Here is a 57,671-nt window from a genome sequence, read left to right as displayed (position 1 = left end):
TGTACCTGCCAACGTCATCAGAATATTGGCAATCGCATAGGTACCCGCATAGCCAAGAGCTGGGATGGTGGATTTAGCGTAGTCGTTGACGACATCCATAGCTGGGGCACAAGTTCGGGCACCAATAATGGCACCGAAGAGCAGGGCACGGTTCATCTTGAGTATGTGTGCGCCCACTAAATAGGCCAATACCACAGGCACAACACTAACAATGAATGCTAAACCAATCACTTTTGGACCAACTTGAGTCAAGTGTTCGAACATCTTTCCGCCTGCACTTAGACCTATTCCCACCATAAAGAACATCAAACCCAAATCTTTGACCATATTCAGCGCCCCCTGCGGGACATAGCCGAAAGTAGGGTGATTTGCTCGTAAGAAACCAAGTGTAATACCAGATAACAAAAGACCTACCGCGTTACCCAAGCTGAACGAAACCTGGCCGAATGTCATCGTGATGAGGCCAAACAGAATACCCAAAATAAAGAAGCTGCAAAAAGCGAGTAAATCGGCCATTTGACTGTGGATCGAGATGAAACCGATTTTTTCCGCGAGTCCATGTACTCGGCTTTTCTCGCCGCTCACCTGAAGGACGTCACCTTTAGCGAGCACAATGTCTAAGTCCATCGGCATTTCTATTTGCGCACGTACCACGCGGTTTAAGAAACAGCCAAACTCAGATAAGTTTAAATCAGATAAACGCTTGCCTGCGATAGCGTCACTTTTTACGACAATTTCTTCTTCAACGATGCGCAAATCAAGCAAGTTACGATCAAATACTTCTTTTCCGTTGCGGAAGCTAGGATCCAAGCGAGCATGGCTATCAGGGAAGCCAACCAGTGCAATTTCATCACCCTCTTGCAAAATGGCATCACCATCTGGATGGGCGAGAATACCATTGCGGCGGATTCGTTCAATGTAACAGCCAGTTTGACGATAAATACCCAGTTCACGCAAGTTCTTGCCGTCAGTCCAGTCAATCAATTCTGGGCCGACTCGGTAAGCACGAATAATCGGTAAGTACACTTTTCTTTGGCTTGAATTTCCAAGGCCACGTTCTTGAGCAATTTGCTGCGCAGAATCAGACAGGTTCTGCTTCTGCAGTTTTGGCAACAGCTTCGCGAACATGATCATGCTAATTAAGCCCACCAGATAAGCCATCGCGTAACCTACAGATAGATTTTCTAATACCAAAGAAAAATCCATATTGCGCGGTATAGTAGCAAGGCCGGAGTTTAGAGCGTCTTGTGCACCAACCAGTACTGGTGTTGCTGTCAACGCGCCAGCCATCATACCGGCTGACAAGCCAAAATCGAGGCCGAAATAGTGGCTCAAGCCATACGTTAAGCTGACTGCGGACACGAGAACGGTCATACTTAAAATAAAGTAATGCTTACCATCTCTGAAGAATATGCCAAAAAAGTTTGGTCCAGCTTCAATGCCAACGCAATAGATAAACAGCATGAAGCCAATGGTTAATGCTTCTGCATTGAATGAGAAGCCAAGGTGACCCATTACCAACGAGGTAATTAGAACGCCTATGGAGTTGCCTAGTTGTAATTTGCCAAATCGGATTTTTCCGATGGCAAGGCCAATGGCTAATACGACGAAGATTAGAAGGATAGGGTTTTGCTCAAGAAGGTATACGACGTCTATGTTCACTGTGTGGCTCGGTAAAGTGTGTGCCAAAAAGATTAAGAATTGCGAATTGTAACTAAATATAGCAAAAAGATAAGTGAATTTTTTTAGGTTTTACCATTAGTTGACGTAAGGTAATAACCAACTGAAAAATAATAAAAAAGCCGCATGAAGCGGCTTTCTTAAAAACGGTCTTTATTACTCGTCAAATAGACCTAGGTGCTCTTTCGCGTATGCTTCGAACTCGTCGCAGCCACCGATGTGCTCTTGGTCGATAAAGATTTGAGGAACAGTTTCAACTGGCTTACCAACTGTTTTCTCAAGATCTGCTTTAGAAATACCTTCAGCATGGATATCAACGTAACGGTAGTTGAAGTCGTCACGCTTCGCTTTTAGCGTTTCTGCGTGTTCTTTTGCACGAACACAGAAAGGACATGCAGGGCGACCAAAGATAACAACGAACATAATCTTATTTCTCCTAAATCTATTCTTTTTTGAAAGCGTACAAAACATAGCGGCTGAGTGCGCTCTCTTTTGTTGCAGTAACTATGCCCGATCCAGATACGGAAATAAAGCGGCAATTACCTCTTGGTTCTATAGGTGAAATCTATCGAATAAAAACTAAACGCGCTCCCTTATTCTATGGCTCTAAAGTATGTGAAGTGACGCATAAAAAACATACATTTTAAGGGGTTAATGATGGCAAGGTGGAATTGGTCAATTTTTTTTATTCAAAAACATAGCAATCTAATCTGGCTATACGCAAATGACTTCAACTCTTACATAAGTGTTAAATTAGAGGGCAAGAGGTTATTTGGGTATATTATTTTGGGAGGATGTGTATGTTTCAGTTTATGACTGCAACAAGGATTATATTTGGTGAAGGTGCACTTCAGTCTTCATTATCCGTTATCAACCAATTTGGCTACAGTGTTTTGCTGGTAACTGGGAAGGACACCCAACGAGCCACGCCCATCATTAACTACCTTAAAGCTCAAAATATGCGTTACCAACACGTAGCAATCAATGGCGAACCTTATATCACAATGGTAGAAGAGACCGCGGTACTCGGTAGAAAATTCCAGCCTGATATGGTGATTGCTATTGGCGGTGGCAGTGTCATCGATATGGGTAAAGCCCTAGCCGCTATTATTCCTAATCAAGGCAATGTTTACGATTACGTCGAAGTGGTAGGAAGAAACGTACCATTAAAGGCAAAACCTCTTCATTTTATTGCAATTCCTACGACAGCAAGCACGGGCTCAGAGGTGACTCGAAATGCGGTGTTGAAGTCTGGACAAGATAAAGTGAAAGTGAGTCTTCGAAGCCCTGATATGCTGGCAGACGTTGCCATTGTGGATCCGACGCTCACTTATGGAACCGATCAATACACATCCGGGCGTGGCGCGATGGATGCGTTCACTCATTTGATGGAAGCGTATGTGTGTGGTGAGCCAAACCCTCTTACAGATATGGTGTGCGAAGAGGGACTTCGTCGTTTAAGCCGTTCAGTGATTGCTGCTTGTAAGCAAGATAATCATAAGGCTCGCTCGGATTTATCATTCGCTGCGTTGCTCGGTGGCATGGCCATTACTAATGCCAAATTAGGTGCTGCGCATGGGCTTGCGTCGGCGTTAGGAGGTAAGTTAGATGCTCCCCACAGCGTGATCACGGCGCGTCTTGCACCGCACGTGATGCAGGAAAATATTAACGCCGCGAAGTTCGCTGGTAGGAATGATGTGATAAATCGTTATCGTAAACTTGCCCAACTGGTTACCGATCGTGCGAACGCGAATGAGCACGATGGGGTTCTTTGGGTAAATATGGTGTTAGATAAGTTAGCGTTGCCGTTACTTGGCCAATTCGGAGTATGCCAAACTTCTTTTGAACAAGTGGCGAACGATGCGCTTAAGTCGATGGCGATCAAAGGCAACCCGCTACCCCTTAATCAGGAACGTTTGATATACATATTGCAGCAAGTCTGTGATTGCAGTGGAGAGTGTGTGGCAGAGAGCACACAACACGTGAGCTCTGTAGAAGTGCTTGAATCAAGAACGGACTTATCGAGTGTGAACGACTTGGGTTGATGTATTGATCTAAAGCACATTGAAAAAAGGGGAGCGTAGAGCTCCCCTTTATTAAATCTTTCACTAAACAGCAGGACTTAGTACTGACTTAGCTTGTCATAGCGACTGTCTTTCAACGCATCTTTTACGCGTTTTAGGTTCTCACGGAAACCTGTACCACGGCGAAGTGTGAAGCCAGTTGCGAGTACATCAATCACCGTCATCTGTACAACTCGACTCGCCATTGGCATATAGACGTCGGTATCTTCAGGAATATCAAGCGTAATAGCGAGTGAACTTGCCTTTTCTAGCGGTGAGTCCTTTGCTGTAATCGCAATGACCGTCGCGCCGTTTTCACGAGCAAGGTTTGCTATTTCGACCTGACTCTTCGTTCGACCTGTGTGAGAAATAAGAACCACAACATCATTATCACTGCAGTTAATACAACTCATGCGCTGCATGACAATGTCTTCAAAACAAGTAATTGGAATGTTAAAGCGAATAAACTTGTTTTGTGCGTCTCGGGCTACAGAAGATGAAGCACCAAGGCCAAAGAATGAAATGCGCTTCGCTTGCGTTAGCAAATCGACCGCACGGTTCACTTGCATTGGATCTAGGCTGTTTTTCGCGACATCTAAACACGCCATGGTCGATTCAAAAATCTTATGGGTGTACGCGTCTGGGCCATCGTCTTCTTCCACGTTACGGTTAACGTAAGGGGTACCGTTGGCTAGGCTCTGTGCCAAGTGAAGCTTAAAATCTGGAAAGCCCTTGGTGTCCAGACGACGACAGAAGCGGTTTACAGTGGGCTCACTAACATCAGCCATTTTAGCCAACGTTGCAATGCTTGAATGAATTGCAGTTTGTGGAGACGCCATAATTACTTCCGCAACTTTGCGCTCTGACTTACTGAAATTCTCCAGGTTTTTTTGAATTTTTTCTAATGTATTCATAGTGTTCACGAGGGTATAGAGAACAACTCGCTGGCTCTGTTAACGAAAGGAAACACGAAGATTCCAGAGTAGAGTGGGGCGTTAACGAAAACAACCAGCGCCATAGAATCAGTATAAACCTGATCTTCAATCAGTCTAAACCAATAACGGATACTATTTAGTGAGAATTTGACAGGCCTCAAACAAAATGTTGTAAAAACTACAGAATTGGATGTGTAATCGATGTTTTGTTGCGCCAGTCGCACGAGAATGATGTTTGAGTTACATCAAAACGAAAAAAAATTTCAAATTGATGTAACTCTTTCGGGTCATTAAGACGATTGGATATTAGTGACCACCTGCTGAATTCTTTCCATCAAATTTGGTGCTTGCTTGGCGATTTCACGCTGTTCATCAAGCACCGAACTCAAAATCTCTTTGGTCGTCAGCGGATTAGCCAAAACCACTCGGAACACAATCGTGTTCATGCGCTGCCATTGGTCTGGGTTCAGTCTTGTACGTGAAACAAACGATTTGCCCGTTTCGCGCTGACGCTTTTGAATAAACTGTGTTAATTCATTAATCAGTTCATTCAGTTGTTCTTTTTGTGAACCTTCCGCTTTTGCTAATGCCTCACGGATGAATGGCGGCAAGTAGCGGTATGTGAGCAGACAAAGCTCTGGTTCAGAAACCAACTCGAAATCATCTTGCTGCTTGATTAAATCCGCAAAGTAGCGAGCTTTTTCAATGCTTTGGTCTATCAGCAGCTCATAGCCAGGGCGGCTGATGATGTGCATTGCGGCATAGACCAACATTGCCATGCCTGAACGAGAGCCTTCTAATGTATGACTGCCTAGGTCTTTTGAGCCTTTACGCAAGATATATTGAGCGTGATGCTCTATGGATTTCATTGCGTCAGGGTCTTTGAACAGAACCATACCAGCGCCCATCGGGATGTAGAGTTGCTTGTGCGCATCAATGGTTACTGAGTCTGCCATTTCCACACCGTTAAGAAGGTGACGGTGGTGATTAGACATAAGTGTTGCGCCACCCCATGCGGCATCCACATGAAAATGACAACCGTGAGCTTGGCAGACTTCTGCGATTTCAGGTAGCGGGTCGACATTACCTGTCTCTGTTGTACCAGCTACACCAATAACAGCAATAGGCTTGATGTTTTTTTTCTCTAGTTCAACAATTTTCGCTTTAAGGTCGTCGACAATAATACGGTTGTTGGCGTCCGTTTTAACCGCAACCAAGCCTTCTTGACCTAAACCTAGTACATCGGCTGCTTTCTTAAGGGAGTAGTGACCACGCTCAGACACCAATACCGCTAAGCCATCGTAGCCATAATGCTTCATGGCTTTAAATAGGCCTTCTTTCTCAACGCCTTTAAATGAACCATTGGCTCTTAACGCCTTGTTACGTGCTACCCAAAGTGCAGTGATATTGGCAATGGTACCGCCGGAGCAAAATGCGCCCAATGAGTGGTTTGCGCTATGCATCCACTGATCGTAAAACGTATCGCTCTGACCATAGATCAAGCGATGTAGCATGCCCAAAACTTGACGTTCAAGCGGGGTAAAGGCTTTAGAAGTCTCTATCTTTACCAGGTTTTGGTTTAAGGCGATCATGATCTTTGACAGTGGCATCAAGAAATAAGGCAGCGCCGATGTCATATGACCAATGAAGCTTGGTGAAGAAGTGTGAACGGAGTGCGACACCAAAGTGTCGAGTAAGTGTTCTGTATGATCTGACACGAACTCTGGCTGCTCAGGAATCTGAGCAGAAGAAAAGTCTTTTTCGATTTCGCGTAAAGGCTTTTCTTCTGCCACGATGTGTTCACGAAGAAATTGATTTAGATTTCGCGAGAGGCTCTCGTCAATTTTGGTTAACGTTGAGTCAGGACCTTCTGGGACAGTGAAGATCTTTAGCAAGCTCTCAAAGCTAACGTCAGCGGTTTTTTGTTCCTTAACCATAGCAAAGAATCTTTGTAGTTATTTTGGTAATGCGAGCGGCACAATCTAAACTAAAACGGGCGCAAAGTCCCGTTTTAATTGTTGAAACCCATGTTGCTGAAATGAAAATTTTAGGTGAAGGCTACAATCTTCGCATTAAAAAATCGTTGATTTTAATGTGTTAAAACACTCGGCGTTTTCGAGCATCCTCAACGATTAATTAATCACACTTCTGCTTTTCAATCTTCTCTATTGACTGATTGTACTTATTAAGCGCGGTATCAATTTGTTGTGGATGGCTAAGCAGGTCGGCGAATGCTGAACGGAGTTCGTAGTTTTTTGGATGGTTAGTCGATTGACGGTCACTAAACGTTTGTTTTGCGACTTCACCTAACTTATCACTTCGGCTTGCTAGCTGCTTAACGTCGTGTTGTTCCAATTTTAGCCATGCTTCGATTGGCTGTTCTGTTGCAACACGGCTAGGATCGTTCTCTAGAAAATAGTGAACCGCTTCACGGTTTAATTCAAAGTGATGTTTACGGCCGTCCAAGAACCACTGGCTAACTTCTTTTAGATCTGGATACTGGGTAACCGTCAAATCGACAAGATCTTGATACCACTGTAGTGAGGCATCAACATAGCCGTCGTATTTGCTTGCAAGACATTGTTGATCTGCGGCAAACGTAAAAGTTGAGCTTGTAGCGAGGAGCGCTGCAACGACAAAGCGTTTCATTCTTCTTCCTTCTGGTTGTTATCCCTTTATTAACGCAAGGCACATAAGTTGATGTTTCACCCTTCTTTCTCTTTAGTCGTGATAAATCATTGGGCTAATTGACAAAAAGAAAGCGGATTATTGCCAAAATCTTGATCACTTTGACGTTAACTGGGTATTTGAATTTTTGCCGTATTGTAATGGATGTTAAAGCGAAAACCTGAGATCTAGCTAGCAAGTGATACAAAGAAAAGCATCATAACTGGTACCAGTAAACTCAAAATAAACCCACTAACGATGGCAACTGGGACACAACGCACACCACCTGTAGTCTGAATAACAGGTAGGGTAAAGTCCATTGCTGTTGCCCCTGCATAACCAATTGCTGTGCACGGATAGCTACGAATAAAGAGAGGAATGGCTACCAGCGCGACCAGCTCTCTCATCAATTCGATCAGGAAAGATGCCCCCCCAAACACGGGGCCAAAAGCGTCTCCCATCAAAATTCCTGCGAGTGAATACCAGCCAAAGCCTGAAGCCATCGCGAGGGCTTGATAGATAGGAAGGTCCAAAAGTATCGCTGCAATAACGCCACCAAGCATACATGTTGCGATCACAACTGCCGCAATGGCCATACCCTGTTTATTTAATAGAATTTGGCGAAGAGTAAGACCACTATTGCGAAGCTGAATACCAATAAAAAATAGGAGCAGGAAGAGTATCCATTCGCTCGCTGTATCCACCCAACTTAAATCGATGGGTAACAGCAGACCAACTACTAGCCCGCCACCAACGACAACAATCAGCTTTACTGATTCTAAAGCCATCGAGGATAGCGGCAGCTTCTTTTGATTCTGATTGGTCTGGAGAGGAATAATCCTATCGATAATAGGCAGCGCCAACAGATTACAGGTACTTAAACATAAAAAGAAAGTACTCGCATAGAGGAGAATACTTTGTAAGTTGCTACTTAAGTTATCGAGCGCTGCTAGGCTAAGTCCCATCAACGACAAAATGACGTAAATAAGGTAGGACGTTGATTGATTGATCTTCTCCAGTAACGAGGCTCGAGATATAGGAATTAGATACCCCACAACAAGTGGAGCGAAAATAAATAGCATCCCTGAGAACATAAAGCTCTATGATTCCTTTTTTGAGATAATACCAACACACATAAATCAAATTATTTATCGGTTGAAATTAGAGAGATATTTTACCAAATACCAAACGCTGCTCAGCCTTGAGCGAATCGTTTATCGCGAATTAGATGTGAGAAAACGATAAATTACAAGCCGCTAGCACTTAGCACTGCACGTATTTGGTCATTGAAGTCAGTATCACTCATATTGCTGAGTTCATACAAGACCTCTGCACCTGTTAAGTTGAATTCAACTTCGTGTTCATCAATGCGTTCATCATGATTGCGGAACATCAATAGGTGATGCGCGATTCTTGCAATGTCTAAATAACTCACTTCCGGCCGCGTTTGCTCGTACTTCTCGTTTGAGGAGACCTCTCTAAAGTCATTGTCAAATCCCCAGCGCTCGAGCACCAGTTTGCTTGTTGCTGAACAACGAGTTTGGAAGATTTGCAACGCAATTTCAGGATCTAGGTAATTGCCTCTATCTAAGTACAGGTGGTACTCGTTGATTAGACAAAACAAACCGATATCGGCTAGCAGACCAACCAGCAATGCTTTTTCTTGCTCCAAGTGCCCATAAGTACCTGGCTCGTGTTTACGAAACGCTTGAACCAATATCACCATGACGGCACCGAGTTCTCGGGATACCGCTGCACTTTTCACCAAGATAGCATTACATTCTTTGGTTAAATTTACTGAATGTTTAAGTTGTTCAATAGCTTGTGCGGTAACAATATCACGCACGCGCAGTATACCAAGGCGAGATACCGCGGTGGTTAAGTCGTTGCAGGTAATGTTTCTGCGATTGAAAATTACAGAGTTTGCTACTCGCAGAACGACCGCCGCCAAGCCGGGATCTTCTAACAAACAGTTAGCAACATCTGAAATAGTGGTGTGTTCTTCGACACATAACTGCTGAATTTTAAGCACGACATCAGGAATAGGGGGTAATGAAATCTTACCCGTTGAGATGGACTGTTCTACCAGCTGAGCAAACTCGGATTCCAGTGCGTTTATAAGCTTATCTTTATTATTTGGCAGCCAAAAAAATGATAAATGTTCCATTGTGACGCTGTACTTGAGATCTTTCGTACAGTGTACCCTTACAGCGTATTCTTTATCAATTAAATGCGTATCACGTGCTCGTAATTGCCAGCGAGATCATAATGATGGCGTGTTTTGGGCATGCCGTGCGTCAAAAAAATATCACCACATGAATAATAAGTGTGAAACTAATCACGTATGCTGAATATATACTTTTTTATATGTGACCTATGTCCTAACTTATTTTTCAACGTTAAGTATGATTAAGCAAGTTGGTGAGCACAACTCACAAAAATATCGCCAACAAATCGACATTTATAATTCGCTATAAGCTGCTGTTTATCTGGTGACATCGCTAATCGGGGTAATTTATTCAGATTAAAGAGGTCAATGGACATGACAGACCAAGCTTTTTTTAAATATGTACGCAACTTTAGTGAGTATCAAAAACGTTCTATGTTCGGTGGTATCGGTTTATTCACCGATGATGCTATGTTTGCGCTTGTCAGCAATGATTGCTGCTACTTACGTGGTGGTAATGGATTGGACGAAGTGTTTACTCAACTGAATTGCGAAAAATATAAGCACGTCAAAAAACAGACGACGGCAACCGTAAATTATTATGACGTAACAGATTTGTTTGAATCCGGATATGCAGGACTCGATGAACTGGTACAAAAATCAATTGAATACTCAATTAAGGAACGAAAATATCAAAAGTCTTCTGCCAGTAGACGTTTGAGAGATCTGCCAAATATGCAGTTAACTCTTGAGCGAATGGTCAAGAAAGCAGGTGTTGATGACGTAGAAACCTTTTTAGAACTTGGACCTGTAAAAGTCTTCAACAAAGTTAAAGTGGCTTATGGCAATGACGTTGATGTTAAGTTGCTTTGGAAATTCGCTGGTGCAACTGACGGTGTTCATTGGAAACTGATTCAAGAGCCGCGTAAAAAGCAGTTATTGGCGCTGTGTGAGTAAGCAAGCTGAACGCACGATGATTGACTCGTTTTGATGGAGTTAGCGGGTCGTAAAGGCAAGTGTTGAAAGCGGAAAAAGGACATTGAAGTTTTTGACCACTTCATTGAGTTAGTCATTAGATTAGACAAAAAGCCGAGGCATGGGCCTCGGTTTTTGTTTTTTAATTTGCTCTTTTATTAAAGCAAAAATCTTAAAACTTAAAACGCGTAGTGAACATTACCTGATCACCATAAAAGTCGTTGATACGCGCTTCAGCACCTAGAGAGAAAAGCTCAGTTGAGTGGAAACGAGCGTATGCTGCACCGGTCCAGTCGTCATCGTTATCAATAGAAACGTAGCCGACTTTGCCGCCTACCTCTAATTGAGGACCTAACCATTGACGAACACCTAAGTTCAGTTCCATACCTACGTCAGTGCTGCTATCGCTTGAAGGTTGTACAACGCGCATTAGCATTTCACCTGTAAGGTCAGCCCAGTTGTTTAGTGGCGAATGAAAGCCAAAACCAGCGGCTGAGTCAAAATCACTTTCAAACTCAGAGTCGATACGAGCAATAACATGTGCGTTAGGGTGAATTGATTTGCTGAATCCAGCACCAAATGTCACAGGACTTGCGCCAATACGTGCTTCGAAATAGTCGTAGCTAAAGTTGCTCATAGTTGCTGGCGCATTGCGGTCGTTTGCGGCTAGGGCATGGCTTGATGCCACTAGTAAGGCAGCGGCTAATAGTGTTTTACGCATAACTAACGATAAACCTTGTTCATTATTTCCATGGATTCAAGCAACCACTTGAACCGTAATCTGATTTGTCCGACATCATAATAAAAAGGAAGGTCCACGACCAACAAAAATGTGTCGATGTTTTGTCAATTAACTTAATAGTTAGTTGGTTTAAGCAAAAACTACGCCATATACATAACGTCTAAGAGCATCAATCGGATAAATAGTGATGCTTTTCCATACTCGCGCTATTGCGCGAAATAACGTGGATCAGCTGGCTTTGGTGACATTCAAGCTAGAGCCACGCATATTACTCGCCGAAGCTTGCTCTGCGTTCAGCCATGGCATTGAGGATCGCCTCAGAATCAAGGACTTGAGTCCAAGATAATAAGTTATCATCATTTGCAATCATAAAAGCAGTAAGCTGAGACACGATTGCTTTTCTCAACTCTTCACCTCTCCATGGTTTGGCTATGTAATAGTCCAGACTTGCGTTATTGACGGCCTCAACGGTGTCTTCTAAGCCGGCTTGTCCTGTAAGTAAGACTTTGCGGGCCGCTTTTGTGTCACCATTTTGACTGAGTTCGATTAAGAAGCTAATCCCAGTTTGCTCCGGCATAATGTGGTCGCATAAAATGAGCGCAAGCTGAACTTCCTCTTCCGCCATCTCCTCGATCACTTGCCTTGCTTCAGTGACTGATTCCGCTCCCTCGACAATAAAATGTTCCTCAAAGGGAGCGAGATCCTGGAGCACGCTATCCAAGACTTCTCGTTCGTCATCGACACATAAAATTAAATACTTGGTCATATTTCATCTCCTTTTTCGATGACTGGTAACCAGACTGTCATTCGTGTGAACTTGTCGAGCTCTGATTCGACGTCAATCCATCCCTTATGTGCTGTCACGATTTGCTGGCAGATGGACAGCCCAATGCCTAAACCAAAGTTGCCTTCTTTTTTCGTCGTGAAGTTGAGCTCGAAAATGGCATCTCTTTGCGATTCAGGAATGCCACACCCATTATCTTCAAACGAGATAACGGCGTAATGTGTATGATCTTTTTCTGCAAGACGTGTTTGTATTTTTAAAACGCCTTTTTCCGGAAATGCATCAATGGCGTTAGAGACCAAATTCGTCCATACCTGTTGGAGTGCGATTGGTTGACAAAGGATAGGAGGTAAATCCGCATAATCAGTGGAAACCTGATGCATTTTTAGTTTGTTTTCGAAGATCACCAAGGTATCTTCAATACCTTCATGAATATCAGCATAGTGCTGGGTCTCATCATCTGAGCGTGCGTAACCTTTAAGGCTTTTCACCATATCTGCAATTCGCGCAGCACAGACGTTAATCGAGCGAAGAGTGGAACCTGCTTTGTGGTATTGCTCAAGAGTATCTAGAACATGAGAAGACACTTGCTGTTTTTTCGTTAGTTGAGTGAGTAACTCGTGATCTGACTCTAGCCCAAGGTTCACCACTTTCTTTGCCAATGTTCGATCTGGAAGGGCATGATTAAGTGCTTTAACGCGTGATCTGAGCTCTGCGGTTGAAGCGGGTTTTGCGGTTTGAGCTTTGCTCAGTAACTCAATGCCTTTGGTTTGTATATCGGAACTGGGTATTTCGTTAAGTAATCGTTCTAGCGTATGCGTTAAATTTTCTACTCCCCTCAATATCGCTGCTATCGGATTATTTAGTTCATGCGCCACGCCCGCAACCAACTGGCCAAGCATCGCCATTTTTTCTCTTTCAATGAGTTGCTGGTGGGCAGACTCCAGCGATTCGAGCGTTTTTTGAAGTTGCAGCTTGGTGTTGATGCTTCTTTGTAACCGGCGGTTGAAGTGGCGTAAGAGCAAGTTTGTAAAAAGAGGCAGCAAGTTTGAGTCACTTTGCATCACTTTATTGAATACGTTGCGATCGAGTTTGATGACCTTTGTCTTTGTCAGCGTTAGGGCTGTCGAGAAAGAACATTCTCCAGTAACAAACGACATGCCTCCGACAATATTACCTTTGTTATGGCGTACAACCTCTCGTTGCATGCCTTGCTCATCGCGCTTGTACAGAGCCACTTCACCATCGGTGATAAACCACAAGAAGCTATTTGGCTCGCCTTCTACGGTTAATAAGTGTTCAGTTGAATAGGTGCGGCACGCTCTTGTTTCGTCATTATCTTTGAAAAATTGCTGGAGAGCGGAGATCACTTGCTCGGCTAACTCAGCATCAGACATCGAGTGGTAGTCGTGTAAAAAGCCCGCTTGATAATGGCTCATCTGATTATTGATGTGCGCTCGCAACAAGCTGTGATGATCCAATATCTGACTGTAACTTAGCAGGTCTTCTTTGCCATTTCGCAATATAAATTGGGTCAGCTCTTTTTGCACTGTGTTAAATAAGACGTGATCTGGCAAAGGTTTAGTGAGGCAGTGGTCGAGCCTGCCCTCATTAACGGCAGTGAGAATTGCCTCTATATCAGACGAGCAGCTAATAAGAATTTTTCTTGCTTGCTCGGTATGCGGCATCCGGTCTAAACCAATAAGAAAATCCACGCCATTAAAATGAGCGTGATGGCTCGCTATAACTAAAGCAACAGTCTGCTCTCTTTCTTCCAGATACTCTAAAGCGCTTTGAGCCTCTTCTATCGATTCGACAGAAAAAATATCAAACTTACTTGAGAAGGCAGACAGCTCCAATCGAAACTGTTCAGCACTGATTGGGTTGTTGTCGAGACACAACACAGCATAACGATTCACAGATGTTTTAGCTCCGGTTAAAACTTCGCCACGCAAACTTTAACAATAAAAGGACATGATGAGTGGGAGCCAAGTATGATTCCTGATTAATGGACTAGAATAAGCATCAATAGTCTGATTTGTCTCAATGTTTTCTCCGCAGAAGGTTTGGGGTAGACTGACCGAAAATACCTAATAAGTGACGTTATGCAAAATCTTAAAAAAATCGGCGCCATTGGTGGTGCTATCTCATTAGCGCTGTGTTGGCCATTGGCTGTCGGACAAATTGGTCAGTCCATCATTGAAGATGGTATTACCAATATGAATGATGAAATGATTAAAGGCGAAGTGGTCGAGTATCAACGTGGCTATTTGTCTTCAGTCGTGCTGACTCGTTATTCAGTTGTTGATCCTGAGCTTAAAACGCAGCTAGAGCGTGATGGTATGCCAACGACGTTTGACGTAACCAGTGATGTTAGCCACGGTCTAACAAGCCTAACAGCAGATTCAAAATTGGTGGACAATGACTTTTTGCCTCTCACGATGCATAGTCAGACTCAACTAAATGGCAATACGGCATTTATCCTCGACCTAGACAGTTGGCATTATCGTAACGAAGCGCAAGGTGTTTCTGTTTCTACAAGCCCTGCAAAAGTGACAGGGGATGTGACGGTATTGGGTGATCTCAATTACCAAGTTTCTGTTCCTTCTGTTCAAGTGGATTTTGAAAACGGTGAAGAGCTTCATCTGAATGCATTGACAGGGCAGGGTAAAGGTAAGCAAGCAAAAGGCTATTGGCTGGGTGAGCAATCTTTTTCTCTAGAGAAGCTGGATGTGGTTGATTCGAACTTAACGCCTGTCTTTTTGATTGAGAATGCAAGTTACCGCGGCAACACTACGATGAATGAGTCTGGTGATAAGCTGAACAGTCAGCTGAACCTAGATGCTAAGAAACTGCGTTTAACTGATGGTACGGATGTCGATAACTTTAAGTTGGATTTCTCAATTGCAGATGTGGATAGCCAGTCATTTGACCAAATTATGTCTATCTATCAAAGCTCTCCAATGTTAGACGAGCAGGAAATTGCGAGCTTATTGCCGCATGTTGACACGCTGTTTAGCAAAGGTTTTGATTTATCAGTGAATGAGCTTTCACTTGCATTTGGTGACGGTAAATTCCATAACGAGTGGCAATTATCCATTCCTGAAGGTACTGACCACATTACTCAAGACCCAATGAAGTTGATGACGGCGACTACTGGTGAGCTCAGCACTTACTTCTCTGACGAATTAGTGACGCACTACCCATTTATTCAAGAAGGAATTGATGAGCTGCTCATCATGGAGTTGATCGAGAAAGTAGAGGGCGGTTATCAATTAAAAGCAGAAATTGGTGAAGGCAAATTGAAGTTCGAAAATGGGCATGAGTTCCCATTGGTGGCTCTACTTATGCCTGCTTTGATGCCACAACAGTAATTCGTGTTGTTGCGAATTTGTTCCAATTCAACGCTTAGTCTTTAAAAAGAGGTCGTAAGACCTCTTTTCTTGTTTTTATCACTGCGAAAACGTGATATTAATTTCGTAATATTTACATAGCAGGAGCAATGAGCATCATGGAACAAAATACGGACAACGTATTTAACTTCAGTGCAGGGCCAGCAGGTCTGCCTAAAGCAGTTATGCAGCAAGCACAACAGGAACTAATCGATTGGCAAGGTCTTGGCACTTCGGTCATGGAAATCAGCCACCGAAGCAAAGAGTTCATCAAAGTTGCAGAAGAAGCCGAGCAGGATTTACGTGATCTTCTGAATATTCCGGACAACTATAAAGTACTGTTCTGCCAAGGTGGTGCTCGTGCTCAGTTTGCTGCTGTTCCTCTAAACTTACTTGGTGATGCCGATACGGCAACTTACATCGATGGTGGTTATTGGGCTGAAAGCGCGGTAGCTGAAGCGAAAAAATACTGCGAACCAGACGTGTTTGATGCAAAAACAGAAATCAACGGGAAAGTCGCGGTTCTACCTGCAAACGAATGGAAAATTGCTCCAGAAGCGGCTTACGTGCATTTTTGTCCAAATGAAACCATTGACGGTATCGAGATTAACGATCTTCCTGTCACCGACAAACCAATCGTTGCTGACATGTCTTCGACGATTCTTTCTCGTGAGATTGATGTATCGAAATACGGTGTGATTTATGCGGGCGCTCAGAAAAACATTGGTCCTTCAGGCATTGCTATCGCTATCGTGCGCGACGACTTGTTAGGTATGGCGAAGCAGGTACTGCCAAGTATCTTGGATTACACTGTTCTGGCTGAGAAAGAATCAATGTTCAACACGCCACCAACCTTTGCATGGTACCTGTCTGGCCTAGTTTTTAAATGGTTAAAGGCGCAGGGTGGGGTAAAAGCGATCGAGCAAGTGAACCGCGATAAAGCCGCACTACTGTATGATTACATCGATCAGTCTGATTTCTACCGTAATGGCGTGCACTCAGCAAACCGTTCTTTGATGAATGTGCCATTCCAACTTGCGAAACCTGAACTGGATGCGACGTTCCTTGAATTAGCAGATGCCAAAGGGCTGAAATCACTAAAAGGGCACCGAGCCGTTGGTGGTATGCGAGCTTCCATTTATAACGCCATGCCGCTAGAAGGTGTACAAGCGTTAGTCGATTTTATGCAAGAGTTTGAGAAAAACTACGCATAAAATCAAATTCACTGTTATTCATGAAAGCGTCGCAATTGCGGCGCTTTTGTTTATCTCAACTCACATCACTCCAGGAAGGTAAAATGACCAAGGCGAATATTGAAGCGCTGATCAAGCAGTTCCCACTCTTGGCGCCACTTATCGATCTTAAGGAGGTTTGCTGGTTTAACCCAAACATAACCTCTTTAGCAGAAGGTTTGCCCTATGTGAGGCTAGATGAGAAAGATATTCAAGCTGCGAGTGAACGGCTAGCACGATTTGCGCCTTATTTGATGAAAGCGTTTCCCGAAACGGAAGCTTCGCATGGCATCATTGAGTCTTCTGTGGTGGATGTTCCCAAGATGAAATTGCGTTTGGAGCAGCAATACGACACGCCAATATTGGGCCGTTTAATGCTCAAAAAAGACAGTCATCTGCCAATTTCTGGTTCTATCAAAGCGAGAGGTGGCATTTATGAAGTGCTCACCCATGTAGAAAAGTTGGCGTTTGAAGCTGGCTTACTCTGCGAAACCGATGATTACAGCAAATTGTTCAGCAATGAGTTTCGGCAGTTTTTTAAGCAGTACAGTATTGCGGTTGGGTCAACGGGTAACCTCGGTATGTCCATTGGCATCATGAGTGCAAAGCTTGGTTTTTCAGTCTCAGTTCACATGTCTTCTGATGCGCGGGAGTGGAAGAAAAATAAGCTCCGGTCACATGGCGTCAAAGTGGTGGAGTACCAGCAAGACTATGGTGTTGCCGTTGAGCAAGGTCGTAAAGAAGCTGAGCAAGATCCTAATTGCTTCTTTATTGATGATGAAAACTCGCAGACGTTGTTTCTAGGTTACTCTGTTGCGGGTGAGCGTCTTAAGCAGCAGTTTGATGACTTGGGAATCGTGGTTGATGAGCATCATCCGCTGTTTGTTTATCTACCCTGTGGTGTTGGCGGTGGGCCTGGTGGCGTGGCATTTGGTTTGAAAGTCGCGTTTGGTGATCATGTTCATTGTATTTTCGCAGAGCCAACACACTCTCCGTGCATGTTGTTGGGCGTGCATACCGGCTTGCATGACGAGATTGCGGTACAAGATTTGGGTATCGACAACATAACTGCCGCTGATGGTTTGGCAGTAGGGCGTGCGTCGGGATTTGTCGGTAGAGCGATGGAAAGGCTAATTGATGGCTTTTACACCATTGATGATGCTCGTATGTATCACCACTTGGGTGAGTTAAGTGAACTCGAAGGCATTAACCTAGAGCCTTCTGCATTAGCTGGTATGGTTGGGGCAGTGCACGTCTCGAATAACCATGCTTATCAGTCTCGAATGCAATTTGACGAAGAAAAACTCAGAAGCGCAACGCATCTTGTTTGGGCAACAGGTGGAGGCATGATTCCGGAAGATGAAATGGCGGCTTATCTCAAAAAATCAGGTCGGTAAATGAGCTCTGTATACGTACTTAACTAGGCAATTAACAATACAGGAATAACAAAAGGGCTCATCGTTTGATGAGCCCTTCTCGTCACTGAAAATCGAATTATAGAGACTGTAATAGCTGGTAGTAACGCCCTTTTTGAGCGAGTAGCGTTGGATGGTCGCCTTGTTCGATGATCTCACCTTGTTCCATCAAACAGATGCTATCCATACTTTCTAGCTCTATCAGTCGGTGTGTAATGAATACTACTGTCTTATTAGCAAAGTGTTCATTGAAAAGCGCCATCACTTTCTGTTCCGTACGCTTATCGAGACCTTCAGTTGGTTCATCCAAGAGTAGGATTGGCGCATCACGTAGCAATGCGCGAGCGATACCGATTCGGCGTTTCTCTCCACCAGATAACTGACGACCACCGTCGCCTAACCAAGCATCTAGCCCTGGAGCCTCAAGAAGGCCACCAAGTTCGACTTTTTGAAGAATCTCAGACAGTCGCTCATCACTTGCTTCTGGAGCGGCCATAAGTAAGTTGTCACGCAGTGTTCCATTCAGTACATCAACGCGTTGACTTACCACTGTCATTGCTTCTCGCAGGTCAGACTCGCTCCAATCTTGCAGCTTTGTACCACCGATTCGAACTTCACCTTGGTTTACATCCCAGTAGCGACAAAGAAGCTGAATCAGTGTTGATTTACCTGAACCTGTTTGACCTACAATCGCTGTTTTAGTGCCCAACGGTAGTGAGAGTGACAAGTCTTTCAGCACCTTTTGCTGACCGTCAGGGTAAGTGAAGTCAATGTTGTCGAATTCAATGTCTAACGTTGTGCCTTTATGTTTCGATTGCTCAGGGAAGACAACGTCCGGTTCAGCCAAAATTACTTCATTTAAACGACGAGCAGAAGTCAACGTTTGCCCCAGGTACTGGAACGCGCCCGCAATAGGCATCAATATTTCAAAACTTGCCATCGTTGCAAATGCAAACAACGCAATCCAAGGATCAGGAGCACGACCTCCTACGCCGTCTGCAGCAAACCAAAGCATCACAACCAGTGTAAGACCGTTCACAAGCATAAGCAGGCCTGAAGCCATGCCCGTTAAATTCGCGTTCACAAACTGATTAGACAAAAGCTGCTTTTGCTTCTCTAGAATGAGATTGCGATAACGCTCTTCTGCTCCAAAGATACTCAGTTCGCTGTAGCCTTGAAGCCAGTCCAGAGTCGCCACTCGCAATTGCGCTTTATGATGAGTGAGATTCTCGCCATTGTTTTTACCCAGTTTATAGAACAGCACCGGCCATACAAACAACATGACGGTAAGAATCGAACCAAGCAGCAGGGCGAGATGCCAGTCAAAAAATGCCAGGACAGCCGTTAAACTTAGTATCCCAAAAATACCAATCACGACAGGGCTGATAAGTCGAAGATAAACGTGATCCATCGCATCTACGTCCGCCACTAGGCGGTTGAGCAGATCAGCATCACGCATCGTAGAGACACGACCCGGAATCAGTGGTGCAAGTTTCTTAAAGAAGAAGATACGTAGATCGGTAAGCAGTTTGAACGTTGCATTGTGGCTAACGACACGTTCTCCCCATCGACCTGCGGTTCGAGCCATTGCAGCGCCGCGTACCCCAGCACCTGGTAACATGTAGTTGAAGGTCTCACGAGCTACCGTCAAGCCTGCCACCGCAGCGGCTGAAATAAACCAACCCGATAGCGTTAATAAGCCAATAGATGCAGCTAAGGTCAGAAATGCCAATAGCATACCTAGCGAAAGACCAAACCAATGTTTCTTATAGAGTTTTAGATAAGGGAGTAAATCACGCATCTAAGTTCCCCTTGTCTGTTTCACGTTGTGCGAGGTTCGCTTCCAACATGTCTTTAAATAAGCCATCTTCTGTCGACAGTGTGTCGTAATCACCACATTGAACAATCTGGCCGTCCTGCATAACAAGAATTTGCGATACGCTTTGTAAAGGTGCCAACTGGTGAGTAATTATCAAATTCGTTGTGGCATGTGCGTACTTGTTAATGCCTTCCATGACGAGTTTTTCACTACGAGCATCTAAGCTTGCGGTCGGTTCATCTAATAACCAAAAACGACCATTTTGTAGCATAGCGCGAGCCAACGCTAAACGCTGGGCTTGACCGACAGATAAACCACCAGAGCGGTCAGATATCGGGTAATCCAACCCATGCATTTCAACAAATTCAGCAGCATGAGAGTCATTCAAAACAGAATGAACGTCTGCATCTTGAATGTTGTGTTTGCCTAACGTGACGTTATCTCGAATGCTGCCATGTAATAGCATTGGGTTTTGACCAATCCAGCTTACGGCCTCTCGCCATGTGGCTAGATCCAGTTGTGACAATTCACAACCATTAATCTTCAAGCTACCTTGATAAGGCATGAAACCGAGGATGGTGTTTACCAAGCTTGTTTTACCTGCACCACTTGGTCCAACTAAAGCCGTACTTTTGTTGGCTTCAAGAGAGAAGGATAGGGGACCTGCGAGCTGCTTACCTTCCGGACTAAAAATGGTTAACTCGTCTGCTTCAATATGGATGGGACTACTCTTATCTAACGCTTGGGTGCCATCTTTGATTTGATCGACTTCCAAATCTAGAAACTCGACAATACTTTCTGCTGCGCCAACCGCTTGCTGTTTCGCATGGTAGAACGTGCCCAAATCACGTAATGGCTGATAAAACTCTGGCGCAAAAATCAGAATGAACAAGCCAGCAAACAGCGTAACACCTGTGCCGTAGTAGCCGAAATCGAGCTCTCCGATATAACTAAAGCCAAAGTAGACGGCGGTAATTGCGATAGAAATGGAAGTGAAAAACTCTAAAACCGCAGAAGATAGAAACGCGATTTTCAGAACGTCCATGGTACGAGTACGAAAGACTTCCGAAGCACCCTTCAGAGTTTCAGTTTCAGATTTTGTTCTATCGAATAAGCGAATGGTCGTCATTGCTTGCAAGCGGTCATAAAAGTGACCGGACAAACGCTGCATCGCTTTAAAGTTTTTGCGGTTTGCTTCTGCGGCTTTCATCCCAACCAGTGCCATGAAAATAGGCACCAGTGGTGCAGTGACTAGGAAGATCAAGCCTGCCGCCCAGTTTACTGGGAATACGACAACCAAAATAATGAAAGGCACTAGTACCGATAATGACATCTGAGGCAAGTAGCGAGAGAAGAAATCTTGCATATCTTCTACCTGCTCTAAGATGAGCGTCGCCCAGCTGCCGGCAGGTTTGCCTTTGATGTAAGCTGGCCCAAGTTTATGAACTTTATCTAAAATGAGTTGGCGAATATAAACTCGAATTTGCTCACCGCAACGGTAACCGGCAAGCTCTCGACCCCAGGTACAAGCAGCTCGACCGATAACCGTGCCACCAAGCCCAACAAAATGCCAAATGAGGTCGGCTTTGTCGACTTGGTCAATGATTAACTGGTGCAGAATGGAGGCGAGCAGGGCTGCTTGAGCCAATAAAAACACGCTTGAAAGTACGCCTAGGCCTATCGCAATCATAAGCCAGCGCTTGGCTAACTTACTTTGTTGCTTCAGCCACTTATTCAAGCTGCTTTGCTTTTTCTTATCCATCGTGAAGGCTTAATGATAATTGTTTTAATGAGGCGGTAGTATACAAAAGAAAACCCAGCGGGAATACCGCTGGGCTTTAAGGATATGACACAAATGTGAAAAGTTATTTGTCACCAAGTGAGTCTAAGAAACGCTCAGCATCTAATGCCGCCATACAACCTGTACCTGCAGATGTGATAGCTTGACGGTAGTTATGGTCCATAACGTCGCCTGCTGCAAATACACCTTCAATGCTAGTTTGTGTCGCGTTGCCTTCTAGGCCAGACTTAACGATGATGTAGCCATCTTTCATGTCTACTTGGCCTTCAAAGATTTGTGTGTTTGGCTGGTGGCCGATCGCAATAAACGCACCCATCACTTCAAGGTCTTCAGTCGCACCTGTGTTGACGTCTTTAATACGAACGCCAGTTACGCCCATGTCGTCGCCAAGTACTTCATCGAGAGTTCGATCGGTATGAAGAACGATATTACCGCTTTCAACTTTATCCATCAGACGTTTCACAAGGATCTTCTCTGCACGGAATGAATCGCGGCGGTGGATCAGGTGAACTTCTGACGCAATGTTAGATAGGTAAAGTGCTTCCTCAACAGCAGTGTTACCACCGCCCACAACTGCAACTTTCTGATTACGGTAGAAGAAACCGTCACAGGTTGCACAAGCAGAAACGCCGCGACCTTTAAATGCTTCTTCAGACTCAAGGCCAAGGTATTTTGCTGATGCACCTGTAGAAATAATCAATGCGTCACATGTGTACTCGCCAGAATCGCCTTTTAAACGAAATGGGCGTTGTGATAGTTCTACTTCGTTGATGTGATCAAACACGATCTCAGTTTCGAAACGCTCGGCGTGCTCTTTCATGCGATCCATCAATGCAGGACCTGTCAGACCTTCAGCGTCGCCGGGCCAGTTCTCAACTTCAGTAGTGGTGGTTAGCTGACCACCTTGTTGCATTCCCGTCACAAGCACAGGGTTTAGGTTGGCACGCGCTGCGTAGACGGCAGCTGTGTATCCTGCTGGACCAGAACCAAGAATTAATAGTTTACAATGTTTTACGTCGCTCATTATGGCTCCAAAAAGGGCTGAACATTTCCCTCGATTGTATGGAAATTCTTAGTGCTTTAAAAGCATAAACAACGATTGTGATCGAATAATTGGTTATAGATTAGAACCCACTAAAGATTGATAAAGAACGTTGACTTCTAGCATAAAATTCTATTCGTAGTAGAGAAGTCTAGTTTCAAATATCGCCAAAGCGCAAAACTGAAACATGGTTCTGTATTTTTGCTTTGGATTGGTTTGTTGTGTTGTTTTTGTTGTTTTGTTGAAGCTATCAACGTTAAAAGCTGGCAATTACAGAATATTTGCGTAACCTAGTGTGTAAATTAAATGTTAATTAATGTGCCTCATTAAAGGAGACAATGATGTTACATTCACGTGAGAATACTCTGCATTTAACACAGCTCAGCATGGCAGCAATTGAGCAACTTTCCCCATCGTTTGAAGAACTGCCTCGTACCGAGCATGCAGATGGTCAGTATCGACTAAGACGTTATTCTGTGGTTGGTTTTGATAACGGCAAAGTCATTGACTTAAACAAAAACAGCTTTGTTCAATCGTCTGATATCAACCGATTCCAAGGTGATGTTGTAAGACAATTTGAGCCGATTGAGAAGGATATTCTCACCAGTGATGGTTTCCGAGAAATGTGCGAATTGTTTGTCAATGCGAATCATTTGCCTAACGGCCAGGAAATAGAAATTCACCAAATCCGAATCACAGCGCTAGAAGAAGAAACTCAAGTGGCACCTGAAGGTGTGCACCAAGACGGTTTTGATCACATTGCAATGGTTGGCGTAGGACGTCATAACATCATTGGTGGTGACATCATGCTGTACAGCAGTCATAACCAAGCCCCATTTTTCCGTAAGGTGTTAGAAACGGGTGAGGTTGCAATATTGGCAGACAGTAAACTGTGGCACAATGCGTGCCCAATCCGTTCTGTCATTGATGATGAAGCGGGTCATATGGATGTGTTTGTACTCACGGCTACGGATAAGCGCAATGAACTTCAATCTTAATCTGATCAGGGAGCAGTTTCCGGCGCTCGCTCAATACCATAACGACAAACCTGTGACGTTTTTTGATGGTCCAGGCGGGTCACAGGTACCTCAATCAGTGCTAGACAGCATGGTGGGATATTTAGGTCGTTTCAACGCCAACTTAGGCGGGCATTATTTTTCTAGCCAAAAGACGGTTGACGTGATGCAAAATGCACGCGAGTCAGCGCAAGCTCTGCTAAACGCGCCGTCGTCTGGCAATATCGTCTTCGGCGCGAACATGACATCGTTAACCTTTCAGCTCAGCCGTGCGATTAGCCGAGATTGGCAAGAGGGAGATGAGATCATTGTTTCTGCTTTGGACCACTATTCGAATGTGTCTAGCTGGCAGCAAGCGGCAGAAGATAAAGGCGTTACGGTTCATCAGGTTCGTATCAACGAAGATGATTGTACGTTGGACTTGGAGCATTTAAGCAGTCTTCTTTCTGATAAAACGCGCCTTGTAGCGGTGACCTATGCATCGAATACGACTGGTTCTATCGTGGATGTGCAGCGAGTAGTAAGCATGGCGCACAACGTTGGGGCACAAGTTTATGTGGATGCCGTTCATTATGCGCCGCATCATTTGGTTGATGTTCAAGCGTTAGGCTGTGACTTTTTAGCTTGCTCAGCTTACAAGTTTTTCGGCCCGCACGTTGGTATTGCTTACATAGCCGATCAGTGGCTGCACAGTATTCGTCCGTACAAAGTCGAGCCTGCTACCAATATTGGCCCAGGCCGATTTGAAACGGGGACGCAAAGTTTTGAAGGTCTTGCTGGTGTCGTTGCTGCGGTTGAGTATCTGGCTCAATTTGGTGAAGCCAGTTTACCCCTTCGTCAACGATTGGAGCAAAGTTACCAATTGTATGAACAACATGAGCAACGCTTGAGTGAGCGATTCTTACAGCGTCTGAGTGCACTAGATGGTGTCAATCTATTTGGCATTGCGAAAGAAGATAGCCAGCTCCGCACACCAACTTTTGCGCTAACATTCGACCGATATTCTCCAGAGTTTATCGCGAAAACGCTGGGTGAACACAACATCTGTGTTTGGAACGGCCACTTTTATGCGCTGGGCTTAGTTCGTCAACTTGGTCTAGAAGAGTCGGGTGGTGTGGTACGAATTGGTTGCATGCATTACAACACAATAGAAGAAGTCGACATGTTGTTCGATGTACTAGAAAACATCCTTGATGCGTAACTGATTATATCTTCCTGATAGAAAAAAAAGCTCGAGTCAAACTCGAGCTTTTTCGTTTTTATTTCAACAAACCAGCTATATATATGTATATGCAGCTAGGTGCTTACTTCCACTTCATAGGAAGTGAATTTTCTTACGTTGATCACGCCAGTGTCAAAAATGAGGTATTGACCTTTGATGCCTTGCAAAGTGCCAGTAACAACCGGGTTTTTATCGAAATTATGCGAGGTGATCTTAGTTGGGTGCTGTTGCACCGGATAGCTAAGGTCGGTAATGCTTTCGCTTAATATTTCAATTGCATCTTCACCGAATTGCTGTTTTATCTCAGCAATCTTATCTTCGACTAAAGGTAATAGCTCAGCAAAACGATCTTGCAGTGCCATTGGTTCACCATCGCCTTTCAGCAGTGTGCGCCAATTGGTTTTATCTGCGATGTGTTTCGCCAGTTCAACTTCAATTAATCCGGAGATATGTCGAGTTTTTACCTTAAAAATTGGCAAACCCTGAGTCGCACCTTGATCAATCCAACGAGTTGGGATTTGCGTATGACGAGTGATACCAACTTTTAAGCTGGATGTATTGGATAGGTAGACAAAGTGATCCACCATGCAGTTCTCTTCGCCCCATTGTGGCTCGCGACAAGTCCCTTGGTCGTAGTGGCAAGTCTCTGGCTTCATGATGCACATATCGCAGCTTGCTAGCTTTTTCATACAGACAAAACAATGGCCTTGCGAATAACTCTTTTTCGTTTTCTTACCACATGAGCAACAAAAAATATTGCCCGTGTGAGTCAGTGTGAGCGTTTTACCCAGAAACGGCGATAGATCAATTTCTTCCTCACCAACAGGTAGACGGTAACTGACAGCACCGTCCAGAGATGCACGCATTTTATTTAGCGTACCAGTTGCAATTAATGACATGACATTACTCATTATTGTGTTTTTGCACAGTATATCCGAAGTGGTGATGAGATGCAGGGTTGACAGGCACATTAAAGCGAAATGTATCGCTCTGAAATGTTATGCACTGGCCTTCATGGGTTAGGAAATACGGCTGTGAAATGCTTCGCAAATAACAAGTGAACCGCATTTTTGAGAGATTTAAAAACGTGATAACGGTTCAAAACACGTTACCATGTATCGAAAGTAAGAACGAAGACTAAAAGTAATTTTGTTTCTTGATAAATGACTTTGTTTGAAGTTCGAAAAATCATTGAGTACATTGTGTTGTATATAAGCTGAGCAGGTCACTCGCCCATGAAGTGGATCCATAAATTTATCTTTGCCCTCTCTATTTGCACTATTAGTTTGGTTGCGCTTTATAGTGTTCTTGGCGATACACGAAAGCTGACCATTACACCAGAACATTTCAATATCTATGCGACTAAAGACGCCAGCGAAGGTGGCTTGAGTGAGGCTGATATTTTTTACGATAAGCAAAGCCTAGTTCTCAGCTGTGACTTAAAGCAAAGCTCGTATGCTTGGCCTTATTGCGGAATCTCTGTTTATACCGATTCCACAACGCCAACACAGGGGATTGACCTTTCCAATTACCATACGATTCGATTGAAAGTGAGATATGAAGAGGCGGGGGTGGGGCCCAATCCGAGCCATGATTTGCGTTTATATCTGCGCAACTATAACCCTGAGTATTCCAAACCAGACGACGAGTACACGATTAAATACAATGGCATGCAGTTTTCTCCGTCCGGTTCAAACGACATCATCGAAATTCCGATTAAAAATTTACAGGTGATGACGTGGTGGTTAGTAGACAACAAAGTTGCGATTGAACACTCTGCACCTGAATTTTCAAACATCACACGTATTGATATCGCGACCGGATCTGGTGCGGCACTTGGCGAGCACAAAATTGTGATTGATAAAATTGAGTTTGAAGGCGCTTACCTTGCACAAGAAACGTTACTGTATGCGCTCTTACTCTCTTGGATGGCGCTTGGACTGGCATTTTCGCTGCACGAATTACGAAAAAATCGAGTCGCTTATGAAAAAGCGAAAAAACGTCATCGTCATTTAGAGAAGGTGAATGGTACGTTGCGAGCTCAAAACTATGAGTTTGCAGAGTTGGCGCATCGCGATGCGTTGACGGGAGCGATGAACCGTCACGCAGTTCAGCACTGGCTTGAGCAGCAATCACGGCAAGTTCGCTGGGGGCATAGTACATTCAGTATCCTTTATATGGATTTGGATAAATTTAAGAAGGTGAATGACAAATTTGGGCACCAAATGGGGGATGACATATTGCGCGAATTTGTCATGGTGGTGGCAAGTTCCATCTACCCAGATGACCGACTTGTTCGTTGGGGAGGAGAAGAATTTGTTGTATTTTGCCCTGACACCAATATTGATCAAGCTGTGAAGAAGTCGGAAATGATTCGCAAAAATGTGGAGAGTCATTTGTGGGTACACGGTGAATCATTAACATGCAGCATTGGCGTTGCCCAAATGCAAAATGAACGCGTCTCAGAAACCATGGCGAGAGCAGACGAAGTGCTTTACCAAGCGAAGCGCAATGGTCGCAACCGGGTCGAGGTTCATTATGGTTTGCTTGCCTGCGAAAAGAAGCAAGCCTAACGATTCGTCACTCAAAGGAATAAAAAAAGGTGGCCAACTGGCCACCAAGAGGGAAACTGCTGAACACCACTTAGGGGGAAGTTTGGGTCATCGATATGATTACCGTGAGCAGCAGTGTAGTGCTAATCGAACTTGCTGTTTTTACCAGAACAACCAAGCGAAAAGCGTTAGTGCAGCAATACAGGCAATGTTTAAGACGAAACCAATTCGCATCATTTCTTTTTGCTTGATATGACCCGTACCGAACACAATCGCGTTTGGAGGTGTTGCAACTGGTAACATAAATGCACAAGATGCAGCGACGGCAATCAATGCAGAGAGAATGACCGGAGACATGCCTAAGGCCTCTGCGATGGTTGCAAATACAGGGACCAGCAGTGCAGCACTAGCGGTGTTACTTGCAAACTCAGTCAAGAAGACAACAAAAGCAACCACTGCAAGAATCGTTAGAAGAATACCGGCTTGCTCAAGGAAGCCTGACAAGCTATGAGCCAAAAATACGCTTGTTCCGGTTGCTTTTAGGACGTTACTCAAACAGATGCCACCACCAAATAGGATTAACACACCCCAGTCGGTTGTTTTCTCAATATCTTTCCACTCTACAGCGCGAGAAGCCCCAAGCAGAAGGATCGCACCTATTGCTACAAGGGTATCGAACTTAGCGAAGCCACCTAGCATAGCGTTAATTGGCTTACTGAATATCCACAAAGTCACGGTCAGTAAGAAAATCGCCAGCGTAATCATTTTGCCGTTTGTCCACTCGACTGGTTGATGGTCAAGGTCAAACTTGTGGCTAAGGTCAGGCTTAGTCATGGTGTACAACACGAGAATAGCGATGGGCATTAGTACTAATGAGATAGGCACACCGAGCTTCATCCACTCAGTAAAACTTAGGCCAACTTCAGCTGCTGCAATGGCGTTTGGTGGGCTACCAACCAGCGTTGCAATACCACCAATCGAAGCACTGTAAGCGATGCCGAGCAGAACAAACAAAAAGGTGTTGTGGTTTTTCTTGGCGTCTAGCTTTGTCATCACACCCAGTACAAGGGGCAGCATCATAGCGGCAGTGGCGGTGTTTGAAATCCACATTGACAGGCCAGCACTCACACCAAATAGCATGAATACAGCGACAGACATTTTACCTCGTGCGAGTAACAGCACTTTATCAGCAATAGCTTGGTCTAACTTCTGTTTATGCAAAGCTGCAGCAAGTGCAAAACCACCTAAGAATAGAAAGATGATGGAGTTGGAGAAGTTGTTCAGTGCGGTCTGAGTATTAAACACGCCTAAAAATACCGCAAGTAATGGTATGAGCAGCGCGGTTATGCTGACGTGAATCGCTTCGGTTAGCCAAAGAATAGCAACAAAAACTAAGATGCTCAGGCCGGTTACTACTTGTGGCTCAAAGGGTAGGGTATTAAACAAGATAATGAACAATACGATATTCGCGTTCAAAATCATGCTGTTGCGAGTGAAGAACCAGTTCTTCAATGTCACAGCGAGTGCGGTCATGGGTAGTGCTCCTTTTGCATTGCCTTTTGTCGGTTTTTTTATGGCAAAGTAACTGACTTGTAGTTATTTATTGATTAAATGTTACTTGGAATGCAAAAAAGAGTTTTGCCTGAATCGTAGAGCAAATTAGAAAATGTGATGTTGAGAATTGGAAATGGGTAGAAAACTACCCATTTGTTTTATAGAAATGTTATTAGCCTTGTAAGCTGCGTTGTTCCTCTATTCGACGGGAACTTGCAGAGGTTCATTAGAGGTTTTTTCAGGCTCTTTTACTGCAACGATAGGTTCTTGAGGGCCAAGAAACTTGGGCTGCGTATTAATAATGTAGAGGTCTAAAAAGGCTTTCACACGGGCGAGCAACTCTCGAATACGCATTGATGTTTTTTGTTTGTTTGTCGTAGGTCCTGCTACCGCAAGACACTGCGCATCAATGTTGTAAGCATCGGCAATAAACAGCGCTCGCTCACAATGAAAGCGCTGAGTCACAATCAGAAAGCGCTCCGAAGCAAAAATCTTTTTCGCCCTCACAATCGAATCTAGAGTACGAAAGCCAGCATAATCAAGGTGAATCACTTCCTCAGGCACGCCGGCTTTAAGTAAGTCGCGTTTCATCGTCCACGGTTCGTTGTAGGAGCGATGGGCGTTATCGCCACTCAATAAAAACTGTTTTACTTTGCCTTGGTTGTAAAGCTCAATCGCCGCATTAATGCGATGAGTGTAGTAAGTGTTGAGGATCTTACCGATGTATTTACTGGTACCGAGAACCACAGCAACCTCATGTTGAGGTATTTGTTCGTATTCAGTGAAAATGCTTTCTTTGGCTTGTAAAACCACCCACCGGTCGATGGCAATAACAGAAACAAGCAGACTAAGTACAGAGATCGACAAAATCAAAGCAAGTCACTTCCAGGAAAATTTCAGCTTCCACTTTGATCTTATGCGAGAAAACAACAAAACGTTTTATATCCTTAACTAAAAATGTAGTTCTCATCATATCTGATAGAAACAAAAAGAGAGAAGCCCATTTATGCCAAAATCTGGTTAGGATGATAAAAAAATAAAAGCCCCTACATGGTAGGGGCTAATTATTAAACGAAATGTCTCAAGCTTAAAACGCAGTGCGTTTGTAGCGACGGTAAACCGGCTGCCAGAACGATTGCTCAATCGCTACGTTTAATGCTTCATCAGTAATTTCTAATGCCACACCTTGTTCGATTGCCTTCTTACCAACAGCAAACGCGATTTTTTTCGATACCGAGTGAATCTCTTCCAACGGTGGAAGTAGCGCACCACGACCATTGATTGCTAGAGGAGAGCATGTTGCGAGCGCACGGCTCGATTCCATTAGCATTTCGTCGGTGACACGTTTTGCGTTTACAGCAAGTACACCAAGGCCAATGCCTGGGAAGATGTAGCTGTTGTTACATTGTGCAATCGGGTAAGTGCGACCTTCATGAACCACAGGCTCAAATGGGCTACCTGTTGCAACCAGTGCTTCACCATTTGTCCAGCGAATGATGTCGTTAGGTGTTGCTTCTACGCGGCTTGTTGGGTTCGATAGTGGGAAGACAATCGGACGCTTACAGTGTTTATGCATTTCTTCGATGACTTCTTGGCTAAATAGGCCAGGAGCACCAGAAACACCAATCAGTACCGTTGGTTTGGCGTTACGCATAACGTCGAGGAGTGAGAAGCCATTTCCTTCATTTTCCCACTCTTTCGTATTGGTATGTTTCTGCACCAGGCGTTGTTGGAAATCAAGAAGGTTAGGCATGCCTTCTTGTAACAGACCCCAACGGTCAACCATGTAAACTTGTGAGCGAGCTTGCTCGTCAGAAATCCCTTCCGATACCATTTGTGCGATGATCGCTTCTGCGATACCACAACCAGCAGAGCCAGCGCCCAAGAAGGTGATACGCTGTTTAGACAGCTGAGTGCCTGCTGCTTTACAGGCGGCAAGTAGAGAGCCAACAGTAACGGCCGCCGTGCCTTGAATATCATCATTGAAGCAGCACACGCGATCTTTGTAACGCTCAAGAAGAGGCATCGCATTTTTCTGTGCAAAGTCTTCGAACTGGATCAAGGCATCAGGCCAACGGCGCTGTACTGCTTGGATAAACTCTTCTACAAATGCATCGTATTCTGCACCCGTAATACGAGGGTGACGCCAACCCATGTACATCGGATCAGCTAAACGTTGTGGGTTATTCGTACCCACATCAAGCACGATTGGTAGCGTGTAAGCAGGGCTGATACCACCACACGCGGTATAAAGTGACAGTTTACCAATAGGAATGCCCATGCCGCCGATACCTTGGTCACCCAAGCCAAGGATACGTTCACCATCTGTCACAACAATCACTTTAACGTTGTGGTTTGCTGCATTATTCAGCAAGTCGTCAATACGGTCACGGTTCGGATATGAAATGAATAGACCACGACCACGGCGGTAAATGTTAGAGAAGTTTTCACATGCTGCGCCGACAGTTGGCGTGTAGATGATAGGCATCATCTCAGAAATGTGGTTTTGCACTAGGCGGTAATACAGTGTTTCGTTGGTGTCTTGGATATTACGCAGATAAATGTGCTTATCCATATCGCTTTCGAAACTCTTGTATTGCTGGTAGGCACGTTCCACCTGCTCTTGGATTGTTTCGGTAGACTCTGGAAGCAAGCCTTCTAAGTTGAATGAACTACGTTCTTCAGCAGAGAATGCACTGCCTTTGTTCAAAAGAGGGGTTGCTAAAAGAGCCGGACCCGCATATGGAATATATAGTGGGCGTTTATCGTTGTTCATTAGGTGCCTTATGTAGGGTTGAAGGATGCGCACCAAATTTTAACGGGTTCACCATTTAGTTGTAAACATGCGTTGATGCACATCAATGTAATGTCGCAAAAAAACTCAGATACCGCCGAAAATATCGGCAATATTGGTTGTTTAGAGATACCTAAAGCAGGATTTTTTTACTTGGGTATAATGTTCTGCATCATCAAATCAAATCCAATTTCTATGTTTCAACTACCTATCGACAGCCTGCAAGCTGAGTTTGACCAACATGTGAACCAAAACCATCTCGTGGTGGAAGCCGAAACCGGGTCAGGTAAATCTACCCGTTTGCCTATGTGGGCGGCAAAACACGGACGCGTGCTGGTTATTGAACCACGTCGAATTGCTTGTACCTCGTTGGCTGAATATCTTGCGGAGCAATCTGGTGAGCCAATAGGTCGCAAAGTCGGTTACGCGATCAAGCTTCATGCCTACTTTGATGAAAAAACCGAAGTTGTATTTGTGACTCCGGGAGTCGCACTGCGTTGGTTTGCGGAAAACAAGCTAGCAGGCTTCGATATCGTGATAGTGGACGAATTTCACGAGCGACGCTGGGATATTGATCTATTAACCGCAATTTTGAAGCAAGAAAATCAACATCGGTTGATCGTCACTTCCGCTACGCTGGAGGGCGAAAAGCTAGCGCGTTACCTGAATGCGAAGCGTCTGCGATCTGAAGGGCGTTGCTTTCCAGTCACGGTGACACATCGTTCTTTAGACAGCCGTTATTTACCGAATAAGAAGGGATGTGAACAAGAGGTTTTCAGAGCGGTAAAAGAAGCATTGGAAGATGAAGATGGCGATATTCTTGTTTTCCTGCCTGGACGCAAAGAGATCACCCAATGTGCTCAGATGTTACAAAGTTGCGGCGATGTCATGGTGGTCAAACTTCATGCCTCGGTTAGTGATGAAGAACGGCACCGCGCGTTAACTACGCAAAAACAACGAAAAGTCGTATTGGCAACCAATGTTGCGGAAACCTCCTTAACGATACCTAACATCCGAGTTGTCATTGATAGCGGCTTAGAGCGCAGAACTGTACAACGAAATGGACGTACAGCACTGACGCTAACCAACATTTCTAAGGCCAGTGCCGCGCAGCGAATGGGGCGAGCAGGTCGCGTTGCCGAAGGGGCTTGTATTCGTCTATATGGTGAGCACGCGCCTTTAGAGTTGGTGACACCTCCAGAATTACACAGAGAAGAGCTCGTCGAGCCCATGCTGGCAGCAGCTTGTTGTGGGTATCGTCTCTCAACACTCGATTTTCTCGACTCAATTCCCCCAAAGTCGCTAGAGGCATCTCATTCGACGTTGTTATCTATGGAAGCGATTGATGAGGATGGCAATGTCACGCAGCATGGGAGAAAAGTATATCCACTACCCATTGATGCACTGTTTGCCGATCTTGTTACCAGAATTCAAGCGAAGCCAGAGAAGGAAGCAATGATTGATTTGGCTGCCGCCTTATCTGTGCCTGCGCAGCTCTATCAGCGACAAAGTGGCGAAGTCGCTGAGCTTCTATCTCAAGAGGAGCCATACGGATGTGATGCCTCTTTGCTTATCCGTTTGGTTCGGGGGGAGCGACTTCCGGGCATTGTCATTGATGCCAGCGCACTCGAAGAGGCACAAGGTTTAGCGAAACAAATGCGAGAAGTATTTGAATTACCGGAACTTGACGTTGCCTCTCGATATAACCGTGAAGCGCTCTTTTTCTCCATCGCCTCATTACACCCTGAGCTTGTGTTTGTCCGACGAGCTCGTCGAAGAGATGCTCTAGGAAATGGCGTAGTCGAGATGCTGGTTGGGCGTAACAGCCGCTTTCCTGACAAAGAAGAAGCGGCAATCGTGCTAGACAGCCATAGCGTGCCAGGACGAGGCGTTAAGCAAACACTGAACCTCGCATCGGTCATGATGCCTATCCCGCTGACATTATTACGCGAACTTGAATTTGGGGAGTGGCAACAAGGTGAGACGAATTATGAAGAAGAGACGCCAAGAGCAACGATGCATTTGGTCTACGCCGGGCGAACAATCTGTTCTGAACATCAAGCGTTACAAGGTGATGTTGCTGTTCAGTCTATTGTCGAAATGATAGAAGACGAGACACTGTTACCAGGTTTTGCTTCTCAAAGAAAACAACAAATCCAACACTGGAAACTCTACAACGCATTGGGCCTTAATGTCGAAGGAGAAGAGGTTAACGACTTGGCCTCCTTGACATTTTCTAGCTGGTTAAAGGATCAGTTGGAAACATTAGGCGTTGAAAATGTCGATGATATGGCGTTGTTTGAACCGGAAGACTTAACATTTAACGGTGTTCCAGAATGGGAATACGACGATTTCACGGAGCAGTACCCTTTAGAACTTTCGCTGCCAGAACTCCAACTGGATGTTGAGTATTACGCGTCTCGCAAGCTGGTACAGGTCGTTTATCGAGAGGGAAACCGTAAGGGGGATCCAAAGCGTTGGGAGCTGCCACGCTGGGCTGGTTGGAAGATACAGTATAAAAAGGCCAGTCGAGTGATTGATGTGAAGTAGGTAGGCGGGTGACGTTGTGACAAGAATGGATATTTTCTTGGTGAATCTATAATGATTTCATATTGATAGCGTTACTTACGTGTTGTTTTTAGTTTCTTAATTGAAATATTAATCAATTGAATGCTTATATATGGCGAAGCTGTACATCAGTTGTTACAAAGCTGGTTTTAATATTTCCTTTTGCATGTAAATTAGTGCATAAAAGACGAATGTTTTATATCCCATTGCTATATCAAAACAGTTGAACGATATTTGGTATATCTCATTTTCGAGTGTCGGGGGCATAGAATGGATCAACAAGGAAAGACGTGCATTGAATTCGACTACACTAGCTTTTTAGGGGCGACAGGTAGTAAAAAATGGACCTTCTTAGAGGCATTTGCCACCATCGCGCCTATTTTCGGTTTGATGTGGAAACAGAACATTGCGGAATTGAGCAAGCCTGAAGATCGGTTGTGGGATGCCGCATTAAAATCGATGTCTTCTCGTAAAAGTGATGAATCCAATTTGGTCCGCTTAACCCAGTTAGCTAAACATGAAGGGATCAACGAATTGCGAGTCGTTATGCCATATTCGCTCGATGTTCAGCAAATCGAGTACATAGAATCTCGCAGTCAGTTGAAGGTGGACACGTCAGAACAAGATGTCCTTAACATCAAGTTTTAGGCTGAGCATTTCCACTTCATCAATGTACCACTTAACAATAGTGCAATGAAAAGCGACCTCAAAGTAGGTCGCTTTTTTATTTTGAGGTTTTTGTCACAGGTCTTGGAAGTGTGATGAATATAGAGTATTTGCACTTAAATTAACAAAAATGTAACGTTTGGAAATGCAATTGTCATAACTAGCTTCTAACTTTGTGTTTTTAGGACAAATTACCGACTAAGTGGTTGGTACTGTAAGTTCGAATTAACGTCCCTTATTGGCACACAAGGATGATTGAGTCACCACGTCATTTGGGCATAAAAACAAACACAATAAGAAAGGAAGTCAATATGTCTTTGTCTCGTCGAGACTTTATGAAAGCTGCCTCTTCAACGGCTATTGTTACCGGGCTGGTGGGCTGTGGTAGCGATGCTAGTGAGTCTGTTGCGGTTACCTTTGAGCACGGAGTGGCGAGTGGAGATCCTACTCAAACACAAGTAATCATTTGGACTCGTGTTACAACCTCAGCGAGCTACGCAGATGTAAGCTGGCAAGTTTCATCTAACGAAAATTTTACTGATATCGTGCAAAGTGGCACTTTTGCCACAGACACGAGCCGAGATTTCACGGTAAAAGTCGATGTTCAAAATCTCAACGCAAATTCTCGCTACTACTATCGATTCATGGTTGGAGATGTCACTAGCGAAGTCGGGCAAACTCAAACATTACCAGAGGATGGTGTAGAAAAGGCATCCATGGCGGTTGTTTCTTGTGCAAACTATCCTGCTGGCTATTTCCATGTGTATCGAGAGATTTTAAATCAACATGAGCAAGACCCGTTTGATGTGGTGCTTCATCTCGGTGATTACATTTATGAGTATGGTGCTGGTGGCTACGCTAGTGAAGATGCTGAGGCACTAGGGCGAGAGCCAAGCAAAGGCACTGAATGTATTACCTTAGATGATTACCGAAAACGGTATGCGCAATATCGCCAAGATGCTGATCTGCAAGCGTTACATGCGAGCCTACCAATGATTGCTGTCTGGGATGACCATGAGCTTGCAAATGATACTTGGAAAAATGGTGCGGAAAACCATCAAGAAGAGGAAGGCAGTTTTAATGATCGTCGTGCAGCTGCGGCTGCCGCGTGGACAGAATGGTTGCCCGTTCGTGAAAACACTTTCTCAAACATGCTGATTTACCGTCAGTTTTCGTTTGGAAGTTTAGTCAATTTGATGATGCTCGACACGCGACTTGTGGGGCGTGATAAACCGTTGGATTACTTCTCGCTCAGCTCACCAACGATGGAAGCTATTGGCGGTTTAGTTGCTCAGTCGCGCAGTGAAGACCGAGAGCTGTTAGGCGCTGACCAACTCGCTTGGCTGATGGATGCGTTCAGTACGCACGACGCAACTTGGAATGTGCTAGGGCAACAAGTGTTAATGTCTCGTATGGAGTTGCCAAGTTCGGTTATGACCGCGATGTTTCAATTGTTTACTGCCACTGAAGAACAAAAAACAGAGGCGTTATTAGCAGTAAACTCTGCGATTACGGGTTACCTCTCTGACCCAAGTTCAGATACCATTTCTCTCCCGTATAACCTAGATGCATGGGATGGTTACTACGTCGAGCGAGAGAAAGTTTATCAACTGGCCAAAGCCAACAGTGGTAACTTTGTCTGCTTGGCAGGAGATACGCACAACGCATGGGCAAGTGAGCTTAAAGACGTCTCTAAGCATCCTATCGGGATAGAGTTTGCGACTAGCTCGGTGAGTTCCCCTGGGCTAGAGGCCTACCTAGCGTTAGATCCTGTTGCGATCGCTCAAATGGAATACACGTTGCCGCACTTAGTGTCAGAATTACAGTGGGCAGACATCAAACAGCGTGGCTTTATGCGCGTTACTTTTACGCCCGACAAGGCAGAGTCGACCTGGTATTTCGTATCAACGATTAAAGACAAAACATATCAGGTGACGACTAAGTCAGCCTCTACAACAGATGGCACTACGTTAAATATCGGCTAAACTGAGCCTAATACGAAAAAAGTCCGCAAGCTAGTGCGGACTTTTTATTGGAAAGCGTTTAGCAATCTAGCGACAGTGCTAGTCAATCAATCCGTATTCTTTGCTCAGAACTTCGATGATTTCCGCTTTCGGATTCTCACTCAAATGAATCGGCTTGCCTGTAATCTTCTCGGCAATACCAATGTAGGTGCTCGAAATCGCCATCAAAGATTCGACGGGTAAAGCATTATCACGAGCGAGTGCTTCGCGCTCTGGCATACGTTCTTTGTTTAGCAAGATATCTGGGTCAGGGAAGTGGTTAAGTAGGAACTGGCGGAAACCTTCTTTTGAGTTCTCTACGATGTGACCTGCTTGGTACTCTTTAGCATCCCATATACGAGACGAGTCTGGTGTACCCACTTCATCCATGTAAATCAGCTTTTCATTGCCAGCAGCATCATGAACATAACCAAATTCGAATTTGGTATCGACAAAGATTTGGTCGATTTCTTCTAACGCTTGGCTGATAACGTTAAAGCCTTCTTTCAGCAGTTTTTCGTAGAGTGCGATATCGTCGGCACTTGAGAAGTTAAATGCTTCGTAGTTGTCTACGATGTTTTGACGAGTAATATTCACGTCATCCGCTTCTGGCACACCGGGAATACCTTTTAGAATGCCTTTTGTGGATGGGGTCATGAGCAACTCTGGCAGTGCTTTGTCTTTTCCTAACCCTTCAGGAAGTTGGATTCCACAAAACTCGCGCTCGCCATTTGCGTAAGCGCGCCACATCGAACCCGTGATGTATTTGCGGCAGATGGCTTCGATTTTTACCGGTTTGGCTTTTTGTACAATCCAAACAAAAGGGTGAGGAATGTCTAGAATATGGCTATCTGCTAAGCCATTTTCTTTGAACAGTTTGAACCAGTGATTAGAAATCGCATTAAGCGCAGCCCCTTTACCCGGGACACCATTAAGACCACCTTCAGCATGCCAAATACAATCGAACGCAGAGATTCGGTCGCTAATCACCATGATAGCCAAAGGCGCATCTGGCGCGACATTGTATCCTTTTTCTTTGATCAGTCGGGCGCTGTCTTCTTCAGTTAACCAGTAAACTGAACGAACTTTTCCACTATGAACGGGTTTATGGGTGCGAATTGGCAGGTCGTCATTGACGGCAAGTACTTGATTAGCAAGGCTCATTGCGACATTCCTATCATCTTAATCAAACGTCAGAAAGAGAAGATATTCAGCAAAGTTTGGCCGCTGAATAAATCGAATGTGGGCATCATACCAGAACTATTTTAACTCGCCAGAGAAAAAGCAAACGTTTGCCTGTTTTCTTTAATACAAAAAAACCTCCTTAAAAAGGAGGCGAGATGCAGGATGGATAACGTCGAACTTATTAGTGGTACTTATTAACTCTGCCTTCGACGAAAAAGACTTCACACTGATAGCGCTGCGCCATGTCGCGCAACATAGATTGATTCATAAGTGCAATTTTATTGGATGCGACAACAGCACTGGCATTGCCTGATCGGATGGCTTTGATCACGATCTCGACTTCTGAAAGCTGTTGAGAAGGCTTCATTTGAATCACGTTTTTACAGCAAATATTAGAAGCAGTGAGTTGTTCAAAGTCTGGGCGAGGGCAGTCTGCTGTAAACAAAATCCATTGTTTCTGCTGCGATAAAACAGCCAGCTTAGATAGAAGCTGATTCGAAACGGCCATGGGCTGAGTTGCTTGTGCCAATACGTTGTAACGAGAGTATGTATGAGATTGACTTTGTAACTGCATCTTACTGTTCCTTTATACATGCTGTATGTGTATACAGTAGTTTGTTTTGGCGACCTGATCAACCCGTTTCTCAAAAGTTATTTGCGGTTTCTTGAGAAGAAAATAAAAGGTTTATATTTTAAGTATTTGAATTTATTTGGTTATTTTTTATTTCTGATATGTCTAACATCAATTTAAAAATGTGAGATGAGTAGAAAATTGGACGAGATACATACAGGGGTTCACTACTGTATATACAGGTGTTGTTTCACGGACAGTGGTTTGTATACAGTAGGAGAGGGGCTGATAACCGATGCGACATGCTATGTAGGATAGGAGGGAATACGAGATAGAGATTGGAAATAGGGCTTGGCCGATCAAAAAAGCGCCTTAAAAGGCGCCTTTGAAAATCAGTTCCGTTGATTCCGTCTTGCTTAGCTCGCTCGTTGCAAGCGTTCGCGCATTTGCAATTCGCCTTGGTTAAATAGGCGCACGTCGATTTTTGCCATGTCGTAACAAGCTTTACATGAGTAATGGTGCTTGCCATCTAAATAATCGTGACGAGTTACAAGACTAGGTTTTTTACACCAATCACAGGTGCCTTCTTCAGTGAACATTGATTTTCTCCCCACCTAGATTAATTTGAGTCGTTAGGTGTTATTTTGCGCTGAGCATTATGGCATAAAAGCGAGACTTAAGTTAAATGTCTGTTAATTTGTTTGAGAGGGAGATCGATTGCGGCGCTTGATTATATGGGTCTAAAAGCATGCTAGCCAAAGTTTCTTGACCTGTTTTTACTGTTTTGTAACATTTTGTGAGACAAGCTTAAAGGCATGATTGAGTCGCTTCATTTCTTCTTCACTGCCTCTTGTGTCCGGGTGATAAAGCTTTGATAGCTGTCTATAGCGTAGCTTTATTGCTTGTAAATCAGGGATGTGTTGTGGTGTGTAGCCAAACATGGCGCATGCGACGCTTAGCTTATGGTTCTCTGCCTGGGTTTTGGATTTCTTAAATTCTTTGAATACTTTCTCTAGCTGGCGTTTCAGTTGCTTGTTCGTAAACTCTAGCTCTTTAACTTTTGCCGCCATTCGCTGATTTTGGTTTTCCTCTTTGGCTTCAAGCGCTTTTCTATTCTGCTTATGTTTCTTGATTACGAGGAAGCTTAAGCCGCTGATGATGAGTATCGCCGCTAGCCAGATCAGCCATAAAAATTGCGAGTATTCTACGTTGGGTTTTGCAATTGTTGTGCTTTTCTCTTCTTGTGTTTGCTCCGCCTTTTTATCGAGCGACTTTATTTGTGAGACTTGTTTAGCTCGCAGTTGATTGAAGCGCTGCTCTAACAGTTGATTATAAGCCTGTTCTGCTGCTGAATTATGCTGAGAAGCCATTTGATACAAAGCTTCAGTCAATTGAGAAGTTGTGACCTTATCTTGATTGCGCTGAATAAAGTTAGCGAGAAGAAAGCCCCGATCGGTTGGATCATTGAGTGCGATAGAGGTTAGCCAATATAACGCTTGTGTTTCATTTTTTTCGCCATTTATCCCTTTAGCAAAGTCGTTCGCGAGCTGTTTTTGCGCAGGGAGGTAACCTTGGTTGGCGGATTGCTCTAGCCAGTAACGCGTTTCTGGTGAGGCTTCAGCTTTGTTTGATGCCAATAATTGCTGTGCATACTCATATTGTTCTATGGGGTCATTTGGAGCCTGAGAGGCAAGCAGGTAACCAGAAAAGCTGAGGCTAAATAAGCAGAGTAGGGCAGACGTTTTGACAGACATTGATATGTCAGGCCTAACGATTATTGTTAGGCCTGCTCCGGTAATTTTTTATTATTACCGCTATGGTGCAACCAAATTACTTCAGTGGCAAGATCTGGATTTCAACACGACGGTTGCACGCACGACCTTCAGAAGTTTGGTTTGAGCAAATTGGGTTACGTTCGCCGTAGCCACGTGCAATTGCACGACCAGGTGCAACGTTTTGAGATACTAGGAATTGACGTACGGACTCTGCACGACGCTCAGACAACGTTTGGTTGTATGACTCACTGCCCGTGCTATCAGTGTAACCGTCGATAACAAGGCTGGTATCTGGGTATTCAACCAAGATGCGAGCAACACCGCGTAGCGTATTATGAATGCTAGCATCAAGCTGGTAAGAGCTTGAAGAGAAGCCGATACCATTTTCCATACGCAGTAAAAGCTGGTTCTCACCAACACGCTGAACTTGTACACCAGAGTTTAGCAAAGCGCGACGCAATTCTGCTTCTTGTTGGTCAAAGTAGTAACCAACGCCAGCGCCAGTCGCTCCGCCTGCGGCCGCACCAATGAGTGCATGCTGACGACGTTCTTTAGCGTCATCGCCCGTTGCTAGACCGATTGCTGCACCAGCGATAGCACCAATAAGCGCGCCTTGCGTGGTTGAGTTAGTTTCGTATTCACCCGTTGTTGCATTTTGGCGTTGAGTGGCTTGACAGCCAGTAAGAGCTAGCACTAGAGCTAGTGCAATAGGCATCTTTTTCAAGGGAAAATCTCCGTATAAACTGAGGCGAAACCATGCCTCATAATGGGATGCGAATTATGAATAAGTAAGCATTGATATTTGTTATGAGAAAGTAAGATTGATAAGAGTTTCTGTAAGAAAATTCTTATCGTTACTATCACAACTTCAAAAAGTAGATCCCAATAACATTGGAATATTGGAACCTACATCAATCAATTGCCGTTCTGGTTATTTCGATGGATTGCCCAACATTTTACGCGCTTGCTCGCCGCCAACACCACGGTTAACGGAGACTCGTCTACCTTTTTTCAAGCCCACTTCGTAGTCTTCGGTTAGGTTTTTCATCGCTTCTTTCAGTTGCTTCTTGAAGGTTTCGCGGTCAATGTTTTGGAATTCTTTATCAATATAATCATTGATTTTGTTGGCCGACTCTTCGTCTGGAGAAATGACGGGAAGTTTCTCTATCGCGCCCTCTACCCAGCCAGATACAAATGAGTTCACGCGGCGAGTCACTTCTTGAGAAGAGGTGCCCGTACCTGCGAAACTATTTCGGAATTGTCCGGTACTTTCGTTCATCTCGCGATAAATAATATCGAAAGCAAATGCAGCAAAAATCGCGCGATCTGCTTCACCGATAAACTCGACACGTTTGAGCCCTTTGTGATTCAACAACACCGCTTCAACACCGAATTTAGTGTTAATGCCGCGAATCACTCGCAATATGGTAGAACTGATATTCGCTGGTAGTAGGTGGGAAGACTGTGTTTTCCCCATTCTGATAAACTCAATATCGTCCTTATCCAGACCATATTTGAGCATGAGGCGATGTGCCATTTTGATAGCATTGGCAGCCTCATTAACATTCGCGGAATTGCCCAGTTCTAAGCACTTGGCGATTTTTTTCAGAGCTTTTTGTTTATCCATCGACAACCAGTAACGAAAGCAGAAAATTTATGAAGTCAGACATATTACCTTTTTTGACATAAAAACGAAATACAAGGTGGGAGTGAAGGTGGTTTATGGACATAAAAAGAAGCCCCGCGGAAGGCGAGGCTAGGCGTTTTAGTTCGTCATAATCAGTATGAAGTCGTACTTGTGTCTAAGAAGCCATTCTTCATTAAGATTAGTTGGAATTACAATCCGAGCTGGTTGAGTAAATCATCGGCGTCATCGTTTGAACTCGACGATTTAGATTCTTTCTCAGCCATATTTTTACGTGTTGCTTCTAAAATATCGTCTGGATTTTCGTCTTCTGCGATTTCAAACTCTTCTAGTTGGATGAACTCAGTTTTGTCCATCGCTAACTCCAGATAGAAAATGTTGTTATTTTCGGTGGAGAACGTCACTCGGCGAGCTTGAGGGCGGTCAAGGTTGGTATCCACTTGTAAGATGACTTGCTTATTCAGCGCCATCATTTTTGGCTGGTTTTGTGTGATGTTCGTTTGCAGCTCTTTACGAATTTTATTGGTGAAATCTCCAACCAGTTGGTTCATTAGCTCACCCAGAACATCTCCCACCTCGTCAGAAGTATGAGATATTGCCAGTTCTTCTTCTGGCATACCCATATTACGCATGTAGTTGGTGTAGATCTCTAATGCGGCTTTTGCCGTAAAATTAATTACGACCAGCCCGGTAAACCCGCCATCAAACAGAACAAAACAGCCAAAATCTGGCTTGAGGCTAGTCTTGTGGATTTTTTGCACCATTGCAGAGTAATTTACTTGAGAAGATGTCGCCGAGGTAAGGACGCCAGAAACAGACTGGCAAAGTTTGAGAAGGATATCTTCAGTGGTCACAATTTTATTTTTTTTCATTCTGAAAACTCATCTATAAACGCGATTCGTTCCCCAATGTAAGGCATCAAGCGTGAAAAAATAAAGCATAAGTTTAATTATTGTATCGAGATTCTGATTTGCTCGTCTTTTTAAATGTTGTAAAGTGACGAAATTCAAAGAATATTACTTCACTAACTCTTTTGTGGTGTTTTGTTTCGCTGAACGCCAACTTGTATGAGAAGTGAGCAAATAATTACATAACCCGCAGCTGATCGGATTCAGCGTCGTAGGGGCAGGAAGCAAATGTTACCAAGATTACACTCGCAAACTGATGTCGATCCTCTTGTTCTTAGTTTTCTGAAAGAGCTTGAGCACGCCGGATTCACTGGTGATATCGAAAGCCAATATTCAAGCCGACTAGCGGTTGCCACTGACAACAGTGTTTACCAGCAACTTCCTCAGTCTGTCGTCCATCCTAAAACGACAGAAGATGTTTCTCTCCTTGGGAAACTGAGCAATAAAGAAAAGTACGAACGAATTACCTTTTCACCTCGTGGTGGCGGCACAGGGACCAATGGTCAGTCGCTAACCAAAGGTATTGTGGTGGATATGTCTCGCCACATGAACAAAGTGCTTGAGATTAATGAGAAAGAAGGCTGGGTTCGTGTACAAACTGGTGTAGTGAAAGACCAGTTAAATGATGCGGTTCGCCCTTACGGTTACTTCTTCTCTCCAGACTTATCTACCAGTAACCGTGCAACGATTGGCGGAATGGTCAACACCGATGCTTCTGGTCAAGGTTCTCTGAAATACGGAAAAACATCCGATCATGTTTTGTCGCTACAAGCGGTGTTTGCTGATGGTTCAATTTTAGAGTCGGACTTGTCTCATGGTTACCCAAAAGAGGGCGAGTTTGCTGCCAAGGCGCTACGAGTAACGGAATCCGTATGTCGTGAAAAACGCCAGCAGATCGTGGATAAATTTCCTCCGCTCAACCGCTTTTTAACGGGGTACGATTTAAAAAATGCCTTGAATGAAGACGATGACCGTTTCGACATCACACGAGTGCTGTGTGGCGCGGAAGGTTCATTGGCATTTATTACCGAAGCGAAGCTAAATCTGACGCCAATTCCGAAAGCACGTACTTTGGTTAACGTTAAATACAACAGCTTTGACTCTGCGCTGCGTAATGCACCGTTGATGGTCGAAGCGAAAGCGCTATCTGTAGAAACCGTTGACTCGAAAGTGCTTAATCTCGCAAAGCAAGATATCGTCTGGCACACCGTGAGTGATTTGCTTACCGATGTTCCAAATAAAGAGATGCTTGGCATCAATATGGTGGAATATGCAGGTCAGGACGAAGAAGAAGTTGCTGCGCAGGTTGCAGCGCTGACCGCCAAGCTCGATACCATGCTGGAAACAGAAGAAGCGGGCATCATCGGTTACCAAGTCTGTAACGATGTAGCGAGTATCGGGCGTATTTACAACATGCGTAAAAAAGCGGTGGGTTTGTTAGGCGCAGCAAAAGGCCGCGCTAAACCGGTCGCATTCGCTGAAGATACCTGTGTGCCACCAGAAAACCTGGCAGACTTCATTGTAGAGTTTCGAGAGCTGTTAGACAGCAAGTCTCTGAATTACGGCATGTTTGGCCACGTCGATGCCGGGGTGCTTCACGTACGTCCTGCGTTGGATTTGTGTGACCCGCACCAAGAAGCATTGATGCACGAAGTTTCTGATGAAGTGGTTAAGCTGGTGGCGAAATACGGCGGTTTGATGTGGGGTGAACACGGCAAAGGTTTCCGTTCAGAATATGGCCCTGAGTTTTTCGGTGATGAGTTGTTTACTGAGCTGAGACGTGTGAAGGCGGCATTCGATCCACACAACAAAATGAACCCGGGCAAAATCTGTACGCCGCTTGATAGTGATGCAGAGTTAGTAAAAGTTACCGATACCAAACGTGGTTACTTCGATCGTCAGATTGACGTTCAAGTACGTGACAGCTTTAAGCAAGCGATGGAGTGTAACGGGAACGGTTTGTGTTTTAACTACGATACCAGCTCGCCAATGTGTCCATCGATGAAAGTAACAGCCGATCGTCGTCATTCACCCAAAGGTCGTGCGGGTTTGGTTCGCGAGTGGCTGCGTCAGCTTACTGAGCAAGGTATTGATATTCTTGACTTAGAAAAGCAAACGCTAGAAAACAAAACATCAATCAAAACCATGATTGACCGCGTACGTCATTCTATCAATCGTCGTCACGAATACGATTTCTCCCACGAAGTGTATGAAGCGATGAATGGTTGTTTAGCGTGTAAAGCGTGTGCGAGCCAGTGTCCGATTAAAGTCGACGTTCCGAGTTTCCGCTCACGCTTTTTAAACATTTATCACTCTCGTTACCAACGTCCAGCAAAAGATTATCTGGTTGCGAACATAGAGACTATGCTGCCGATGATGGCGAAAGCGCCAGGTGTCGTAAACGGTGTTTTGAAGCAGTCGTGGGTCAAGAGCTTAACGGCTTCAACAGTTGGGTATGTCGATGCGCCGTTGTTATCAGTACCTACATTGAAACAACGAGTAGAGTCGCTGACAACGCCTTATGATCTGCAAGTGCTCAGCGGTTTGTCTTCGTCTGAAAAGAGCAAGCATGTTTTAATTGTTCAAGACCCATTCACTAGCTACTACGACGCCGATGTTGTAGAAGACTTCGTTAAATTATTGAAAAAGCTGGGCATGCATCCGGTGCTTCTGCCATTTAAGCCGAATGGTAAAGCACAACACATTAAAGGGCTTTTACGTCAGTTTAAGGATACAGCAGCCGATACCGCGAAGTTTTTGGCGATGGTAGCGGATCTGGATATTCCTTTAGTTGGTGTCGATCCTGCATTGGTGCTGTGTTATCGAGATGAATACGCTGAAGTACTTGGCAGTAAGCGAGGTGATTTCGATGTACTAACGGCCCACGAATGGCTTTACCCAAGACTAGAAGCGTTTGAAAGCGGAGAGCATAAGGCGCAGGAACCTTGGTATCTGTTTGCGCACTGTACTGAAAAAACCAAAATGCCGAATGCGGAAAAAGAGTGGGGCGCTATTTTTGCTCACTTTGGTGCAGTTTTAAATACGGTTCCTGTTGGTTGTTGTGGTATGGCGGGTACGTTTGGTCACGAGGTCGATAAGTTGTCGATGTCGAAAGACATTTACAATTTAAGCTGGAAGCCAAGCTTAGATAAGTTAGATAACGAGAGATGTTTGATTACTGGCTACTCTTGCCGCAGCCAAGTGAAACGCTTTGAAGGAACAAAGCCCAAACATCCCGTTCAGGCGCTGTTAACTTTGATATAATCACATCAAATTAAGCCCAGTTTTACTGGGCTTTTTTAGAAGTCACATACAACAATTTCAAAGGATATGAATCTTGAGAAAACTTGAACTCAAAGTCCCACCTGTTGCGGTGTTTTTGTTGGTCATACTACTCATGTATGGACTGACAGTTCTGGTGCCGAGCCTGAATATTAGCGTGCCCTTTGTCGAGGTTGTGGTTGGCGGGTTAACTTTGCTCTCTGGTTATATGGGCATTGCTGGTGTGTATGAATTCCATAAAGTAAAAACGACGGTTAACCCTGTAAAGCCTGACACGGCCTCTTCCGTGGTGAGAACTGGCGTATTTTCTTTTTCGCGCAATCCGATGTATATGGCGCTACTGCTTCTAATCATTGCAATTGGTTTGTGGTGGCAGCACTTGAGTGTGGTGCTTTGTAGCGTTGTATTTGTCAGTTATATGAATCGATTTCAAATCAAGCCAGAGGAACGTGTTCTAGAGCGATTGTTTGGTGAAGAGTATGTGGATTATAAAAACCACGTCCGCCGCTGGATCTAAGCATTGCGTTTAGTTTTATTTGGATGAGACATAAAAAGAAAGCCCAACGATCGACGTTGGGCTTTCTTTTAGTAAACACGTTTTTTGAGCGCGTCTGATAGGGCAGTCGATTAGGCTGCCTTAACGAACTTTGCTAGGAATGCATCCTTACGTTCATTGAAACGGCGTACAAGATCGTCAACCGCTTCTTGGTCATATGGCTTCAAGCCGCTTGCAACCATGCGTTTGATGCCTTTGCCAACGACTTCACCGTCTTCTTTGAACGCAAAGTTTAAGGTGACTACCCCACGTTTGCCTTCCACGTCGAACGTTGCGCCAGTGAAATCCACTTCAGGATGCGTAAGGTCTAAGCGTGAAAATTCAACTTCCATGCTTTCATAAATAACTAATGGACGTTGGCAGTTGATCATCATTTGCTTCTCTTCCATAAGAGGAACCATGATGTGAGGGAAGTTCATGCCAGAGAATTGCACGTAATTTGTTACGACATGCTCAATAAATGCGGGATCGTGGTTAGTCTCACCTTCACGGGACATGTGTAAGTATTCTTTACCGGCCTCGTCAACAACGGCGCTTTCTTTTTCACACTTATTTTCAATATGAAGTGCTACACCATCGTTTACCATGCCAGAGAAGTTAAAACGCATCTTTTGGCTGACGCCTTCTTTACTAAGAAGCACTGCGAAAAGTAAGTCCCCAGGGACACAAAAGCGTTTGTTGTCTTCATCGTGGATTGGGTTGTAGTCACCTGCGACACGTTTTGCAAAGTGGCTTGCTTGTTCGCGAGTGAACTGAAACTGGTGATTAGTGTTTGAAAAATAAGGTGTTAGAAACATAATTTTTACGTAGTAACCAAAACTGTATGGGATTATATGCGAATATCTGCGTAGCAATGGTCCATCCAGTGAAAACTTCACCGTATCCTAACAATAAGACACTATTTCGGCGGATAAATCGTTAAAAACGCATACTTTAGCAACGCTTTTATTTGTGAAAGCAATAAACAGCGACTTTATTACGTCGGCTATTTTTAAAAGTATAGCAATAACAATATGCAGTGTTCATAAAGATCGCTAGGAATACGTTTAATGAGGAGATAAAAAAGCTCCACGCGAAACGTGGAGCCTTCAAATTATCATCCGGTTTTTAGATTAAGTGCTGGATTACTGAACACTTGGTAACAGACTCTCTGGCATAAGCGTGTTGTGGATAGCCAGCTTAAGCAGAGTATTCGCCTGTTCAATGTCCGGCGCAAAGTAACGATCTTTATCGTAGAACGATACTTTTTCACGCAACATTTGTTTGGCAATCTCGATACGCTCAGAAGACTTGTTTGGTGCTCTAAAGTCTAGGCCTTGTGCTGCTGAGAGGTATTCGACCGCCAGAATGCCGCGAGTGTTTTCTCCCATTTCTTTCAATCTGCGAGCCGCGAAGGTTGCCATTGAAACGTGATCTTCTTGGTTTGCTGATGTTGGCAAGCTGTCTACTGACGCTGGGTGAGCGAGCGTTTTGTTTTCGCTTGCTAGCGCAGCAGAGGTGACTTGGGCAATCATGAAACCAGAGTTCACACCACCATTATCGACTAAGAACGGTGGTAATTTTGATAATGCGCTATCGATAAGCAATGCCATACGACGTTCAGACAGGCTGCCGATCTCAGCAATCGCCAGTGCTAGGTTGTCAGCTGCCATTGCAACAGGCTCAGCGTGGAAGTTACCGCCAGAGATGATGTCGTCATCTTCAGCAAACACCAACGGGTTATCTGATACGGAGTTTGCTTCTACTTGCAATACTTCTGCAGCGTTGCGGATTTGCTGCAAACACGCCCCCATTACTTGAGGTTGACAGCGCAAAGAATACGGGTCTTGCACTTTTTCACAGTTAGTATGCGAATCACCAATGTCACTTGATGTATCCAATAGATGACGATAGGCCAGTGCAGCGTCCATTTGGCTGCGATGACCACGTACACGATGAATGCGCGGATCGAATGGACGTCGGCTGCCGAGAGCGGCTTCGACAGACATTGCCCCACATACTGTAGCCGAAGCGAAAAGATCTTCCGCGATAAACAGACCTTCTAATGCGAACGCCGTTGATGCCTGGGTACCATTTAGCAGCGCTAAACCTTCTTTCGGCGCCAGAGTTATGGGTTCTAGACCTGCGATTTTTAACGCTTCTTGCCCAGAAATGATATTACCGTTGTGACGAGCTTGTCCTTCACCTAGTAATACTGTGCTCATGTGGGCCAGAGGAGCTAAGTCACCTGATGCGCCAACAGAGCCCTTTTTAGGTACACAAGGGTAAACTTGTGCGTTAACTAGGTCGGTCAACATATTAATGACTTTTAGGCGAATCCCAGAAAAACCACGAGACAGACTATTGATTTTCAATACCATCATCAGACGAACCGTTTCGTCTGACATAAACTCACCGATGCCTGCTGCATGAGAAAGAACGATACTGCGTTGCAGTGTTTCTAAATCTTCCGGGGCTATTCGTGTGTTAGCCAATAGTCCAAAACCAGTGTTAATTCCGTAAACCGTTCTATCTTCCGCGATGACACGATCCACGACTTGCGTGCTTTCTTCAATGGCCGGAATGGCTTCAGGATCCAAAGTAAGGTTGACTGGTGAACGGCTCACTTGGCGTAGTTCGTTTAAGCTAATATGACCTGGCTTTAGCGTTAAATTTAACATCTCTTTCATCCTTACTTGAGCTTCTTCAGTTCTTCGTTGATCATTGGCAAATCTAGCCCTTGATCTGCTGCACATTGTTTAGCGATATCGTATCCCGCATCAGCATGACGCATCACGCCTGTTGCTGGGTCGTTATGCAGCACGCGGGCAATACGTTTTGAGGCATCTTCACTGCCGTCACAGCAGATAACCATACCTGAGTGTTGCGAGAAGCCCATACCTACGCCACCACCGTGGTGCAGTGAAACCCAAGTTGCGCCGCCCGCCGTGTTGAGTAGCGCGTTTAATAATGGCCAGTCTGATACGGCGTCAGAACCGTCCATCATACCTTCGGTTTCACGGTTCGGGCTTGCTACAGAGCCAGAGTCTAAGTGGTCACGACCAATGACAACGGGCGCCTTAAGTTCGCCATTTTTCACCATTTCATTGAATGCTTGACCAAGACGCTCACGATCTTTAAGACCAACCCAGCAAATACGTGCAGGTAAACCTTGGAACTGAATGCGCTCGCGCGCCATATCTAGCCAGTTATGTAAGTGTGGATTATCTGGAATTAGCTCTTTTACTTTTTGGTCGGTTTTATAGATATCCTCAGGATCGCCAGAGAGAGCGGCCCAGCGGAAAGGACCAATACCTTCGCAGAATAGAGGGCGAATGTAGGCTGGAACGAAGCCAGGGAAATCAAATGCGTTTTCTACGCCTTCTTCCAAGGCCATCTGGCGGATGTTGTTACCGTAGTCGAGTGTTGCGGCGCCGCGATTTTGTAGCTCTAACATGGCTTGAACTTGCACTGCCATGGATTTTTTGGCTGCTTTAACAACCATTGCTTCATCTTGCAAACGCATTTCTGCAGCGTGAGACATGCTCCAGCCTTGTGGTAAGTAGCCATTGAGAGGGTCGTGTGCAGATGTTTGGTCTGTTACTACATCAGGCGTGATATTACGTTCTACCAACTCAGAGAAAACGTCTGCTGCATTACCTAGTAGACCAACCGATACTGGTGTGTCCGATTCTTTGATGATAGCAAGCGCTTCATCTAAAGATGTCGCTTTCTTATCGACATAGCCTGTACGTAGGCGGTAATCGATACGCGATTCATCACACTCTACCGCAATCATGGAGAAGCCCGCCATCGTACCAGCTAGAGGCTGAGCACCACCCATACCACCAAGACCGCCAGTTAGAATCCATCGGCCTTTTGCTTCGCCGTCAAAGTGCTTTTTCGCAACAGACACGAATGTTTCGTATGTGCCTTGGACGATGCCTTGTGAGCCAATGTATATCCAGCTGCCAGCGGTCATTTGGCCGTACATCATCAAGCCTTGTTTATCGAGCTCGTTGAAGTGTTCCCAGTTTGCCCAATGAGGAACGAGGTTTGAGTTTGCGATAAGCACGCGTGGGGCGTTTTTATGGGTAGGGAAAACACCAACAGGCTTGCCTGATTGAACTAAAAGCGTTTGGTCATCTTCGAGTCTTTCAAGTACTTCAACAATCTTGTCGTAACATTCCCAGTTTCGTGCCGCACGGCCAATGCCGCCATATACAACCAGCGAATGTGGATGTTCTGCAACATCAGGATCGAGGTTGTTCATCAGCATACGAAGAGGGGCTTCGGTTAGCCAAGATTTTGCGCGCAGTTTATCTCCGTGAGGTGCACGAATTGTTCTGCTTGTATCAAGTCGTGGATCTTGTCCCTGGCGCTGTGTCATTTCAGACTCCTTTAGTTTCTCGTGATGACCAAGTACTTGCTTGGTCGTAATAATAAGTGGCATCTAGGATGCGTTATGGTTTGTGTTGCTTTTCCGCCATCGCGTTGGCGATATCCCAACACAAACGGGCAGCTAAGCGTGCAGTTTGACTATCGACGTCATAATTAGGGTTGTATTCGGCGATATCAGCCAGCATGAGCTTATTTTTGTAATGAAGAATTCGATCTAAAAATGGTGCAATTGTGTCGTAACTTACTCCTCGAGCCGCAGGGGCGCTGACCCCAGGTGCGGTTGCCGCAGGAAATACATCCAGATCAATGGTCAAATAGAGGTAATCACAGTCGTCAATAAAATGTTGAAGCTGAGTTAAGTGATAACTGTGGTTTAGGTAACAAAGCTGATTGTCTTCTACATACCAAACATTTAACGCATCTGCTTTTTCAAACAGCGCTTTAGTGTTGCTACTGCGGCTTACGCCAATGCAAGCGTAATGAAAGTCCCAATCATTGCGTTGGCAAAAATGATGAATTTGGTTGAAGGGAGTGCCAGAGCTTGGTTTGATGTCGGCGATGCTGCTCTCGAATGCGCGTAAATCGAAATGCGCATCGAAATTTATGATACCGATTTTAGGCTTCTTCTCTGGATAGTGCGCTTTAAAATACTCCGCTAAGCCGGAAAACGAGGCCCACGCAATCTCATGCCCGCCACCTAACACGATGACAGGCGTATGAGGTAGTGCGCTTGAAATGGTTGCCGCACATAGAGATTGGCTCTCTTCCAGTAAGTCGTCTTCGCACACCACGGTGCCTAAGTCATATAGTGGGACGTCTTGGTGCCATGCTAAATTAGCGAGTGCTCGTCGGATTAAATCTGGCGCTTTTTTCGCACCAATGCGTCCTTTGTTTCTGGCTACGCCAGCGTCGGTAGCAAAACCCAGTAATGAGACGCCATGCGCAACTGCCCCTAACTCATCTGCTTTCTGGCGTTGAACCACGTGATGAATTCGCTGACCAAGTTTGCCGTCCTCGGCATCATGACGGCCTTGCCAATGAAATAGGGGAGAGTGTAAGTCGAATTGAGACATATTATTGGCCTCCGTGTGAAATGTATTCACCATTTACTATACGACCTACCAGACGTTTTGCTCCGACTTGATAGCTTAAATCTGCAGGGCTTTCGATATCCCAGATAGAGAAGTCCGCATCAAACCCTACTTTGATTTCGCCACGTGAATTTTGATAACCTAGAGCTTTGGCTGCATGTTGCGTTACACCACGCAGTGCTTCTTGCGGTGTAAGGCGAAATAGTGTGCACGCCATATTCAGCATGAGTGTGAGATCAGAAAACGGTGATGTACCTGGGTTGACGTCCGTAGCAATTGCCATCGGCACGTTATGCTCTCTCAACAACTCAATCGGTGGTAACTGAGTTTCTCTTAGAAAATAAAAAGCGCCAGGCAGTAGAGTGGCGACAGTGTTTGATCGAGCAAGTGCTTTAACACCTTGCTCATCTAAAAACTCGATGTGATCCGCTGACAGACCGTTGTATTGCGCAGTGAGGGCTGTACCACCGAGATTCGAAAGTTGCTCTGTATGCCCTTTAACCTTTAAGCCGTGGCGTTTTGCAGCTACAAACACTTTTTCTGTTTGTTCAAGATTGAAACCAATCGATTCACAAAAAACATCGACACTTGTGGCTAATTCTTCCTTTGCGACAACAGGGATTATGTCCTGACAAATGTGCTCAATATAATCATCTGCACGGCCTTGGAACTCCGGCGGAATGGCGTGAGCGGCAAGAAGTGTAGTGGTGATTTTAACTTTGCGCTCTTGTTCAAGCATTTTGGCTGCACGGAGCATTTTTACTTCGTCATTCAGTGTCAATCCGTAGCCTGATTTCACTTCGACAGAAGTGACGCCGCTCGCGAGTAGCCCGTCTAAACGTGGCAACGCTAACTCAACTAATTGCGCTTCGGTTGCTGAACGCGTCGCATGCACCGTTGAAAGTATCCCACCGCCTTGTTTGGAAATTTCTTGATATGGCACGCCGTTTAAGCGCATTTCAAATTCGTTGGCACGATTGCCCGCATAAATAAGATGAGTGTGGCAGTCGATCAAACCTGGCAGAACTAACTTGCCTTGAAGGTCGATACTCTGAGCGTAATGTTGGGTAGACAGCAGAGACTCAGTTTGCGGTTCGTCTTCACCAATTGCACAGGTGCTGATCGCAACGATTTTTCCAGATTGAATGCCAATACGAGCAGGAGACGTTGGCAGATAACCGTGCTCTCCCGGTTGCATGGTGACCAGACGTGCGTTTTCAATCAGCAAATCCATGTTTGTGTCCCTGTGTTTATTTGTATCATTAAATGTATATACAAATAAATAGAGCAAAATAAGAACACTGACAAGATTGATGTTGCTAAAATGTGATCAAAACGTAGATCTATAGGACCAATCTTGTCATTAAATGAGCACTTTTGAGCTCAGCTTATATTTGTTACCAGGGTGATAAAGTAGGGCGGTACTGACTAACTTATCTTGGCTCCACGTTCTGCGATTCAAGAGAAGGCAAGGCTCATTGGCTTGCATTTTTAAGTCTTGCTTAATACGGCCGTCAGGCACAATTGCCTCTACGGTATGTTCAATAGCGCTGAGTGGGCAATTATCTGACAGGTATTGATTCGGAGTGATTTGTGTGAAGTCTTGATTTAAATAACTCGGGGCATATTGGCTGTTCACCCAGCGGAGTTCCAATTGAATAGGCGTTTGGTCTTCATAGTGAATGATTTCACTGTAAAACACCGTTGTGCCAAGCATGACGCCGAGTTTTGTCGCAATGCTGTCATCTGCTTTTATGGCAACTTGTTTGAGCACTTTACTGCTATATTGTCGCCCTCGGTCGCTGACTTCTTCGGCAATGTTTCGAATGTCTAACAGAGGAGATTCTGACTTTTCACCAGGATCACACACAAACGTACCTAAGCGTGGGCGACGTTGTAATCGGCCCTCATTAACTAAGTCCCGAATTGCTTTGTTCACTGTCATTCTACTGACACCAAATTGCTCGGTAAGCTCAATCTCTGTGGCGATACGATGACCGACTATCCACTCTCCAGAATCAATTTTATCGAGGATAAATTGTTTGATTTGAATGTAGAGTGGTGCAGACATAATGATTCCCTTTTATTTGACTATACAAATACTGCTTAATTTAGGTACAAATTGCAAACATTTCTCGACGAATGCACCACTTAGTGACAGAACAATCCTATTGTGGGGCTGAATGATTCTTGCTGCTGAGCATTATTTGGATTGATGATGGAATTCGAACATTTTCTTGTGGTCTATTGCTTGCAGAGTATAAAACAATTGTGTAAACAAACGATTATTAGAAGAAAAGTCGCTAAAAAGGAAAAACATGTTTAAAAAATTGAAAGCATCACTGGGGATTGGTTCTGCAAAAGTAGATACGATTTTAGACGAAATGAGCGTGTTTCAAGGAGCGACGCTGAAAGGGCATGTTCATATCAAAGGCGGAGACGTCGAACAACAAATTGATGCTATTACGATTAAATTGAACACAGAGATGAAAGTCGAAGTGGATGATAGCGTAAGTTACCAAACGTTCACTATTGATCAGCTGAAGGCGGTAGACCCCTTTGTGATTCAACCTAATGAAGAGAAGCAGGTTCCGTTTGAGCTAAAACTGCATGATGAAACGCCAATTACTGCGGTTAGCGCACTTAAGAATCAATGCCATGTTTGGGTTGAAACGACGTTAGATATTGATTTTGCGATTGACCCGCGTGACCGTGACTATATTGAAGTGAAACCACTACCAGTAGCATCTCGGGTTATTCAAGCGCTCGAGCAAGCTGGCTTCACTATGGTTAAAGCCGATGTTGAAAAAGGCTTTTTGCGCGGTGGCTCGTTTGCTTCTCGCTCTGGAATTTATCAAGAGCTAGAGTTCCGAAATAACGGCTTTATCTCATCAAAAGAAATTGAGCTTTCTTTTATTCTGGAAGGACAGGTCATGCATTGTTTGGCGGAGATTGACCGTTCGCTCAGCTTGGCTGGTGACCAATATCGCTCGTTTACGTTACCGATCAATGCAACTGATGCTCAAGTCGCTGCCGCGGTTGCACCAACGCTAAATCTATAGTTCTCATCAACTTGATGAGAATATGTACCGATATCCTATTGTGAAAGCGATATCGGTACTGTTATCCATGTTTCGTGCGTTCTCAACGGCTAAAAACTCAAGCGCGGAGTTTTCCATTAGATATCGATAGCCTAATACCAGTTCATTAGAGGCATCAGCAAACTCTGCGGGTCCTTCTGTTGAGCCTTGATACCAATGGTATTCAAACATCAGGTGGTGGTTATCTTCCAACGCATAACGGTACCCAGCTGCAACGGCAATCGTATTATGCCGATAGGGTAGATCCAGCAAGGCGCGATCATCTGAGCGAAAAGTCATGCCAACCATCGAGTAAAATGCATGGGCGTCACTCAAATAACTGTAATTTATTTGGAAGCCTTGCTCGAAATTACTGCCTTGAAAAGTCCCGTGAGCAACATCATTAAAATATAAGCTGCCACCAATAGATAGGCCGTGATGTTCATTCTGAAACACTTGATATTGCAAATAAGTAGATAAGTTGTTGGCAAGCGTTTGTCCTTCGAAATCATCTTCTAGCACATCATATTGCGGCATTGATATGTAAAAACGATCTCTGTCTACTTTGTCTCGGCCATTCTGTCCGATACCGAAAAGGTTATGGAAGCTTTTAGTCAGTCCATCTAAATGGTTATCAGCGGCAAAAACCCACCGATAATTGAGTTCCCATTGCCAACTGCTATTGATTTGCCACTTGCTGCCAATTTCGATTTGGTTGTGGTAATAATCCAGTGCGTATTCATCAGTATGAGCCCAAACACTGGCCACGGTTCCTGAGCCATAGGTTTCGACAAAATCAGAGGGAAGGCTATGCCCTGAGCGCAGTATATTGGTATGGCTAACCACTTGCATCGGAGATTGTGCGTAAGAACGTAGCGGCCCATACAGGTCATTTGATGCCATGGCTGGTACACAGCATATTGAAGTGCTTAGAATCCCCATAAAGCGCGATTTGAAATAGATCATGATGAACACCTACATGCAAACTACTCAATAAAACAACTATATACCTAAATTGCACTTTGAGGTGGAACTAGGTGTGCTGGGTCCTGTGTTAGTTAATATGTATTAGGAACTATTATACCAGTTGTGTATTCAAGTTCTATTGGGAGGGGGGAACTCTGCTTACAAGTGATGTGAGCCCTTAAGAAGAATCATCAGATTGTTGCCACGAGGGTTGAGGTTAAGTTCTTATGATAAAACAAAATCGCGCTTTGCAATCTAAATGTGAGCTAGGTACAATCCCACTTTCGATAACGGTCCGGTATTCGTGTTACCGAGAGGCCTTTATTGACTCTCAACTATTTTCAACAAATAGCTTCTAATTTGAATAACATGTGTTGCTTGGTGTGCAACACCACTGTAAAGGACATAGCATGCCTATTATTACTCTTCCTGACGGCAGTCAGCGTCAATTTGACAACCCAGTTTCTACTATGGAAGTTGCGCAATCGATCGGTCCTGGTCTTGCAAAAGCAACGATCGCTGGTCGTGTAAACGGTAACCGCGTTGATGCGTGTGACCTAATTGAAGAAGACGCAAGCCTTGAAATCATCACCGTAAAAGATGAAGTAGACGGTTTAGAAATCGTTCGTCACTCTTGTGCTCACCTTCTTGGTCACGCTCTTAAGCAGCTTTACCCACAAGCTAAAATGGCGATTGGTCCAACCATCGACAACGGCTTCTACTACGATATCGACCTAGATGAGTCTCTAACGCAAGAAGATCTTGAAAAGATTGAAAAGCGTATGAAAGAGCTAGCGAAAACCAAGTACGAAGTTGTTAAGAAAAAAGTAAGCTGGCAGGAAGCGCGTGATACGTTTGAATCACGTGGCGAACCATACAAAGTGGAAATCCTAGACGAAAACGTATCTCGTGATGATCGTCCAGGTCTTTACCACCATGAAGAATACATCGACATGTGTCGTGGTCCTCACGTTCCTAACATGAGCTTCTGTCAACACTTCACCCTATTGAATGTGGCAGGTGCTTACTGGCGTGGTAACAGCGACAATAAAATGCTTCAACGTATCTACGGTACGGCTTTCCACGATAAGAAAGCACTGAAAGCGCATCTAACTCGCCTAGAAGAAGCGGCGAAGCGTGACC

46 protein-coding genes (2 of these 46 cut by a window edge) are annotated in these 57,671 nt (G+C 44.6%); 15 read left to right on the top strand and 31 right to left on the bottom strand.

Going from position 1 to position 57,671, the window contains the following annotated elements; translation table 11 throughout:
• Together EX191_RS04075 and EX191_RS04070 are read right to left on the bottom strand one after the other, a co-directional pair.
• On the bottom strand, positions 1-1,662 hold the 5' portion of the coding sequence (locus EX191_RS04075; protein WP_006742623.1) for an aspartate:alanine antiporter. It extends 21 nt beyond the left edge of the window; only the first 1,662 of its 1,683 coding nucleotides appear in the window; it begins with the start codon at positions 1,660-1,662; its stop codon lies beyond the left edge, outside the window.
• Between the two features lie 174 nt (positions 1,663-1,836).
• The gene (locus tag EX191_RS04070) at positions 1,837-2,103 is read right to left on the bottom strand and encodes a GrxA family glutaredoxin (protein ID WP_005378026.1); all 267 of its coding nucleotides are present in this window, start codon (positions 2,101-2,103) and stop codon (positions 1,837-1,839) included.
• A 377-nt stretch (positions 2,104-2,480) separates the two neighbouring features.
• On the opposite strand from EX191_RS04070, the gene EX191_RS04065 reads away from it, so the two are divergent.
• Positions 2,481-3,725: an iron-containing alcohol dehydrogenase gene (locus tag EX191_RS04065; RefSeq protein ID WP_182036727.1), complete on the top strand. Its 1,245-nt coding sequence runs from the start codon at positions 2,481-2,483 to the stop codon at positions 3,723-3,725.
• A 77-nt stretch (positions 3,726-3,802) separates the two neighbouring features.
• Here the strand turns inward: EX191_RS04065 and EX191_RS04060 are convergent, their stop codons facing one another.
• From EX191_RS04060 to EX191_RS04040, 5 genes are all read right to left on the bottom strand, one after another.
• A complete protein-coding gene (locus tag EX191_RS04060) occupies positions 3,803-4,657 on the bottom strand; it encodes a MurR/RpiR family transcriptional regulator (protein ID WP_005378021.1) in 855 nt (284 codons plus the stop codon).
• Positions 4,658-4,968: 311 nt separating this feature from the next.
• Entirely contained in the window at positions 4,969-6,615 is a 1,647-nt protein-coding gene (panP, locus tag EX191_RS04055; protein WP_182036728.1) for a pyridoxal-dependent aspartate 1-decarboxylase PanP, read from the bottom strand.
• A gap of 199 nt (positions 6,616-6,814) precedes the next feature.
• The gene (locus tag EX191_RS04050) at positions 6,815-7,327 is read right to left on the bottom strand and encodes a hypothetical protein (RefSeq protein WP_012841922.1); all 513 of its coding nucleotides are present in this window, start codon (positions 7,325-7,327) and stop codon (positions 6,815-6,817) included.
• 206 nt (positions 7,328-7,533) lie between these two features.
• Positions 7,534-8,439 carry a LysO family transporter gene (locus tag EX191_RS04045; protein WP_047008634.1) on the bottom strand — a complete coding sequence of 302 codons (906 nt, stop codon included), beginning with the start codon at positions 8,437-8,439 and terminating at the stop codon, positions 7,534-7,536.
• Positions 8,440-8,591: 152 nt separating this feature from the next.
• Positions 8,592-9,512: an HDOD domain-containing protein gene (locus tag EX191_RS04040; RefSeq protein WP_005393212.1), complete on the bottom strand. Its 921-nt coding sequence runs from the start codon at positions 9,510-9,512 to the stop codon at positions 8,592-8,594.
• Positions 9,513-9,881: 369 nt separating this feature from the next.
• On the opposite strand from EX191_RS04040, the gene EX191_RS04035 reads away from it, so the two are divergent.
• Complete coding sequence (locus tag EX191_RS04035; protein WP_005393210.1) at positions 9,882-10,469, top strand: TfoX/Sxy family DNA transformation protein; 588 nt, start codon at positions 9,882-9,884, stop codon at positions 10,467-10,469.
• A gap of 190 nt (positions 10,470-10,659) precedes the next feature.
• On the opposite strand, the gene EX191_RS04030 is transcribed toward EX191_RS04035, so the two are convergent.
• The 3 genes from EX191_RS04030 to EX191_RS04020 form a co-directional block, all read right to left on the bottom strand.
• Entirely contained in the window at positions 10,660-11,208 is a 549-nt protein-coding gene (locus EX191_RS04030; protein WP_005393208.1) for a hypothetical protein, read from the bottom strand.
• 289 nt (positions 11,209-11,497) lie between these two features.
• Complete coding sequence (locus tag EX191_RS04025) at positions 11,498-11,995, bottom strand: response regulator (protein ID WP_012841921.1); 498 nt, start codon at positions 11,993-11,995, stop codon at positions 11,498-11,500.
• Complete coding sequence (locus EX191_RS04020; RefSeq protein WP_182036729.1) at positions 11,992-13,932, bottom strand: ATP-binding protein; 1,941 nt, start codon at positions 13,930-13,932, stop codon at positions 11,992-11,994. The genes EX191_RS04025 and EX191_RS04020 overlap by 4 nt, the downstream gene beginning before the upstream one ends.
• Before the next feature lie 186 nt (positions 13,933-14,118).
• Here EX191_RS04020 and EX191_RS04015 point away from each other — a divergent pair, with 186 nt between their 5' ends.
• The 3 genes from EX191_RS04015 (at position 14,119) to EX191_RS04005 (ending at position 18,034) form a co-directional block, all read left to right on the top strand.
• A complete protein-coding gene (locus tag EX191_RS04015) occupies positions 14,119-15,387 on the top strand; it encodes a DUF945 family protein (RefSeq protein ID WP_182036730.1) in 1,269 nt (422 codons plus the stop codon).
• Between the two features lie 137 nt (positions 15,388-15,524).
• Entirely contained in the window at positions 15,525-16,619 is a 1,095-nt protein-coding gene (serC, locus tag EX191_RS04010; protein ID WP_182036731.1) for a 3-phosphoserine/phosphohydroxythreonine transaminase, read from the top strand.
• Positions 16,620-16,702: 83 nt separating this feature from the next.
• Entirely contained in the window at positions 16,703-18,034 is a 1,332-nt protein-coding gene (locus tag EX191_RS04005; RefSeq protein WP_193447179.1) for a D-serine ammonia-lyase, read from the top strand.
• Between the two features lie 97 nt (positions 18,035-18,131).
• On the opposite strand, the gene cydC is transcribed toward EX191_RS04005, so the two are convergent.
• From cydC to trxB, 3 genes are all read right to left on the bottom strand, one after another.
• Positions 18,132-19,853 (bottom strand): heme ABC transporter ATP-binding protein/permease CydC, encoded by a 1,722-nt coding sequence (cydC, locus tag EX191_RS04000; protein ID WP_182036733.1) that lies wholly within the window; start codon positions 19,851-19,853, stop codon positions 18,132-18,134.
• A complete protein-coding gene (gene cydD, locus EX191_RS03995; protein ID WP_193447178.1) occupies positions 19,846-21,633 on the bottom strand; it encodes a heme ABC transporter permease/ATP-binding protein CydD in 1,788 nt (595 codons plus the stop codon). Before cydD ends, cydC begins: the two co-directional genes overlap by 8 nt.
• A gap of 103 nt (positions 21,634-21,736) precedes the next feature.
• The gene (trxB, locus tag EX191_RS03990) at positions 21,737-22,696 is read right to left on the bottom strand and encodes a thioredoxin-disulfide reductase (RefSeq protein ID WP_005393195.1); all 960 of its coding nucleotides are present in this window, start codon (positions 22,694-22,696) and stop codon (positions 21,737-21,739) included.
• A gap of 359 nt (positions 22,697-23,055) precedes the next feature.
• On the opposite strand from trxB, the gene EX191_RS03985 reads away from it, so the two are divergent.
• On the top strand, positions 23,056-23,712 hold the full coding sequence (locus EX191_RS03985) for a 2OG-Fe dioxygenase family protein (RefSeq protein ID WP_005393193.1): 657 nt from the start codon (positions 23,056-23,058) through the stop codon (positions 23,710-23,712).
• Complete coding sequence (locus EX191_RS03980) at positions 23,696-24,931, top strand: cysteine desulfurase-like protein (RefSeq protein ID WP_109168456.1); 1,236 nt, start codon at positions 23,696-23,698, stop codon at positions 24,929-24,931. The genes EX191_RS03985 and EX191_RS03980 overlap by 17 nt, the downstream gene beginning before the upstream one ends.
• 95 nt (positions 24,932-25,026) lie before the next feature.
• Here the strand turns inward: EX191_RS03980 and EX191_RS03975 are convergent, their stop codons facing one another.
• Complete coding sequence (locus EX191_RS03975) at positions 25,027-25,851, bottom strand: DUF2797 domain-containing protein (protein ID WP_048626261.1); 825 nt, start codon at positions 25,849-25,851, stop codon at positions 25,027-25,029.
• Positions 25,852-26,187: 336 nt separating this feature from the next.
• Between EX191_RS03975 and EX191_RS03970 the strand changes: the two genes are divergently transcribed.
• The gene (locus EX191_RS03970) at positions 26,188-27,525 is read left to right on the top strand and encodes a GGDEF domain-containing protein (RefSeq protein WP_006742609.1); all 1,338 of its coding nucleotides are present in this window, start codon (positions 26,188-26,190) and stop codon (positions 27,523-27,525) included.
• Between the two features lie 141 nt (positions 27,526-27,666).
• Here the strand turns inward: EX191_RS03970 and EX191_RS03965 are convergent, their stop codons facing one another.
• The 3 genes from EX191_RS03965 to EX191_RS03955 form a co-directional block, all read right to left on the bottom strand.
• Positions 27,667-29,037 (bottom strand): SLC13 family permease, encoded by a 1,371-nt coding sequence (locus EX191_RS03965; protein ID WP_005395853.1) that lies wholly within the window; start codon positions 29,035-29,037, stop codon positions 27,667-27,669.
• 219 nt (positions 29,038-29,256) lie between these two features.
• A complete protein-coding gene (locus EX191_RS03960; RefSeq protein ID WP_193447177.1) occupies positions 29,257-29,931 on the bottom strand; it encodes a SanA/YdcF family protein in 675 nt (224 codons plus the stop codon).
• 214 nt (positions 29,932-30,145) lie between these two features.
• Entirely contained in the window at positions 30,146-31,834 is a 1,689-nt protein-coding gene (locus EX191_RS03955) for an NAD-dependent malic enzyme (protein ID WP_005395857.1), read from the bottom strand.
• Between the two features lie 213 nt (positions 31,835-32,047).
• Here EX191_RS03955 and EX191_RS03950 point away from each other — a divergent pair, with 213 nt between their 5' ends.
• The 3 genes from EX191_RS03950 (at position 32,048) to EX191_RS03940 (ending at position 37,071) form a co-directional block, all read left to right on the top strand.
• Positions 32,048-34,402 carry a helicase-related protein gene (locus EX191_RS03950; protein ID WP_182036756.1) on the top strand — a complete coding sequence of 785 codons (2,355 nt, stop codon included), beginning with the start codon at positions 32,048-32,050 and terminating at the stop codon, positions 34,400-34,402.
• Between the two features lie 288 nt (positions 34,403-34,690).
• Positions 34,691-35,068 (top strand): hypothetical protein, encoded by a 378-nt coding sequence (locus tag EX191_RS03945; RefSeq protein ID WP_005377965.1) that lies wholly within the window; start codon positions 34,691-34,693, stop codon positions 35,066-35,068.
• A 329-nt stretch (positions 35,069-35,397) separates the two neighbouring features.
• Entirely contained in the window at positions 35,398-37,071 is a 1,674-nt protein-coding gene (locus tag EX191_RS03940; protein ID WP_182036737.1) for an alkaline phosphatase D family protein, read from the top strand.
• A gap of 78 nt (positions 37,072-37,149) precedes the next feature.
• On the opposite strand, the gene EX191_RS03935 is transcribed toward EX191_RS03940, so the two are convergent.
• The 7 genes from EX191_RS03935 to EX191_RS03905 form a co-directional block, all read right to left on the bottom strand.
• Positions 37,150-38,253: a phosphoribosylaminoimidazolesuccinocarboxamide synthase gene (locus EX191_RS03935; protein ID WP_005377963.1), complete on the bottom strand. Its 1,104-nt coding sequence runs from the start codon at positions 38,251-38,253 to the stop codon at positions 37,150-37,152.
• Positions 38,254-38,455: 202 nt separating this feature from the next.
• Positions 38,456-38,848, bottom strand: a complete 393-nt coding sequence (locus tag EX191_RS03930; protein WP_065645308.1) for a SulA-like leucine-rich domain-containing protein — start codon at positions 38,846-38,848, stop codon at positions 38,456-38,458.
• A 413-nt stretch (positions 38,849-39,261) separates the two neighbouring features.
• Positions 39,262-39,444, bottom strand: a complete 183-nt coding sequence (locus tag EX191_RS03925) for a hypothetical protein (RefSeq protein ID WP_005377960.1) — start codon at positions 39,442-39,444, stop codon at positions 39,262-39,264.
• A gap of 177 nt (positions 39,445-39,621) precedes the next feature.
• Positions 39,622-40,599 carry a J domain-containing protein gene (locus tag EX191_RS03920; RefSeq protein WP_193447176.1) on the bottom strand — a complete coding sequence of 326 codons (978 nt, stop codon included), beginning with the start codon at positions 40,597-40,599 and terminating at the stop codon, positions 39,622-39,624.
• Positions 40,600-40,675: 76 nt separating this feature from the next.
• Positions 40,676-41,344 carry a YiaD family glycine zipper/OmpA-like lipoprotein gene (locus EX191_RS03915; protein ID WP_005395877.1) on the bottom strand — a complete coding sequence of 223 codons (669 nt, stop codon included), beginning with the start codon at positions 41,342-41,344 and terminating at the stop codon, positions 40,676-40,678.
• A gap of 207 nt (positions 41,345-41,551) precedes the next feature.
• Positions 41,552-42,247 carry a DUF2786 domain-containing protein gene (locus tag EX191_RS03910; protein ID WP_005395879.1) on the bottom strand — a complete coding sequence of 232 codons (696 nt, stop codon included), beginning with the start codon at positions 42,245-42,247 and terminating at the stop codon, positions 41,552-41,554.
• Positions 42,248-42,456: 209 nt separating this feature from the next.
• Entirely contained in the window at positions 42,457-43,137 is a 681-nt protein-coding gene (locus tag EX191_RS03905) for a DUF3334 family protein (protein ID WP_006742601.1), read from the bottom strand.
• Between the two features lie 264 nt (positions 43,138-43,401).
• Between EX191_RS03905 and ydiJ the strand changes: the two genes are divergently transcribed.
• Together ydiJ and EX191_RS03895 are read left to right on the top strand one after the other, a co-directional pair.
• Positions 43,402-46,437 (top strand): D-2-hydroxyglutarate dehydrogenase YdiJ, encoded by a 3,036-nt coding sequence (gene ydiJ / locus EX191_RS03900; RefSeq protein ID WP_193447175.1) that lies wholly within the window; start codon positions 43,402-43,404, stop codon positions 46,435-46,437.
• A gap of 73 nt (positions 46,438-46,510) precedes the next feature.
• Positions 46,511-46,972, top strand: a complete 462-nt coding sequence (locus EX191_RS03895) for a methyltransferase family protein (RefSeq protein WP_053807257.1) — start codon at positions 46,511-46,513, stop codon at positions 46,970-46,972.
• Between the two features lie 110 nt (positions 46,973-47,082).
• Here the strand turns inward: EX191_RS03895 and EX191_RS03890 are convergent, their stop codons facing one another.
• From EX191_RS03890 to hutC, 6 genes are all read right to left on the bottom strand, one after another.
• On the bottom strand, positions 47,083-47,808 hold the full coding sequence (locus tag EX191_RS03890) for a DUF3581 domain-containing protein (RefSeq protein WP_005395883.1): 726 nt from the start codon (positions 47,806-47,808) through the stop codon (positions 47,083-47,085).
• 327 nt (positions 47,809-48,135) lie between these two features.
• Positions 48,136-49,671, bottom strand: a complete 1,536-nt coding sequence (gene hutH, locus EX191_RS03885) for a histidine ammonia-lyase (RefSeq protein ID WP_012841910.1) — start codon at positions 49,669-49,671, stop codon at positions 48,136-48,138.
• An 11-nt stretch (positions 49,672-49,682) separates the two neighbouring features.
• Complete coding sequence (gene hutU / locus EX191_RS03880) at positions 49,683-51,380, bottom strand: urocanate hydratase (protein WP_193447174.1); 1,698 nt, start codon at positions 51,378-51,380, stop codon at positions 49,683-49,685.
• Between the two features lie 73 nt (positions 51,381-51,453).
• Positions 51,454-52,464: a formimidoylglutamase gene (gene hutG / locus EX191_RS03875; protein WP_085343159.1), complete on the bottom strand. Its 1,011-nt coding sequence runs from the start codon at positions 52,462-52,464 to the stop codon at positions 51,454-51,456.
• Position 52,465: 1 nt separating this feature from the next.
• Positions 52,466-53,716, bottom strand: a complete 1,251-nt coding sequence (gene hutI, locus EX191_RS03870; RefSeq protein ID WP_193447173.1) for an imidazolonepropionase — start codon at positions 53,714-53,716, stop codon at positions 52,466-52,468.
• A gap of 129 nt (positions 53,717-53,845) precedes the next feature.
• Positions 53,846-54,553: a histidine utilization repressor gene (gene hutC, locus EX191_RS03865; protein ID WP_005395889.1), complete on the bottom strand. Its 708-nt coding sequence runs from the start codon at positions 54,551-54,553 to the stop codon at positions 53,846-53,848.
• Between the two features lie 247 nt (positions 54,554-54,800).
• On the opposite strand from hutC, the gene EX191_RS03860 reads away from it, so the two are divergent.
• Positions 54,801-55,544, top strand: a complete 744-nt coding sequence (locus tag EX191_RS03860; RefSeq protein WP_193447172.1) for a sporulation protein — start codon at positions 54,801-54,803, stop codon at positions 55,542-55,544.
• A gap of 6 nt (positions 55,545-55,550) precedes the next feature.
• On the opposite strand, the gene EX191_RS03855 is transcribed toward EX191_RS03860, so the two are convergent.
• Positions 55,551-56,528 (bottom strand): DUF3187 family protein, encoded by a 978-nt coding sequence (locus EX191_RS03855; protein WP_193447171.1) that lies wholly within the window; start codon positions 56,526-56,528, stop codon positions 55,551-55,553.
• 410 nt (positions 56,529-56,938) lie between these two features.
• Here EX191_RS03855 and thrS point away from each other — a divergent pair, with 410 nt between their 5' ends.
• Positions 56,939-57,671, top strand: partial view of a threonine--tRNA ligase gene (thrS, locus tag EX191_RS03850; RefSeq protein ID WP_005395892.1) — the 5' portion only. Its footprint extends 1,196 nt past the window's final position; only the first 733 of its 1,929 coding nucleotides appear in the window; the start codon lies at positions 56,939-56,941; the stop codon falls past the right edge of the window.

The sequence above is a fragment of the Vibrio chemaguriensis genome (genome assembly GCF_012275705.1).
Lineage (GTDB): Bacteria > Pseudomonadota > Gammaproteobacteria > Enterobacterales > Vibrionaceae > Vibrio > Vibrio diabolicus.
Note: the sequence above shows the minus strand (reverse complement) of the source record. Positions and strands in the feature narration are given on the sequence as shown.

Coding starts and splice junctions, on each gene's coding strand:
- cydD (WP_193447178.1), bottom strand. CDS start 21,633: ATGGATAAGAAAAAGCAAAGCAGCTTGAATAAGTGGCTGAAGCAACAA.
- EX191_RS04050 (WP_012841922.1), bottom strand. CDS start 7,327: ATGAAACGCTTTGTCGTTGCAGCGCTCCTCGCTACAAGCTCAACTTTT.
- EX191_RS03940 (WP_182036737.1), top strand. CDS start 35,398: ATGTCTTTGTCTCGTCGAGACTTTATGAAAGCTGCCTCTTCAACGGCT.
- hutH (WP_012841910.1), bottom strand. CDS start 49,671: ATGTTAAATTTAACGCTAAAGCCAGGTCATATTAGCTTAAACGAACTA.
- EX191_RS03950 (WP_182036756.1), top strand. CDS start 32,048: ATGTTTCAACTACCTATCGACAGCCTGCAAGCTGAGTTTGACCAACAT.
- serC (WP_182036731.1), top strand. CDS start 15,525: ATGGAACAAAATACGGACAACGTATTTAACTTCAGTGCAGGGCCAGCA.
- EX191_RS04025 (WP_012841921.1), bottom strand. CDS start 11,995: ATGACCAAGTATTTAATTTTATGTGTCGATGACGAACGAGAAGTCTTG.
- EX191_RS04015 (WP_182036730.1), top strand. CDS start 14,119: ATGCAAAATCTTAAAAAAATCGGCGCCATTGGTGGTGCTATCTCATTA.
- hutG (WP_085343159.1), bottom strand. CDS start 52,464: ATGTCTCAATTCGACTTACACTCTCCCCTATTTCATTGGCAAGGCCGT.
- EX191_RS04030 (WP_005393208.1), bottom strand. CDS start 11,208: ATGCGTAAAACACTATTAGCCGCTGCCTTACTAGTGGCATCAAGCCAT.
- hutC (WP_005395889.1), bottom strand. CDS start 54,553: ATGTCTGCACCACTCTACATTCAAATCAAACAATTTATCCTCGATAAA.
- EX191_RS04005 (WP_193447179.1), top strand. CDS start 16,703: ATGACCAAGGCGAATATTGAAGCGCTGATCAAGCAGTTCCCACTCTTG.
- cydC (WP_182036733.1), bottom strand. CDS start 19,853: ATGCGTGATTTACTCCCTTATCTAAAACTCTATAAGAAACATTGGTTT.
- EX191_RS03855 (WP_193447171.1), bottom strand. CDS start 56,528: ATGATCTATTTCAAATCGCGCTTTATGGGGATTCTAAGCACTTCAATA.
- EX191_RS03920 (WP_193447176.1), bottom strand. CDS start 40,599: ATGTCTGTCAAAACGTCTGCCCTACTCTGCTTATTTAGCCTCAGCTTT.
- EX191_RS03975 (WP_048626261.1), bottom strand. CDS start 25,851: ATGTCATTAATTGCAACTGGTACGCTAAATAAAATGCGTGCATCTCTG.
- ydiJ (WP_193447175.1), top strand. CDS start 43,402: ATGTTACCAAGATTACACTCGCAAACTGATGTCGATCCTCTTGTTCTT.
- EX191_RS04060 (WP_005378021.1), bottom strand. CDS start 4,657: ATGAATACATTAGAAAAAATTCAAAAAAACCTGGAGAATTTCAGTAAG.
- EX191_RS03970 (WP_006742609.1), top strand. CDS start 26,188: ATGAAGTGGATCCATAAATTTATCTTTGCCCTCTCTATTTGCACTATT.
- EX191_RS04065 (WP_182036727.1), top strand. CDS start 2,481: ATGTTTCAGTTTATGACTGCAACAAGGATTATATTTGGTGAAGGTGCA.
- trxB (WP_005393195.1), bottom strand. CDS start 22,696: ATGAGCGACGTAAAACATTGTAAACTATTAATTCTTGGTTCTGGTCCA.
- EX191_RS04070 (WP_005378026.1), bottom strand. CDS start 2,103: ATGTTCGTTGTTATCTTTGGTCGCCCTGCATGTCCTTTCTGTGTTCGT.
- EX191_RS03965 (WP_005395853.1), bottom strand. CDS start 29,037: ATGACCGCACTCGCTGTGACATTGAAGAACTGGTTCTTCACTCGCAAC.
- EX191_RS03905 (WP_006742601.1), bottom strand. CDS start 43,137: ATGAAAAAAAATAAAATTGTGACCACTGAAGATATCCTTCTCAAACTT.
- EX191_RS04035 (WP_005393210.1), top strand. CDS start 9,882: ATGGACATGACAGACCAAGCTTTTTTTAAATATGTACGCAACTTTAGT.
- EX191_RS03955 (WP_005395857.1), bottom strand. CDS start 31,834: ATGAACAACGATAAACGCCCACTATATATTCCATATGCGGGTCCGGCT.
- EX191_RS03980 (WP_109168456.1), top strand. CDS start 23,696: ATGAACTTCAATCTTAATCTGATCAGGGAGCAGTTTCCGGCGCTCGCT.
- hutU (WP_193447174.1), bottom strand. CDS start 51,380: ATGACACAGCGCCAGGGACAAGATCCACGACTTGATACAAGCAGAACA.
- EX191_RS03935 (WP_005377963.1), bottom strand. CDS start 38,253: ATGAGCCTTGCTAATCAAGTACTTGCCGTCAATGACGACCTGCCAATT.
- EX191_RS03890 (WP_005395883.1), bottom strand. CDS start 47,808: ATGTTTCTAACACCTTATTTTTCAAACACTAATCACCAGTTTCAGTTC.
- EX191_RS03930 (WP_065645308.1), bottom strand. CDS start 38,848: ATGCAGTTACAAAGTCAATCTCATACATACTCTCGTTACAACGTATTG.
- EX191_RS04045 (WP_047008634.1), bottom strand. CDS start 8,439: ATGTTCTCAGGGATGCTATTTATTTTCGCTCCACTTGTTGTGGGGTAT.
- EX191_RS03910 (WP_005395879.1), bottom strand. CDS start 42,247: ATGGATAAACAAAAAGCTCTGAAAAAAATCGCCAAGTGCTTAGAACTG.
- EX191_RS04040 (WP_005393212.1), bottom strand. CDS start 9,512: ATGGAACATTTATCATTTTTTTGGCTGCCAAATAATAAAGATAAGCTT.
- EX191_RS03945 (WP_005377965.1), top strand. CDS start 34,691: ATGGATCAACAAGGAAAGACGTGCATTGAATTCGACTACACTAGCTTT.
- EX191_RS03860 (WP_193447172.1), top strand. CDS start 54,801: ATGTTTAAAAAATTGAAAGCATCACTGGGGATTGGTTCTGCAAAAGTA.
- EX191_RS03985 (WP_005393193.1), top strand. CDS start 23,056: ATGTTACATTCACGTGAGAATACTCTGCATTTAACACAGCTCAGCATG.
- hutI (WP_193447173.1), bottom strand. CDS start 53,716: ATGGATTTGCTGATTGAAAACGCACGTCTGGTCACCATGCAACCGGGA.
- EX191_RS03925 (WP_005377960.1), bottom strand. CDS start 39,444: ATGTTCACTGAAGAAGGCACCTGTGATTGGTGTAAAAAACCTAGTCTT.
- panP (WP_182036728.1), bottom strand. CDS start 6,615: ATGGTTAAGGAACAAAAAACCGCTGACGTTAGCTTTGAGAGCTTGCTA.